The sequence below is a fragment of the Roseibium sp. LAB1 genome (assembly GCF_054658235.1).
Map to the genome: position 1 here is coordinate 1 of NZ_BAAGIB010000007.1, position 57671 is coordinate 57671.

Here is a 57671-nt window from a genome sequence, read left to right on the forward strand (position 1 = left end):
CTGCCTGTGCGGTGGTGGCAGCAGCAGCAGCTGCAGCGCCGAGCATCAAGCTCTTGAGTTTCATATCTGACCTCCAAAAGTCAATTTTCATTGGAACCGAACCTGACCCTCAAGGACCTGGCGGGCTCCATCCCCGCGATTTCGTACAAAAACAATTCAGTCGAAAAAGCCCGAACCATTTTTACTGGCGATTACTCGCCGTCGCAGCGCTTAAGAACCAAACTCGACGTGTGGCAGCAAGTCCAATCTGGCGGCTGGAAGCACTGTCAGGCCGCTGTGTGTTTTTTCTGCAACATCCTGTTTTGCAAACAGTTTTCCATTCCCCAAGGGAACCATCAAATAACCGATCGCGGAAAACCGCGGAAAAATCACTGTTCCGTGAAGGGAACCCTGCAGTCTATACAGCCAAGAAAAAACAAACAAAAACTGAATTCACTTCAGCTCAGTGAAACCACTCAACAAATATTCCACACATACTTCGAGCCACATCAGATATGGACATCCATTATCTACGATTTTTTCTTTATTTATTCTTCATTAATAACTTAAAACAGAAATTCTACAGAACTTGTCGCACCTTACCCTTGGGAACCATCTTCACCACCCAGACGAGTGGAGAAAATCTCCTAAAACCTGAACAAAGCAGGCAAATCTTGTCTTCGGCATACTTTGAAGCGGAATCCGATGCACAAAGATTCGCTACGAAGAGACGAATCAGCACCTTTTGCGGAAGTTTCGGCAAGTTCACACGAACTGTCGCGAAACAGACGGTATCACAGGCTGGTTCAATCAAGCCGCATCTCAAATCCAGCTCAAGCTGCAGGCATTCCCGCAGCCGACTTTGCAAGGAAAGGTTTGACGTGGCGATTGGCGTCTAGCGCAAGAGGACCGTTATACCAGCACTGTTGCCGTTGGCATCAAGAACGGTCACATCCGCGAAGCCTGGCGTATCGGGCTGCCAAACCAATTGCCTTTCCCGCTGCCCGGTATGGAGGGGACGGCCGTTGACCAGGAAGGAGAATGGCCCGGCACCGCCCTTGAACTTGACGACCAGCGGCTGTGCCGCCCGGTCCTGTGAGCTGTCTTTTGCAAAACCCAGAGCCAGTTCCGCTCCGTCCGGTGGATAGGAAATCTGCAAGGTGTCGCCCGTGCGAAGCGTGCCGCGGTTTTGTGGCAACCGCGCAAAGCGGAGCGGTTCGGGAACCTGTCGACCGGCAACACCCATAGCTTCCGCCGGACCATCCGGAAGCGGAACCCTGTCGGGCCCCAGCGTCTGAAAGGCTTCAAAGAGAATCGGTACAGCGACGGAAGCCCCGGTTGCGCCGGGTACAGGCGTGCCGTCCGGACGTCCTGACCAGACAGCAATTACATAGCGTCCGTCAAAACCGACAGCCCAGGCATCACGGTAGCCATAGGCGGTGCCCGTCTTGTAGGCGACATGATGTGTTTCGGCGCTTTGCGGCTGTGGCAATCCCGACAGGATATCACTGACCAGCCAGGCAGCCTTTTCCGAAAGCACATGGGCAGAAGACACCGGCAAGCTGTTTCCTTCGCAATCCTTGCGGCAGGCGGACAGCGCGACCGGCTCGCCGCCACGGGCGAGCGCCGCGTAGGTCTGGGTCAGGTCCCGCAAGGACATTCCCAGCCCTCCAAGGCTGATGGCAAGCCCCGGTGCAATGCCCTTCTCCATGACGGGATTGGCACCCGCACGTTTCAGCCGAGCAATCAGCCGCGCAGGGCCAACCGCTTCCAGCAGTTTTACTGCCGGCGTATTGAGAGACAACTGCAAGGCTTCGCGCAGCGTAACCGTCCCCTGGTAGGACTGGTCGAAATTGGTCGGTTGGTATCCGCCGATATTGGTCGCACGGTCCTCAATGAAACTTTCCGGCAGACCGACACCTTCTTCAAAGGCAAGGCCGTAGATGAACGGTTTCAACGTTGAGCCGGGCGAACGGGTCGCACGGGTCATGTCGATATGCCCCTGACGTCGCGTGTCCAGAAGATCCGGCGCACCGACGCTTGCCAGAATTTCCCCGCTCTGGTGATCGACGACCAGGAGCGCCAACGAAACAGGTGCAGGCATTGCGTCGACCTTACGCCTTGCCAGACTTTCGAGCGCGCGCTGGAGTTCCCGATCAATCGTCAACCGGTGAACAGGAAGCCGAGGCGCATCCGCACGGGCTTGCCGACTTTCATGCGGTGCCAGGAAAGGCATTGCATAACGGACGGATCGGACCGGTTCGTTCGCGGCCGATGCTGCGTCCTCGGTGCTGATAACACCAGCTGCCGCCGCCCGGCGAAGGACACGGTTTCGGGCATTGCGGGCTCGTTCGGGAAACCGGTCGGGCCGCCTTGCTTCCGGACTTTGCGGCAATGCCACCAGAAGCGCGGCTTCCGCCGGCGTGAGACGTCCCGGTTCCTTGCCGAACCAGGTCAGGCTTGCCGCCCGAACACCTTCCAGATTGCCACCAAAAGGCGCCCGCAATGCATAAAGGCGAAGGATGTCGTCTTTCGAGAACTCTGCTTCCAGCTGAACGGCCCGCAGCAATTGCTCATATTTGCGCTCAAGTGACTTCGTCGGTTCCTCGTCCAGCAACCGCGCAACCTGCATGGTGAGCGTCGAACCACCGGAAACAATACGGCCGTTCTTGAGGCTTTGCAGAACAGAGCGAACCAGTGCCAGCGGATCGAACCCGTCGTGATCGAAAAAGCGCTTGTCCTCGAAGGCCAGCAGCATCCGGAAATAGAGCGGATCGATTTCGGCGAGTTCCACCGGCAGACGCCACTTGTCATCCTGACTGGTGAATGCGCGCAGCAAGTGGTCGTTCCGGTCGAGAACGACCACCGACAGCGGCAGATCTCCGACACGGGGTGGAGCCGGCAGCGATGCATAGTCGTACTGGACCTTTGTCAGCACACAGACGGACAGCGCAGCGGCCCCAAGACCGGCAGCGGCCAACCACCGCCGGATCATGGGCCAATCCCGCTGCGCCAAAGCCTTCATCGTGCGGCCTTACCGTGTCGGTCCCAGGACGACCAGTCTACCGGTCGCCGTGATGGCGCGACGGTCTGGACGGTACATGTCCTCAACCGATGCCGGCGGGTGTGTATAGTCGCCCGGGGTCGCGGCCCGCGCCAGATAGGCGAAGGTCAGTTCCTTGCCACTCCAACGGGTCTGGTCGACGGCCACCTCGAAACGGTCCTTATAGAACGCGGAATGTTCCGGTTGATCGACGGTATCGAGGAACGACAGGCCTCCGATATCGCCGGACCGGACGAGACGCGGATTGTCGATCACCAGACCGGCTGGCAGACGGTCAACCACCATCAGGCGGCCCGGATGGTCTGTCAGAGCCCGCACGGTCACGACCACGGCAAGCCGGGTGTTGACCGGAACCGCCGCCGGATCGATCGGATTGCCGTCAAGATCGTAGACCGTCCGCTCGACAGCATAGTCCTTGCCACCGGCAGGCTCAGGCACCAGCGGCTGACCGGCCACGGAAACGAGAAGCTCCGTTGCGATCTCACCGTTGTTCTTCACCTCTGCCGGGAAGTCGGCAACTTCGCTGCCGGACAGCGACCAGGCCAGGCGTCCGGGTGTCACTTCCCCCCGTACGGAGATCCGGGCGTCTTGCGCAGATTCGTTGAGGGCGTTGGCGGCCAGAAGCATCCACGCCATGTCCTGGGTCGACCGGTACGGCTTGTTGGCCTGGGCCGTTTTCAGGAAATCGATGGCTTCAGTCTTCAGACCGTCTTCCATGGAGGCCGAAACGACATAGTCCGTCACACCGGCGCTGTCGCGCAGGATCGAGCCATAGTCATCGCGATAATACTGCGGAGCTTCCTTCGGCAAGGCGGCAAGCGCCGCCCGGAAACCGGTAGCTGCCCGCTCACGCTCGCCGTAAAGGGCAAGACCGGCGGCCACCTGGGCCTTGGCGAGCGGTGTCGCGAAGTTCTGCAGCTTGGCATCCAGGTAGTAGCGGAGATCGCCCATGGAGGCGCGGCCGTTGCGGGCCAGCACGTAGAGCGCATAGGCGATGTCCTCGCCGCCATCCTGGAAGTCGGACGAATAGGCCAATCTGTTTTCCAGATTGTCCAGCGCCGATGTAAACGCAAGGTCGGGAACCAGATAGCCTTTTTCGCGAGCGCGGGTCAGGAAATCGGTGACATAGGCATTCAGCCAGGTGTCACCGCCGCCATAGCTGTTCCAGAGACCGAAATCACCGGAGGAGGACTGGTTCGACAGGATCCGGGCTATGGCCTTGACCACCCGCTCGCGAATGGCGCTGTCACCGCCAAGACCGGCAGCCTCGGCAACTTCACTGAGGTACAGCAAAGGCAAGGCCCGGCTGGTGGTCTGCTCGGTGCAGCCGTAGGGGTAGCGATCGAGTGCCGCCAGCAGCCCTGCGACATCGATGCTTGCAGCCCCGCCGGCAGACAGGGTGATGTCGACCGTGTTCGCCCGTAAGCCATCAAACGTGTCCGCATTCAGCGAGAGATTGTCGCCGGACGCCAGTGAGAAGGTGGACTGACGGACGATTTCAGGCTGAGTATCTTCAACGTCGAGGCTGAACCGCTTGACGAAGACTTCGCCCTGCGGTCCGGTGAGCGATGCCACCACCTCAGATGTTGTCAACATGTCTTCTGCCGAAACAGTCAGGAGGACGAGGGCTTTCTTGCCTTTTTCCAGATCAAGCGTACGCGTCTGATCCGTGCTGCCGCCTTCCAGCCGCAGACCGTCCGCCACGGAAACGTCAAGCGCGTAAGAACCGGAGGGACCATCTACATTGTCGATCTCCAGGGCAATACGCGACTGGTCGCCCGGTGCCAGGAAGGCTGGCGCACTTGCCGTCATCACGACCGGTGAGCGCACTTCCACTTCCTGATCCGCAGAACCGACACCGTCCTTTGTCCAGGCAACCGCCATCAGTTTGACCGCGCCATTGAAGGCCGGGATATCGAAGGTGACCGTCGCTTCACCGTTGTCACCAACGCTCACGAGCCCGGAGAACAGGGCAAGCGGTTCTTCGTCCGGCGGGGGTGCATCGAGCCGCATGCCTGCGGCATCTCCTCCGGACCGGACCCGCCCTCGGGTTCCGGCCATCCGGTCGATCAACTGGCCGTAGAGATCGCGGAAGTCGGTGCCAAGGCGCCGCTGGCCGAAGTACCACTTCTCCGGATCAGGCGTCTTGAAGCCAGTCAGGTTGAGAATGCCGACATCGACTGCGGCAATTGTCAGATAAGCCTGCTCTCCCGCTTTCAGGTTCGCGAGCTTCACCGGCACATCCAACGTGGTCTCGGGCAGTATCCGGTCCGGTGCCGACAACTCCACTGCCAGCGCCCGGTCTCCCGGGTCGACCTGCAGCCAGGACAGGCCCACAGCGCGCGAAGGCATCCGTTTCTGGTCCAGGTCCATCGGCCGGTAGAGGCTGGCCGTGATATAGGCCCCTGCCCCCCAGTCGTCGCTGACAGGAATCTCGACTTCGGTTTCCTCGGCAGCCACTTCAACGGTCTTGCTGGCAAGCAGCCCGCCGGAAACAACATTGACCACGGCGATCCCGGCCATCTGAGGCTTCAGCCGCAGTTTGGCTGTGTCACCTGGCCGGTAGCTGGTCTTGTCGAGGCCGACATCCAGATAATCGGGCGTATCGGACGACGCATCGGCGGAATACCAGCCGGCATTGAAGGTGACCCGGGTTGAAGTCTGCAGCGTTCCGCTGCCGTCGACATCAAGCCGGTACTCGCCCCATTCCACAGGAACGGAAAGCTGTGCGGGCTGTCCGGCCGTCACCTGCAGCGTGCCGGTGGCAACACGGCGGGTTGTCGTGATCGGCTCATAGGACCAGTTGCCGTCATAGCGATACCACTGATACCGGCGGTCTACCTTGGAAAGGGTCCAGCCGATATCGGCTCCGTCCATTTCCTTGCCGTCCTCATCGATGACGATGACGGAGAAATCTGCCGGACCGCCTTCATCGACACCCCCGTCGAAAGCAGGCTTGACGCCAATGCGCGGTCCGTCGATGGCAACGGGCAGATCCAGGTCCCGCTCCACGTAACGCCCGCCGGCTTCCACCAGGCGCGCAATCAGCTCGCCCGTATAAAGCATCGTCGTTTCAGGAAGTTCCGGCATGAAGACGTCAAAGGTAAGCTTGCCGTCATCGTCGGTCTTCAGCCCGGAAGACAAGGAACCGCGCTGCGAATAGGCATCTGAATCGGCAATGCCGAACTGATAGCCGGGATGCGACTCGAGCGTCCTGATCGGTCGCACGATGACATCGCCTTCCAGCGTCTGGCCGCTCGCGGGCGAGCCATAAAGATACTTGGCATCGAGAGACACCACTGTCGGTCCGGACCGGTTGAAGGCCGTTGCCTCGGTCTCGAGGTCAAAATCGACCCGCTCGGGCTGATAGTCTTCCACCAGGAAGGTCTGTTCAGTGAGCGCCCTGCCTTTCGGATCGGCAAAAACCTGCCAGGACCAGATACCCTGTTGGGCAGACGCAGTCAGCGTCACGTCCTGAAGATGGCTGCCGAGCCCGCCGTCGTTCACGGTAAAGCGGGCGTGCTCGACACCGTCGGGCCGGTTGAAGATGAATGTGAGCGGAAAGTCCTCCTGCGCCGATGCGCTTGCGTTGCGCAGCAGCACCTGGGCATGCACGGTTTCGCCAGCCTTGTAGATGCCGCGATCCGTCCAGGCAAAAACATCAAGCGGTCCGGGTGCTGCGCGGCCTTCGACACCCCTGTCGGAGAGATCGAACGCCGGTTTGCGCAGATCCAGGAAGGAATAATCACCTTCGGATGTCTCGGCCACCAGTATGCCAGGGGCCTGACCGCCGCGGCCGCGAGTGAGGCCGACGGCAAATTCCGCAAAGCCTTCCGCATTGCTGACGGTTTCACCCAGAATGTCGTTATTGACTGCAAGCAGGCGCACGGTCACGCCTTCCAGTGCCTCGGCACTCGTCAGGGAACGGATGTTGGCCGCAATGCCGTTGTCGCCCGAAAGTGCTGTCAGTCCGAGATCGGACACCAGGAACCATTGGGTGGCAAGAGTGCCCCAGCGGTTCTTCTGGTCGAGCTTGGAGCGTGCCGTCATGGCATAGACACCAGGCTTCAGCTCGATGCCCGTTTCGGAAATCGGTATGGCCGTCGTGATGTCCTGGTTCAGCTCATTGTCGGTCTCGACGATCCCGGACCAGGCCTTCTCGCCCAATTCGTCCTCGATCTGGTCCGCCCGCCAGCTGTCCAGCTGCCGCAGGAAGCGGTTGTCGCGCAGGATGTCGGCGATGGAGCGGTTGCCAATGCGGTAGATCGATGCTTCGACTTCCGAGGTGTTCACGGAAACGATCGGGATGGTCGGATCACCACCGGCGGGGAGCACGTAGGAGCGGCTCAGAAAGCTGACGGAGGGAGACCTGTCCTTGACGTAGACCGTCAGATCGGAAGTCTTTTCCAGCTTCTCGCCATCGGCTGCCGGCAGACCGCTGCGTGCGGTGATCTGATAGCGGCCACCATGCTTGAGCCCATCGGCGCAGATCTGGCTGCCTTCAGTTTCGATCGCAAATGTGCCCTCTCCGCTGACGCTGACATAAGGACTCATGTCCTCGCCAAGCGGGAGCTTTTGAGAGAAGACCAGACAAATCCGCGGCGATGCACTGTCGGAATCGACTTCATGGTCGACAATCCGGAAGCCGTGTTCGGCAACCAGATCGGCATATCGCCGGCGAACGCTTGCGTTTTCCTCGGCCGCCAGTGACGCCCGCAGGGCCTTGATCGCGGTCTTGTATTCGCTGCTGCGGATCAGGGACCTGCCCAGCAATTCCAGCGACAAGGCACGCTCAGGTGCGCTGACGGAGCGCAGATAGGCATTGACCGAAGCCGATATTGCGTTCTTGCGGTTGGTTTCCCTGTCTTGCCAGCTATCGGGATCCTGCACAAGCAATGAGGTGGTGAGTTGCGTCCAGGCATCGTAATCGCCCGGTTCAAGCTTGATCAGCTGCAGGAAGTCGGCTTCCGCAAGCGCGCCGTTGCGATTGCCGAGAGCCTCCTGACCGCTTCGGCGCAGCTGGTCCGCTGTCTGGCCGTTCGGGCGCACCGAATTCGCGATGCTGAGAGAATAGGTCTGTGCGCTTTCCAGCTGGGATTTGGGAACAAACACCAGTTCAGCCTTGCGGTCGGCGCTCTGGTCGGCGCGCGGCGCCTTGACTTCGACGACCCGCCCGGCGATCGCGCCCGCAAAACTCTGAAGTTCACCGTAATCGGTCTTCAGGAAACACCAGCCCGCAGATGTGTTGAAGGTAAAGGCTCGGCACTGCTTGTCGCCAAGACAGACCGACTTGCATCCATCCAGGTCGACATCCTTCACCGTGCGGTAATCACCGCCGAAGAAATCGGCATCGTCGATGGTGACAATTCGCCGATCCTGAGCACCGGCCGACGTTGCCAGAACGCCGATCAAACCCGCGGTTGCCAGCGTAAGCAGAGTTTCTTTGGCGGCAGTCTTGAAGCGTTGCTTGAAATTCAGGGAAAGGTTTTGGGAAACAAACGAAAAAACGAACATGGCCAATCCTCCGGGGCCTATAATTTCCCCTATCAAGGCACTGGATCGTGACAAGGACAAGGCAAAAAATGATTTAGAATGAACACTGCTGACCCAAGGACATCCGAGACCTTAGCCGATCCTTCCGATCAGCTCCTCGATCAGCAAGGCAACTTCCTGGGCCGCCTTGCTTGATGGCGCGTCCTCGGTCACCGCGCGGCCCCTGCCCATGGCAGACGCAAAAACGGTTCGGTTGCCCAGACGGGCATTGAGCATGTCATATCCGGTAGCCGCGATGGCATCTGCCATCTCACCTGTCAGGGAGGCGCGGGGCGGCACGCGGTTGAGTACCAGCAATGCGGGCGTGTCTTCGCGCGCAGCCATCTCGATCGTCTGCGATGTTGCCCACAGGTCGACTGGCGTCGGCTGGATCGGAACGATCACGAAGTCTGCCGCATCAATGGCCGGCTTGGCATCGCTGTCTGTCTTGGGAGCTGTATCAATAACCACATAGCCATGGGACTTGGCGAGTGAACGTGCCTCACGCCTCGCCCCCCAGCCGGACGCCGTCCGGAATTCGAGGCCGGTATTGTCCTCGCCGAAGTTGTCTTCGCGCGCTTCGAACCAGGTACCCAGGGAGCCTTGCGGATCCACATCGAGGATCGCCACCGGTTCGCCGGACTGTTTTGCGAGCGCAACGGCAAGATGGGCCGCAAGGGTTGTTTTCCCTGACCCGCCTTTTTGCTGTGCAACAGTCAAAATCCGCCCGGACATGCCTAAACCTCCAGAATTTCACCAATATATTGCGCTGTTGTTTTTCGCAACGCAACAAATCTATGGCTTATCCAGATGAATTTACGCCGCGTTTCCGGAAATATGGCTATGATCACCAGTGGTATTTTTTAGAAACTGCCGTCGAGGGAGGCGCACCTGAAGGAACTGCAAGCGCGAAGCTGGGCCTTGCGATGGCGCAATCCGGCGTTCTGCAAACGCCTTTTGTACGACGCACTGAAACGGGAACCCGATCCCGGCAACCGTCCCCTTCAGTTCAACCTTGCCTGGCTTGAACGCTGGTCCGGTCATTTCGACTCGGCGGCAAAGCTTGCGGACAAGGCCTTCTCGATGATGGACCCGAAGCAGGACCCGGAAGGCTGGTCGGAGCTTCTGGTCATCAAATCGGTTTGCGTCTACAGCCTGGGTGAACTCAGTCAGGCCGATGAAATTCTGGGAGAAAGCCTCGAAATCCTTGGCGCCGCAGCGCATGGACGCGCGGGCATCGAACCGCTGACAGTGCTCGCCAACATGTGCGCGTATCACCACGATTACGAGAAGGCGCAGTCGAAGCTTCAGGAAGCCATGGCGATTGCCGATCGGCTGGGGCTTGTCTTTGAACGCTCGCACATCCTGCAAACCCAATCGCGTACCGAATTGCGCTGCGGCAGTCTTGAGGCTGCCGTCGATACGGCAAAAGCCTGCCTGGCCGATGCGCTCGAGCATCGCAACGCCGTGAACCTGCCCTACGCCTATGAGGTGCTGGGGGCTGCGCTGGTGGAGACTGGCGCGTTGAAAGAAGCGCGAGCCTGTGCCGCCAAGGGGCTTGCCGCGGCTCAGTTCAGCCAGGACCACCGGGTCGCCTGCCACCTTTACTACGTCCTGGGCTTGAGCCTTTTCGAAGAGCAACGCTACGACGAAGCGCGCGCCGAATTGGAGAACGGGCTGCTGAATGCCGCCGGCGCCGACTATCACCACTGGACCCGGAATTTCTATCTGAAACTATCCCAGACCCATGAAGCCCTGGAAGAGCATCGCAGCGCTCTCGACTATCTGAAAGCCTATGTGAAACTTCAGAAAAAAATGTTCACCGAGGAGACGGAACGCCAGAGTAACGACTTCCGGAACCGTATGGAATTCCGGCTGGCGCACAGCAAGGCCGATTACGAACGTGAGCTGCGCACCAGAACCGAAACCCTGAACGCAGAACTGCGGGACGCAAACCGGAGTTTGCGGGAACTCAACGCCCAGATCGAATACAACGCGCTTCATGACGCCCTGACCGGTGTCGGCAACCGGCGCATGATGTCGAAATTCTTCGAAACGACCAGAACCGGCATGGCGCCGGGAGTGAAGGTCGCTGCCATTCTGATTGACCTGGACCGATTCAAGACCGTCAACGATCACCATGGCCATTCAGTCGGTGACCAGGTCATAAAAGCCGTCGCGGACAGGTTGTCGAACCTGCTGCACAAGGACGAAACGATCATCCGGATGGGTGGCGACGAGTTCCTGCTCCTCACCACGCGGCGCACTGGTGCCGACAGTCTTTCAGCGCTGGCCGACAAGATCGTTCACGACATCAACCTGCCGATCCCCGTCAAGGACGGTATGGACAGGACGGTTGGTGCCAGCGTCGGAATTGCGGTTCAGGCTAATGGACCCGACCTAGAGTATGAGCTGCTCAGGACTGCGGATGAAGCCATGTATCAGGCCAAGAAAACAGGCCGGAACAGAAGCTGCCTTCACACCAGCGCGCTCGTCGCCATTGCCCAGGACGCTTCCTGACACAAAGGTTGCAGGCACCTCCCGAAAGTGCCGGCAAGAGGCAATGCAGCTATTTCCCACCAAGCGCCGTGTAGACATTCCATGACGGACGCCCCGTCACCGGCAGTCCGTGCCGCGCCTCCGCCTTGCGGATGCCTTCCCGTGTCGCAGGACCGACCTTTCCATCCGGTTCGCCGACGTTGAAGCCGTTGCGGTTGAGGAGCTTCTGCAGCTCCACACGTTGTGCGCGGGAGAGGCCGGGATTGTCCGTCGGCCAGGGCGTCTTGAACGGATCGCCTCCGGAAACGAGTTCCGACAAAAGGGCGATCGCAAGACCATAGGAGGTCGATGCGTTGTAGGACCGCAGCGCCCGGAAGTTGCGTGTCACCAGGAATGACGGACCGCCCGCACCTGCGGGCTGGATAAGAGCTGCGTCCAGGTTTCCGGACAATCCACCGCCATCGATTTTGGTGAAGCCGCGTTTGGCCCAGGTCGACAGGGAGGCATAGTTCTTCCGGCCAGACGGGCCGCTGTAGCTTTTTGGCGCCTTGACTTCGTAGCCCCATGGCCGGCTGTTGCGCCACCCGGCGTTTTTAAGGAAGTTCGCAGTTGAGGCGAGCGCATCGGGGACGGAGTTCACCAGATCCTTTCGGCCGTCGCCGTCGAAATCGACGGCAAGACTGTTGTAGGTGCTCGGCATAAACTGGGTCTGTCCGAAGGCCCCTGCCCAGGAGCCGACGAAATCGCTGGCAGGAACGTCGCCGCGCGATGCGATCTGCATGGTCTTGATGAGTTCGCCCTGGAAATACTTTTGCCGCCGCTTGCCGGCACAGACCAGATTGGCAAGCGCGTGCGGCGTGTAGAAATCGCCCCGGAAGTTGCCGTAATCACTCTCGATACCCCAGACGGCCAGCACGACGTGTCGGTCGACCCCATATCGTTTTTCGATCGACGACAGGGTGCGGCTGTGCTTTTTCAGATTGGCCTTGCCATCCTGAATCCGTTCCGCATCGACCAGAAAGGCCATGTAGTCCCAGATTTCGGTCTTGTGCTCGGGCTGGGAAGTGGAGAACCGGATGACCTTCTCGTCGAACGTTGCGCCCGACAGCATGCGTTCTGCGATTTCCGGACGGACACCGGCTGCAACAGCCTGTTTCTTCAGGGAGGCCACACAGCTTTCGATGGCAAGGGTCGATCCCGTCATCGCCATCATGGCCAGACCGGTTCCGATCGCAACATTCACCAGATGATTTCGCATGCCCTGACGCACAGGCCCCTCCGCCGCTTCGAAAAAGTTTCCGAACGCTGACACGCTAGCGCGACATAAATGCGGCAAAAAGGGGCAACCTGCAGTTATCAAGATAAACCCGACGCCGTTACCGGGCCAGGTCTTATCTGTTTCAGCCCCGAAGACCCTATTTGCCTTCAATCAGCTTGCGGCGCAGCCAGCCGGAGGTCTGATCCATAAAGATCACCACAACGATTGTCAGGATGATGATGTAGCTGGTGTTTTCCCAATCGCGAGAGGTCTTCATGGTCTCGACCAGCAACAGGCCAATGCCTCCTGCCCCGAGCGCACCGATAACCGTGGCCGACCGGGTGTTGGATTCCAGATAGTAGAGCACCTGGGAGACGAAGACCGGCAGGATCTGCGGGATCACGCCATAGCGATAGCGCTGGATCTGGCTGGCACCGGTTGCCCTGACACCTTCAACCTGCTTGTTGTCGATGTTCTCCAACGCTTCGGAAAACAGCTTGCCGAGCGAGCCGGTGTCTGTGAACGCGATTGCCAGGGCACCGGTCAGCGGACCGAGACCGAAGGCGCGAATGAAGATCAGCGACCAGATCAGCATGTCGATTCCGCGCAGAAAATCGAAGAGGCGACGGGTTCCGAACCGAAGCAACCTGGACGGCGTGAAGTTCCGCGCGGCCAGGAATGCCAGCGGCAGCCCGAAGAAAGCAGCTGTCAGCGTGCCGAGCACCGCCATCATGATGGTCTCGAAAAGGGCAGTGAAAACCTTGCCGTGCTGCCAGTCCGGATTCTTCAGGAACTCGTCCAAGATGAACCAGAGGTTCGATGTGTCCGGGTCCATGCGGTCGGCGCTCAGCGCCAGCGCATAAAGCTGGCTGAAGGACATGCCATGGAGCGGCGAGCGGAACGGGAACCAGAAGTTCTCCCAGCCGCCGAAATAGTTGTGAACCTCGATCTTGGTCTTGGTGATCTGCAGGCGCCGGTCGAGAGTAGGACGAATGTCGAGCTTGCGCGGGTCGACCTTGACCCAGTCCGGAGCAGGTCCGGCCGGCAGAACCGTGTCGACACCCTTCGTGGTGGCAGTGCCCTCCACAATGCCATAGCCCGGGATCGTGAACAGCGCGGTCCTGCCATTGATCTCGACAAGATAACCGTCGCCAAGGTCAACCACACCGTGTTCACCGTTGAGTTTCACCCAATCGGGCACATCGGCATTGTCGTAGGTGGCAGTGCGCTCACCTTCGATGGCGACCGTGAATTCGTTACGCCGGAAGTCCTTGGTCACATGAACCTTGTAGGCGACGGAATCCGTTGCGAGGATTGCCGCCCGTTCCGGTTGGGCACGGGAGAGAAGTTCCGGCACCCCGAAAGCGAACCAAGTGTAAACTAGGTAGGTAAGGATCGCGAGCGGCACGGCAACGGTGAGCCATGCACGCCTGCGAACCTGGTTCCAGACCAGAGCCTGGGTGACGGGGGTTTCGAGCGTATCGATGGTCATGAGATATCCCCTCAATGCGCCCGGCCGGAGCCGACCAGCTTGCCACGCAGGTAGGACGACAGCTGGTCGATGGCCATGATTGTTATGAACAGAAGCACGAAGATCGCGGCGGTTTCATCGCCCGCGCCCTTGCCCCAACCGATGGTACGGCGCAGCTCCTGGCCGATACCGCCGGCTCCGACGAAGCCGAGAATGGCCGACGCACGCACGTTGATTTCCAGCCGCAGCAGGAAATAGCTGAGATAGTTGGGCGCGACCTGAGGCAACACGGCAAACCGGATGCGCTGCAGCCAGCTTGCTCCGCAGGCCGACAGCCCCTCGATGGGTTTGCGGTCGATGTTCTCGTTCACTTCGGAGAAGAGTTTTCCGAGCGCTCCGGCGGTATGAAAGGCAACGGCGATCATGGCCGGTACCGGGCTGGAGCCGAGAACGAAGATCAGGAACAGGGCAATGATCAGTTCGGGAAAGGCGCGCGTGATGTCCATGATCCGGCGAACGACCGGGATCAGTGGTCCCCAGCTATCGACATTGCGCGTGGAGGCCATGGCCAGCACCACCGCCATCGCGCCGCCCAGGAGGGTCGCGACCGCGGCAATGTTCAAGGTTTCCAGCATGGCCGGAACGAACTGCAGCACCAGCGAGAAAAAGGCCGGACCGGCGTCAAAGGCTTCAACGACGATCTCGCCCGGGTAGTCGAAAAACTTGGACAGGCCCTGAATGAACCCGCCGGAGTTCATGGCATTGGATTTCGAATATCCGGAGACCAGAACCGCGACGACCAGCAGCAGCCCTATCATTGAATAGAGCTGGCGGCGTTTTCGCATGGACAGGATTTCCTGTTCGAGTGCGGCAACAGCCATTATGTGAGACCTCTACTTGATGCTCGGTTCATCTCGATGCTCAGTTCATCCGGAACGGATTGGCATTGCTGGATGAACCCGGTCGAAACATGTCTTTCCTGCGCAGGCAGGGATCCGGTGGTCACCGGGACCTGGCCAGTTCGACTGGTAGCCCGGTAAGCACTGGATTCCGGCCTTTCGCGTTACGTCAGGTGGAATGACACGTCCGGTCGCCGGAGTTCAGAAAAACGCGGACCGGAGACCGGCCCGCGCTGTTTTTCGAACGTCCGATTATTCGCTCTTTGCCTTGCGGGCAGCGACGATGGATTCGTAAGCTTCATGGGTGATCGGCTCAAAGCCGCGGGCTTCACCGGCCATGACACCGTAGGCGCATTCCTGGTCTTCCTTGACGAGGTTCGCCATCAGTTCGGTCATCTTCGCCTTGATGTCGTCCGGCAGTTTCTTGGACAGAACAACCGGGCCTTCCGGGATCACCGGCGAACGCCAGATTTCCTTGATCTCGGTCATGTCGACCAGACCGGCGTCGGTTGCCTTGCGCAGGGCACCGGAGTTGTAGCCGTCTTCCCATTCGCCAAGGCCGTCAGCCCAGGTCACGCCACCTGCGATGTCGCCGTTGAACACGGCAACGATTGTCTGCTCGTGACCGCCAGTGAAGACGACGTCGGAGAAATACTCGCCCGGCTTCATGGAGTAGCCGAGTTTCGGGATTTCGATGGACGGGATCAGGTAGCCGGAGGTGGAGTTCGGATCACCAAAGCCGAAGGTCTTGCCCTTCATGTCTTCAAGGGAGTTGATCTCGCTGTCGACGCGGGCAAAGCCGATGGAATAGTAGCCATAGCTGCCGTCGTTGTTGACCTTGACCAGAACCGGTTCAACGGCTTCCGGGTCGGTCAGGAAGACTTTCGCGTAGCCGGAAGCACCGAGCCAGGCCATGTCCAGGTTGCCACCGAGCAAGCCTTCGATAACGCCGTTGTAGTCTGCCGGAGCAAACAGTTTGGTCGGAACGCCGAGCAGTTCCTCGGTCTTTTCGCGCAGGCATTCGTTGGCACGCAGACGGTCGGAAGCGTTTTCGCCGCCGAGCAGGCCGATACGGAATTCCGTGATTTCCGCTGCACCGGCAACAGAAGCGTTCAGGGCAATCATGCTGACGGCAGCAAGCGCAGCAACTTTAGAAACGAGTTTCATTTGGGACACTCCCCGAGAGTTCTCAATTGTTGATGACGTTAAGCGGGTGCACAGCCGGATCAGACCGCTGCTGCCGCCGGGGTCATCGCACCGGCGGATTCTCTGGAACCGGACTTGCCGGCATCGATGGCGGTGGATGTCGCAGCCTCGTTGAAGCTTTCGTCCGCGCCGTAGATCTCGCGGGCGACAGATGTGGTCAGCGCTTCCGGTGCCCCGTCGAAGACGAGGAAACCGTCGCGCATGCCAATCACCCGGTCGCAATAGGTCCGGGCGGTGTCGAGCGTGTGCAGGTTGCAGATGACGATCTTGTTGTCGCGCTCGTGAATTTCGCGCAGCGCATCCATGACGATCTTGGCATTCATCGGATCGAGCGAGGCAATCGGCTCGTCCGCCAGGATCATGTGCGGGTCCTGCATCAGCGCGCGGGCGATGGCTACGCGCTGCTGCTGACCGCCGGACAGTTCCTCGGCACGCTTGGTTGCTTCCTGGGCGATGCCCAGCCTGTCGAGCGCACCAAGTGCGGAATTGACGTCGTCCGGGCTGAAGATGTTGAAGAGGCTCTTCAAGGTGCCGTGGCCATTGAGCCGGCCAAGCATCACGTTGGTAACCACATCCAGACGCGGAACCAGATTGAATTGCTGGAATACCATGGCGCAATCGCGCTGCCAGCGGCGCATCATGCCGCCCTTCAGGCCGAGAATGTCCCGGCTTTCGAACAGGATCTGGCCGGAGCTTGCGGGCGTCAGCCGGTTGATCATGCGCAGCAGGGTGGACTTGCCTGCGCCGGATCGGCCGATGATCCCGACCATTTGCGGTTTTTCGATATTAAAGCTTACTTTGTTGACCGCGGTCCGAGACCCGAAGGTCTTGGTGACTTCCTGAAATTGAATCACGCGTCAGCCCTGTCCGTTGTGTTCTTCGTGCTGCGCGACAAGAGCCACCGGACCGTTACAGAAAAATGACAGTCATTTGTCGGGAGGGCCAAAATTTTATGACATATCAATGACATCGAGGCCTGGACCGAGGACAGGACGACCATGGCCGGCAGGAATTCCGCAGCGCTCTCAGCGCTTTCCGTCACCCGTCGGCAAAGCTGCTGCCTGACAAATATTCCTTCGGAAATCGGCGCTCGGAAAAAGGTCGGCCCCCACCGATTGGCGTTTTCCCCGAAGTTGACGCATGCAAAAAAAGCCAAGTCAGTCATGCCAGTGTCATCAAAGCGTCACGACCGGCACGGGCAAGACGGCTACAAGCCGGTTCCACACCCCATTTTCTTCAACGCATGGAGACCCTATGTCCGCCCCGACCCAGAAGCCTTCCCTGACCGAAGCCCCGAACATACATCCTGAGGCAAAGGTACTGAACTGTGACCTCGGTATCTGGACCGAGGTTGGCGCTCGCACGGAAATGCGTGAAAGCAGCATGGGGGACTATTCCTATATCGTGCAGGAAGGCGATGTCGTGTGGTCGACCATCGGCAAGTTCTGTTCGATAGCCCGGCGCGTGCGCATCAACCCGGGCAACCACGCGACCTGGCGGGCCTCCCAGCACCACTTCACCTACCGTGCCGCTGCCTATGACCTCGGCGAGGACGACGCCGACTTCTTCCAGTGGCGCAAGGACGACTGGGTCACCATCGGTCATGACGTGTGGATCGGCCACAATGTCACGGTGCTTGCCGGCGTGACCATCGGCACCGGGGCCATTGTTGCGGCCGGGGCCGTCGTTTCAAAGGATGTCTCGCCTTACACCGTCGTAGGCGGCGTGGCCGCCCGGGAAATCAAACGACGCTTCACCGAACAGCAAGAACAGGCCCTGATCGATATTTCCTGGTGGGACTGGAGCCACGACCAGCTGAAGCAGCGCCTTCCCGATTTTCGCAAGTTGTCGATCGACGCGTTTATCGAGAAATACCGCTGATCCCGGCGAGTGCACGGCGGTTCGGCGCCGTGCTGCTGTTTCCTGCTGCACAAGGAGGCAAGGACGCGTTACACTTGGCACATGCAAACAGAAACCGCCGTTCTTGAAAGCAGTCTGGGCCCGTCGCTGCGGCGCTGGCGCGTGTTGAACCGGGTCAAGCAGGAGGCCCTGGCTATTGAACTCGGTGTCTCGCAGACGCGGATTTCACGCTGGGAAAGCGGCAAGACACAGCCGGATGACAGTGACAGGACGAAGATCACCCGCTTGCTGAGGGCGCGCCCGCAGAGCGCTGCCGACAAGGCCCTGCTCGATCTGGTGTCGCAGTCCTCTGTTCCCGTTCATCTGGTTTGCGACCTGACACACAGACTGTTGGCCATGTCCGGCCCTCGCGCAAAAGAGTGGCATGCCCCCGTAAGCGAGTTTCTCAACCGGCCCCTGTGGCGTTTTGCGTCCGAAGGCATCCGGGCAACAGAGAACAGGCTGACAGACTACGGCTGGTTCGAACCAGACGCCCCGGACATTGTCTACCGAACGGAACATGTAGACTTTCCGGAAATGACCATCCCGGAGAGCACCATCCGGATTTCGCGCCTGCCTCTGTCCGACGGGCGGTTCGCCCGCCTGGTCCGCGAAGAACAGGCTGCCGCATAATTTATGCAGCCGCTCGCACGGCATTGCTGTCAGCCCTAGTCTGGCGGCCATGACACAGAAAACCCCTCCCCTCGACCTTCCCGCGATCGATCCGGCCCGCCTGACCGGGCTGCTGGATTTCCTGCAGGCTGCCGAGCAGCTGAAGGACACGCTTCGATCGGGAACGACAACCGGTGGCAGACCGGAAAGCACGGCCGAACACAGCTGGCGGCTGGCCCTGATGGTTGTGCTTTTCCAGACCGAGCTCGCACATGTTGATGTTCTGAAACTCCTGAAGCTGACACTGGTGCATGATCTGGGCGAAGCCATTTCCGGAGATATCCCCGCGCCGCTCCAGAAACCCGGGGACGACCGGCAGGAGCGGGAAAGGCGGGACTTCCTGACCTTGTGCACGCCGCTGCCGACGGATGTGGCTGAAGAACTGCTTTCCCTTTGGGATGAATATGCAGCCGCCCAGACAACAGAATCCCAGATAGCCAAGGCGTACGACAAACTGGAAACCATGCTTCAGCACGTCCTGATGCCGAGACAGGACGTCCCATTTTATGAATTCAACCTCGGCTACGGCCGCGAGCGCACCGACTGCTGCGCCCTGACGCGCCAAATCCGCGAGAGGGTCGACGGATTGACCCGTTCCAAGATGGCAGACGCTGGGCGGGAAATCGCCTGATCCCACCGAGATCGCCGTTCGAGAAAACCACGCTCCTTGGCAAACAGTCTCCGGACGCGGTCAGACAGTTTCTTATTTGTGGTGATTGGGTTTACCATTCCGGGTGTGCCGTTCAGACACTGCCGGAGGAACCAGCATGTATACGATCCTGCCCCGCAGCCAGGGCGCCGTTCTCGGGGTCGAGATTTCCGGAAAGGTCGATATCGATCAGGAAAAAGGCCTGATCGCCAAGGCCGAAGAGATGATTGAGGACCAGGGCAAGATCAGCGTTCTGGTCGTTCTTGGCGATCATGTCGGCGTATCGTTCGAAGCCGCCAAGGCGGACATCAGGTGGGTGCTGGCCAACATGCAGCATCTCAGCAAGATCGCCATCGTGACGGACAGCAAATTGCTTGCCGCCCTTGTTGCTATCGATGCCACGTTCGCCAAGATGGTCGGCATTCAGGAAAAACACTTCGACCGGGACGAAATCGACATCGCCTGGCACTGGATCGAAAGCCCTGCCTGAAGCCGCCCGGGAGGAGCCCTTCCCGGCAATGATAGCGGCGGTCAGCTCATATGAGGCCGGGCATACAAATTGGGCTTGGCAAATCACTTTCGGTGTTCAGGCGTCAGCAAGCTGTTCGTCGCTCAGGAAAGCAACCTGGTTCACCTTGCCGTCCCTGACTTCGATCATCTGTCCCTGGGGGACTTCCATCCAGCAACCGCGGGCTTCGTCCAGCGGTTCGGACACGACCATGACACCGTCGTCATAGAGACGGTAATAGAGTGTCGGGGCAAGATTGTCCGAGGCATAGCGGGCCGCATAGAGCGTCTCTCCATCCGACCAGCCAGCGGCAAAACGCATGTGAGGCGTGGTTCCGGCATATTTGGACAGGGCTTCTGCTTCGAACACGGCTCTTGCCATGGCCGCGCGCGGGTGCAGATTGAGCCCATAGGCGAGCGCGACCAGGAACAGGCTTTCGCTGTCGGTGCCGCCAATGCGATCGCGATAGAGATCATCCGGGATCATGTTGTCGAGGCGTCGGCGCACCTTGTCGTAGCCGCCAACCTGCCCGTTGTGCATGAAGGTCCAGCGCTGGAACGTGAACGGATGGCAGTTGTCCCGTGTGGTTGCCGTTCCGGTGGAAGCGCGCACATGCGCCAGGAAATGGCGTGAACGGATGTGCTTGGAGATCTGCAACAGGTTCGGATCCGACCAGGCCGGACGAACGTCCTTGTAAACGCAGGGCGTTTCCCGGTCGCCGTACCAGGCAACGCCGAACCCGTCGGCGTTGACGGAGGTCTTGCAGGAAAGTGCGTTGCGGCTCTGGTCGATCAGCGAATGCGCCGGATCGCAGATGACTTCTTCCAGATATTTCGGAGCTCCGCTCCAGGCAGCCCAGCGGCACATGTCGACTTGGTGTCCTTCAAGCAGCGTCTTGCATGGCCTTGAACCGGGCCGTGGTTTCGTCGCACGCGTAGTAGTCCGCGGCCGGATAAGGATGCAGCGCCAGATCTTCGACGGCGGCAATGATCCTTTCCGCCTTGTCTACTGTCATGAGCACCGAAAAATTGAGCCGTGTCCAGCCGGGCTTCTTCAGTTCTTCACCGGAAAGAATTCCGGAGCGTAGTGCTTCGGACTGTTCCGGACCGATATCCAGCAGCCGGTGGGCATAAGGGCCCGCACAGGCGCAGCCGCCGCGGGCCTGGATGCCGTAGATGTCCGACAACATGCGGGTGACGAGCTGCTGGTGAATATAGCCTCCGCGTTCCAGGTCCCTCACGCGGAACGAAAACACCGGCAGGACGTGACGGGCCTTGTCGTTTCCAAGAATCTCGATCGCCGGATTGTCGCGCCAGACGGCCAGCGCCTTGGCCCGCCAGGCGGCGTTCCGCTCGTCCATCAGTCGCTGTCCGATGGCTTCCTTGACCAGAAAGGCGAGCGCCGCACGGATGTCGCCGATCACGTTCGGCGTCCCGGCTTCTTCGCGGTCTGAAAGATTGTCTGAATAATCATGGGCCCAGGGGGACACGAAGCGTACCGTGCCGCCGCCTGGAAAGACCGGCGTCGCCTTGCTGACGGCTTCCTTGCGCACGATCATGACACCGGAGGCGGCAGGACCGCCGATGAACTTGTGCGGCGAGACGACAACAGCATCCTTCTGGGCATCCGTGCCGGCTTTCATGTCGACCGGCAGATAGGGACCTGAGCCGGCGCAATCCCAGACACTGAGCGCCCCATAGCGCTTCAGCAACCGCGTAATTGCCTCATCGTCCGTGACGATGCCGGTGACATTGGACATCAACGAGAACGCACCGACAATCAGCCGACCAGACCCCGCCCTGCGCAAGACGCCTTCCAGCTCGGCAAGATCGGGACCGCCTGTTACCGCCTCATCTATCTCGACCACCTCGGCTCCGCTTTCGCGCCAGGGCAAAATGTCGGAGTGATGCTCATAGGGACCGATCACAACGAGCGGCTCTTCACCGCGTTCGGCGGCGGCTGAAACCCCGAGAAGATGTACCAGCCGGTTGAGGCCCGCAGTTGCTCCAGAGCCGCAAAAGACCGTCGCATAGCCCTCGTCAGCCCCGCAAATGCGCGCGATCTCGGACCGCGCGGCCTCACGCATCCGTGTCATCGCGCTGCCGCAATAGGAGGCCTCGGTGTGGCTGTTCGCGTAGACTGGCAGAATTTCTTCCAGAACGAATTCCTCAACCTGGCGCAAGGCGCGGCCGGAGGCGACGTAGTCGGCATAAATCAGCTCACGTTCACCGAACGGACCAGAAATGGATGCGCCCTCGCCGATCAATCCCGCTCGCAGGCAGGAAATCAGATCCGGAGCTTTCAGTTCTTCGATGAAATAATCGAGTGCCGTGCCTGTCTTTTGGGTCATCTTGTGCTCCGAAACGCCTTTTTCGGATCATACGACCACGTCAAGTGAGATATCTTCACCTCATTCGATTGTCATTTTCTGTAAATTGTGTCATTTGATCGGTAATGGAGAAAAAATTCGATCATATCGACCGTGCATTGCTGCGCGCCCTGCAACGCGACGCCCGTCTTTCGCAAAGAGACCTTGCAGACAAGGTTGGCCTTTCCCAGAACGCCTGCTGGCGCCGGTTGAAAACACTCTATGACAGCGGATTGATCGAAGGACACACGATACGGCTGGACCCGGCCAAGCTCGGGTTGAATCTCACCGTCTTCGTGATGATCCGAACCCGGCACCACTCCAAGGACTGGCTCGAAAGATTTCGGGGCGAAGTCGCAGCCATTCCGAACGTGATCGACTTCTACCGGATTGCCGGTGATTACGACTACATGCTGAAAGTGGTGGCCGAAGACATGAATGCCTTCGACCGCGTTTATCAGCGCCTGATCGAGAAAGTCGATCTGGATACGGTCACGTCATACATGACCATGGAATCAATCGCGGATGCCCGCGACCTTCCGATCTAGGCCTTCTCAGCGGCGGCGTCCGCCGCCACCCCTGCGCGCACCGCCGCCGCCGCCATGACGTTGCGGGCGCGCCTGCGGACGTGAACGCTGTACGTTGCGCTGCCGGTTGACCTGCCGGTTGCCGGCCGTTCTCGCCCGGTTGTCCCTGCTCAGATGTGCAGGAGCCTGGGGACGGGCCGCCGGACGTGTGGCAGGACGGGTAGCCGGTCGCTGCACATTTGGCTTCTGCACATTCGGCCGCTGAACATTGGGCCGCTGCGCCGGGCGTTGGACGTTTGGGCGCTCCACATTCGGCTTTTGAACATTCGGGCGTTGGACGTTGGGACGCTCGATATTCGGGCGCTGGCCTGCAGGCAGGTTGGTCGGGCGCTGAACGTTCGGCCGGTTCTGGACCTTGTCGCCAAGGGGGCGGTTGGCAAGGGCGGCTCCTGCTCCGGCGCCGATCGCTCCCCCGGCCAGTCCGGCACCTATGTCACCCACGCGGTCCTGGATTGCCTCGCGGGAGGGCGCAGCGACTTCGCCCCAACGGCCACCCTCGAATTTCTGCCATTTTTCGCCATCGCGTCGATAAACGCTTCCGTCCCGGCCAGCAAAGACATCGCCGCGGCGATCAAGGTTCGCCACCCGGCCCAGATTGCCATCCTGTTTCCAACGCTGGACAGCACCGGCCTGAATATCGCGCGTGCGCGACCATTCCGGCCCGCTCACCACCTTGCCACCCCAGGAGCCGTATATGCCCCGGGCTCCGCCAACCACGACCCGATTGCCAGTCCGCGGATTATAGGCACTGATGAAGCCGGCACTGCCGCGCGGTCCGCTGATGGCAGCACCGCGAATGTAACCGCCCGTGCGGGGATTGTAGATGCCGCCGCCTGCGATGCCACGCAGAGGCCCGTAGGCATAGCCGTAGCGGCCGAAGGTTCCCCGGATCGGGTTATAGAATGCACCGATGCCGTAGCTCACCGGGCGCGGGAAGTAGATGGGACGCAGACCCGGGCGGTACCAGGGCCGGTAATAGTAACCAGTGCCATAGACGAAGACGCCCCAGGACAGGAACCCTGCAAGATAGCCCATGGTATAGCCGTACCAGACCGCTCCCGGTTCGCTGTCGTAGACGCGCACATAGGTGGTGTTGTAGACCGGCGAAGACGGCGGAATGGTGTAGATCTCGTCCGGCACCGCCGTTGCGACGGTAAACGGACCTTCCGGGCTGTCGCCGACGAACCAGACACCATCCTGCAACACGTAGTATTTCGCTCCGACCTGAATGACCTGGTCGCTGGTATTGACCGCGTAGGACATCGAGGTGCCGTCGATCTTCTCGAATTCCGGATCTCCTGCATATGAGACATCGGCGCTGACCGAACCGACCTCAACACGTGCGGTCGTCGGAATGCTGGCCTTCAGCCGCGCCTGCGAGGCTTCCGAGGTGCCGGGGATGGACGAGCGGACCGAATAGTAAGGCGCGTCTTCCGGCAGGTTCTGGAAATCGGACGGCATGTCCGGCGTGGTGAAGGTCCAGGGCCCGTCGAGCGAGGCTGACTTGAACCAGCGACCTGACACGAGGATGTACCAGGTGGACGTGGATTTCAGGAAGAACACGTCACTGTCGGTATTCGACGCCCATTCCAGATCAGTGCCTTCAACCGGCTCCAGGGCCGGTTCGCCGTCAAACACGATCATTTCCGCCGGTTTGTCGGAATAGATCACCTTTGGCAGTGTGTTGTCGGCAAACGGTTCCCCCGGGATCGCCTCCCGGGTTTCCTTCCAGTTGTCGTCATCGGGCAGCGAGCCGATCAGGTCCGGCAATTTGTCGACGGCTTCCCAACCGGCCGACACATCCTTGGTTTTCATCCATGATTTTTCATCGCGCAGATAGAGCTCGCCGCTCTCGTCGATTTTCAGAATGTCCCAGTTGCTGTTAAGAACGAAGCTGAGACCCTGGTCGCCCTTCACAGGTGCAAAGATCGGCGCGCCCTCGGTCTGCACAAGAATCGACGGCTCGGTGGAGATGAAAATCGGCGGCGCTTCTGAATTAAGGCCCTGGACATCATCCATGCGTTTGTATTCTGCAAGGCCAGCGGTGATCCGGTCTTCCTTCACAGTGATTGTGCCGGTCGGCATGATCTTGCCGACCTGGAGTGACAGATCTGTGAGAGACGATCTGTCCAGTGCCGAAAAATCCAGCTCCGTGACCTGGATCTGGTTGATATCGACCTCACTCTTGTCGGGGTCGGCCACGGTGACGCCGCTGACGCCGATCACGCCGAAGACCGGCTTGGCGTCCTTGTCCTTGATGTATTCCGCCGCGACAAGAGCCTTGAGGGTCTTGAAATTGTCCCACTCGGTGAATTGCGGCTGGTAGAGCACCAGTGTTGCACCGGCATCGGTCTGGAAAGACCGGGGCCAGCCCGTTGTCTGTTCCGGTTCGCTGAGTTGGAGATACTGTCCGCTGACGAAGCCGTTCTGGCCGTTGTAGCTGATCGAACACCAGGCCCCGCTGTCGTCGCAGTTTTCCATCTCGACCTGTGTGCCGGAAGGAACGGTGCCAAGCGAACCGAAGTTCGTTCCCGGCCCTTGCCGAAAGTTGACATTGGCTGTCGTCAGGGCTGGTGCGGCGAGGACGCCATTTATGAAAACTGTTTGTAAAATCAGCGTTGAAGATAACAGAACGGACAAAGTCTTACGCATTGGGACCTCCCAGGGGCCGTTTCGGGCGGCCCTGTCGATGTCGTGTGCATGTGCCGGTGCGCGAGCCGGAAACCTGTGCACACCCCGAACCAATCCAAATTTCGTCGTTGCGCCTATTCCCAGTGAGAGGCGTCACAGTTAAATCTTACGTGGAATGATATTCCATCTGCAAGATCACGTTGAAACAAACTGCATTTCGACCAGGAGTTTAAGGGAATGTTGAAGCGTTACGCTCTCACAGCCGTATTGGCGGGCTTGATCTCGATCGGCTCTTTCCCGCTCGCCGCTCCGCAACAGGCCCAGGCCGAAATCTTCTACTGTCAGAGCACGCGGACATCCAAGGGAAACGAGCCCTACTGCAACTTTCTACTTTTCGACAAGGCGTTCACCCGCCACATGCAGGTGATCGTCGCTCAGGGCGCCCGGCGGGATATCGACGTCAATGGCCGCTACGACGTCTTCTGTGTCCTGGTGCAAAACCACAGGAACGTGCCGGACAATTTCGCCTACCGGAAGCAGCAGTGCAAAAAGACGGATACGGGCCGCGAATACAAGGTGCCGATCCGGGCCATCAACATGCGCCGTGGACGGGACGGCTTCAGCTCCAACAACGTGCAGTCCCTGTTGCCGAAAGAGCGCTGGTAACCCCTTCCCTCACGCCGCGACGGCAAGAAAAAAGCCGGCACGACAAATGTCGCACCGGCCAGGTCTCCAGAGGAAAAGCGTCTTGTCAGCAGGCGACGGAGGAAAGCGCCTGAGACCGTAGCGTTACGGCCTGGCCCGTGCGGGCAGACTGCTGTGCCGCCAGCCCCATTTCCACGGCGCGCCATCCGTCTTCAAGCGTCACCTCAGGTGCAGGCTTTTCACCGCGCACGACAGCAACGAAGCCTTCGTGCTGGTAGAAGGTCGAGCCATTGTGGTCGCCTGCATCGAGGATCGTCGGATCAACCGGAATATCGATCTGACGCGGACCTTTTGGAAACCTTGGCGATACGACAAGCTGGGGAACTGGCGGCTCACCGAGGTGTTCCGGCCAGAAACGTCCGGGCCCCGGCACGTAGGCTTCGATCTTGCCTTCCGGGCCAACAGCCGACACTTCTTCCTGGTAGCGGGAGCCTTCGGCAAACATGCAGAGTTCCAGCATGGCCCGGGCACCGTTTTCGAAGTCGACGATCACATAGCCATTGTCGAGAATGTCCGGCTGTTCACCGTTGTAGACTTCGTCCTTGTGATTGGCATCCTGGCCGGCCGACGCCATCACGCGGACGGGTTCGCATTGCATGATCAGCCGCATGAGATCGAAGAAATGGCAGCATTTTTCAACGAAGGTGCCGCCTGAATAGCGGTTGAACCGGTTCCAGGCTCCGACCTTGTCGAGAAATGGAAAACGGTGTTCGCGGATGGTCAGCATCTTGATGCCGCCGGTGGCCGTTTCCGCCTGTTCGATCAATGCCGCGATCGGCGGCATGTAGCGGTACTCCATCGCCACCCACACGGGTGCCGGATAGGAGGCCTTGAAAGTTTCCAGCTCGGCAAGGTCCTTCGGATCGGTGAAGAGAGGCTTTTCGACGAGAAGCGGTAACGGACGCTTGCGGCGGATTTCTTCCATCTGCGGCACATGGCAATGGTTCGGGCTGGCAATCAGGATGCAGTCCAGGTCTTCCACGTCCAGCAGCTCCGAGACGGAGCGGGCAAATTGCGCCTTTGGTGCAAACTTTGCCGCGGCTTCCGCCATTCCGGCGTCCGGCTCGAAGATCACCGTCACTTCGGTATCCGGCAAGAGCGCGATGTTGCGCAGGTGCTCCTGCCCCATCATTCCGCAGCCAATGACGCCGTATCTTACCTTTGCAGGCATTCAGTCCTCCATGAGCGGTGGCAATTCTCGTCCACCTATTTCAAGCGCTGCACGTAATGCGCCCGGTCCGTGTCGAACCAGGTTCGCGAATATTCGACCGGCTTGGGGCGATCCGCCCAACTGAACCGTTCGACAAAGCCTGTGAGTGTTCCCGGCGTCTTCTGAAAGATCTCCGGCGTCCAGTCCGGCAGTCCACGGATGGTGACCCGGTCTTCTGCACGCACGATCCAGAACCCCAGATGCTTCTGGTAAAAACGGTAGAGGGAATCGGACAGGAGCTCGCGCCGCACGAAGCCTGCGTCGCCGTCCAGCCAGATTTCTTCCACTGCGATCATCACATCGTTGAGAAACCTGAGGCGGCGGATCCGGGTGCCTTCGGAACTGGTGCCGAAGAGCGGCAGGTCGTCCGGCTTGTCCATGCGCTGAACGTCCAGAATATCCGCCCTCGGCAGCCCCCCACCTGTCAGAAGCTCAAGACGGAACATGGCATAGACACTTTCATGGGTGCCGCCCTGCCGTATGTAGTTTCCCGACCCCTGGATCCGCTCAAGTAAGCCTTTTTGCGTAAGGTCGGCGAGCGCCTTGCGGAGGGTTCCGATGGAGATGCCAAGCTCCTCCGCCATGTCCCTTTCAGGCGGCAATCGTTCGCCGTCGATCAGCCGTCCGGCCGCAATATCCCGGATCAAAAGCTCGCTTATCTGCACGTAGAGCGGCAGCGCGGTCGAGGTTTGCGAGGCGGTTGGCATGGTGGTTCGAGGGTCTCTTTTTCAAAATTGATACACTATTGATTTACATCAAAACGGGTGATATGCAAGAGGAAATCGAACGCAGAATGAAGCCATTCGAAAACAAACGAAAATAGCGAAACCACAATCGCGCCCATATCGGCGTATGCAGGTTTCGGCATTCGACAAGATGGTCCAAGGGAGGCACTTCATGACCGTAGTCCCAGTCACGTCATCGGATCTTGATGCAGCGGAGGTATCCTGGTTCGCCGCATTGTGTTCCGACGACTACCAGTTTCTGGGCGTACCCGAAGGTCACCTGCGCTCCTCCTGGGAGCATTGTTCCTCGATCGTGAAAACAGCCGAGCAGCAGGGCTTCCGCAACATTCTGTGCCCGTCGTCCTACCAGGTCGGCCAGGATACCCTGTCGTTTGTCGCCGGATGTGCGCCGATTACCGACAGGATCAACCTTCTGGCAGCCGTTCGCTGCGGCGAGATGCAGCCGATCATGCTGGCGCGGACCATCGCCACCTTGGACCACATGCTTCAGGGACGGTTGACGGTCAACATCATCTCCTCCGACTTCCCGGGCGAGCAGGCAGACAGCAGCTATCGTTACCAGCGCTCGCGGGAAGTGGTTGAAATCCTGAAACAGGCATGGACGCAGGACGAGATCAATTACGAAGGCCAGATCTACAACTTCAAGGGCCTGACCACCGACCCGGCACGGCCTTACCAGACCGGCGGCCCCCTGCTCTATTTCGGCGGATATTCTCCCGATGCGCTGGACCTTTGCGGCCAACATTGCGACGTATATCTGATGTGGCCGGAAAAGATCGAGGAACTGGAAGGCCGCATGAAGGCGGTCAACACGGTTGCCGAGAAGTACGACCGCACACTCGACTACGGCCTGCGCGTGCACATGATCGTGCGCGACACGGAAAAGGAAGCGCAAGAATACGCCGACTACATCGTCTCCAAACTCGATGAAGTCCAGGGAACGGCCATCCGCGAACGGGCACTCGACGCCAAGTCTCTTGGGGTGAGCCACCAGGCCAAGAACCGCGAGATCGCCGATGAATTCGGCTACATCGAACCAAACCTGTGGACCGGTGTCGGCCGGGCAAGGTCCGGTTGCGGGGCGGCGCTGGTCGGGTCTACCGATCAGGTGATGGCCAAGATCGAGGCCTATCAGAAGATGGGCATCCGTGCCTTCATCTTCTCCGGTTATCCGCACCTGGAAGAAGCCAAGCATTTCGGTTCGCGGGTACTGCCGAACCTGAAAATCTGTTCCCTGCCGCACGCCTATGGTCGTGTCCCGGCTCAAACGCCGGCAACCCCGCTTGGCCAAGGAGTTCGCCGCTAATGGACCGCGTGAAACTTTCTGAAACTCTTGAGTTCTCCCGGCTGATCTACGGCATGTGGCGCATCGGCGACGACAGCGACACGTCGCCCGCTCACGTGGAACGCAAGATCCAGACCTGCCTCGACCAGGGCATCACCACCTTCGACCAGGCGGACATCTACGGCGGCTATGCTGCCGAAGCCGTGCTTGGTGGAGCACTTAAGGCCAATCCGGCCCTGCGTGCCAGGATGGAAATCGTCACCAAATGCGACATCGTCGCGCCAGCCGGACGCTATTCAAATGCCAAGGTGAAACATTACGACACCTCCCGCGCCCATGTCGAAAGGTCGGTCGATTTCTCGCTCACCGAAATGGGCATCGAAACCATTGACCTGTTGCTGATCCACCGACCTGATCCGTTGATGGATCATCACGAGACCGGCGCAGCGCTCGATGATCTGGTCAAGAGTGGCAAAGTGCGCAACGTCGGCGTCTCAAATTTCCGTCCCTGGGACTGGGAACTGCTGCAGTCGGCGATGTCGAACCGGCTTGTCACCAACCAGATCGAGATCTCGTTGAAGGAAATTTCTCCCTTCACCAACGGTGATCTGGCGTTCCACCAGCGGCTTGGGACCAGGCTGATGGCGTGGTCGCCCCTCGGCGGCGGGTCGCTGATCTCTGAAAGCGGCAAGTTGGGCGCCGTCATGGACGAAATCGCGGCGGAAGCCGGTGTCGACCGGTCTGCGGTCGCGGTGGCCTTCCTGCTGGCTCATCCGGCGCAACTGTTGCCGGTGATGGGCACCAACAATCTGGAGCGGATCGCCCAGATCTCCGACGCGCTGAAAGTCAGCCTGGATCGCGAAACCTGGTACCGTCTTTACGAAGCGGCGCTTGGAACAGAGGTGCCCTGATGACCATGCAGAATGCCAATCATACCGTGACCTTCGAACCGGACGCCGACAACACCCGCCTCTTGCGGGATGCATTCGGGCGCTTTGCCACCGGCGTCACTGTGGTGACCACCGGATCGGCCGACGGCCCGGTGGGCATCACCGCCAACAGCTTCTCTTCCGTTTCGCTGGAACCACCGCTGGTTTTGTGGATGCCGGACAAGGGCTCACGCAGGTTCCAGTATTTCGAAACGGCCGAACACTACGCCATTCACGTGCTGAGCCATGAGCAGGCTGAAGTCTGCAACGGTTTCGTGCGCAATGCCCATGCCTTCGATCAGCTTATCTATACGATCGACGACAACGGCGTGCCCCTGATCCAGAACTGCCTTGCCCGTTTCGAGTGCAAGCGGTTCACCGCTTATGAGGGCGGCGACCATCTGATCGTTCTCGGTCAGGTCCTGCAGGCGGAAATGCGCTCCGGTGAAGCCCTGACATTTTATGCGGGCAAGCTCGGACAAATCGCTCCAAAGTAAGGGCGGAAAACGGGGCGGTGACCGGCCCGTTCTGGAGGAGAGTGAGACGGTTTCTGTTTCAGGAGATCGCAGAAGACCGCTTCACCACTTTATAAGGTCAACTTCGCGGTTCTCGTGTTTGCGCACATGAAGACCGGTTGATCCAGGGAGGAGCCCGGATGGGCATTTTGCTGGCGGTCCTTGCACCGCTCGACTTCGTCAATTCGCTGCTGTTGCGGATTGGCCGAGGCATCGGCATCGTTGCCGTGGCCCTGATGGTGATTGCTATCCTGATTCAGGTCGTGTTCCGCTATGTCTTCAACAATGCATTGCCCTGGCCGGACGAAGCGGCCCGTTTCTGCATGCTCTGGATGACCGGCCTGATGGCCCCGACAGCGTTTCGCAGGGGCGGTTTCGTTGCCATCGACATGTTCACCCATTCCCTGCCCCGCCTTCTGGGCAGCGCCATCTCCTTGCTGCTTCTGCTGATTTCACTCGCAGTGCTCGTCGTCGCCCTCAAAATCGGGTTTTCCGAAGTCACCGGCTTCGGAGGCCGTTTCGCGACCGCTTCGCTCTATGTGCCGGGCAACCTTGCTTTCAGCGAATGGATCCGCGTGCCGCGCAGCTGGATGATGGCCTCCATTCTTGTCGGCGTTTTCCTGCTGACGCTCGTCAACATCGAGCTGATCCTTCGCAATATCATCGCCAGCCTCGGCGGTGCCGACCGAATGCCGGTCATCCCCGACCCGGACATGGCAGGAGCTGACTGATGCTGATCTGGTTCCTTCCCGTCTTCCTCGTCTTCCTGCTGATCGGACTGCCTGTCTTCTTCGGCCTTCTGGCGGCTCCTGGCCTGTTGCTCTGGCTGAACGGTCAGGAAAAAGACATCACGCTGCTTTACCGCAACGTCTACAACGGCATGGACAGTTTTCCTCTAATGGCGATTCCGTTCTTCATGCTGGCAGGCGAGCTGATGAACAAGGGCGGCATCACCATGCGGCTGGTCGAATTCAGCCAGGCTCTGATGGGGCATCTGCGCGGCGGCCTTGCTCATGTGAACATTCTGTCCTCGATGCTGTTTGCCGGTCTTTCCGGTTCTGCGGTCGCCGACACCTCCGCGCTCGGATCCATGCTGATCCCGGCCATGGAGAAGCAGGGCTACACAAGGCGTTTTGCTGCTGCAATCACCGCGGCGAGTTCCGTCATCGGCCCGATCATTCCACCGTCGGGCATCATGATCATCTATGCCTACGTGATGGGAGAGAGCGTTGCCGCGCTGTTCCTGGCAGGTATCGTCCCCGGCGTCATGGTCGGTATCGGCCTGATGCTCATGGTCAAGTTCATGGCCAACAAATACGATCTGCCAAAGGCCCAGAGGATCGTAAGTCCGGGACAGACGTTGGCCCCGGTTGAATATTGGTTCTCGTTCATAGTCCTGCGCGCGAACCTGGCCGCCCTGTTCACCGTCCTTGCCGGGCTGATCGTCGAGGTCTCCGGTTTCGCGGAACTATCCACCACGACCACTTTCGTGCTTTTTGCAGCCTTCCTCGCTGTCTCCCACTTGCTGTTGTGGAACCTCAGAGGCGCTGTCTCGGAGGATTTCCGGGTTGTCTGCAAGAAGGCCGTTGCGCCACTTCAAACGCCGATCATCATTCTCGGCGGCATTCTGCTCGGCGTCTTCACGCCGACGGAAGCGGCGGCAGTCGCGGTCGCCTATGCGCTCATCATCGGCTTTTTCGTTCTGCACTCGATCAAGGTGTCCGAGATCCCGGGTGTTCTGAACAGGGCGGGTATCACCTCGGCGGTGGTGCTGCTGCTGGTCGGCGCGGCTATGGCCTTCAAGACCGTCGTCAGCCTCAGCCACGCTCCCGAAATCATGGCAGAGTTCGTCCTCACCCTGTCTGAGAACCCGCTGATCCTGCTGTTCCTGATCAACCTGCTGCTCTTCGTGGTCGGCATGTTCCTGGATGCAGGCCCGGCGATCATCATTCTCGGACCGATCCTCGGACCGATTTTCGTCAACCTTGGCGTCGATCCGATCCATTTCGCCATCATCATGAGCGTCAACCTGACCATCGGCCTGGCGACACCGCCGATGGGGCTGGTGCTCTTCGTTGCGGCCTCGGTTTCAAGAGAACGGGTTGAAACCATTGCCAAGGCCATCCTGCCGTTTCTGGCGGTGGAAATCGCGGTGATCTTTCTGATCACCTACATTCCGGCACTTTCGATGACGATCCCGCGTCTGACCGGATTTGCCAACTGAACCTGAGCTTTTAAAGGGAGGAACCTAATGCTCAAAACTGCACTGAAAACGCTCACGGTCGCGGCGATGCTCGCCGGATCGTCGCTGAGCGCGCTTGCCGCCGATTACACCCTGCGCGCAACCGCCAATTCGAACGAAAACGACGAGGATTATGACGGCCTTGTCGTGTTCAAGAACTTCGTTGAAGCCGCTTCGAACGGTGCTATCGAGGTCGAACTGTTCATCGGCACGCAGCTTTGCTCCAACGGAGCTGAATGCCTTCAGGGCATTTCCGACGGTGCCATCGACATCTACATCTCCACCTCCGGCGGTGCAGCGGGCATCTTCCCGTATGTCCAGGTTCTCGACCTGCCCTACATGATGAGCGACGATCGGGTTGCAGAACATGTCCTGTCCGGCGAATTCACCCGCACCATGCGCACCATGGCGCTGGAAGATTCCGGTGACACCATCCGCCTGATGACCATCGGCAACACCGGTGGCTGGCGCAACTTCGCCAACACCAAGCACCGCGTCGCCAAGCCGGAAGACCTGAAGGGCCTGAAGATCCGCACCGTGGTGGCCGACCTGCCGCAGGAACTGGTCAAGGCTCTCGGCGCTGCCCCGACCCCGATCCCGTGGCCGGAACTGTTCACCTCGCTGCAGACCGGCGTTGTCGAAGGCTCCAAGAACGGCATTACCGACATCATGGGCATGAAGTTCCCCGATGCCGGCCTGCAATATGTGACCCTTGACGGTCATGCCTACATGGGCGCGCTGTGGTGGATGAACAACGAGAAGTTCCTGTCCATGCCGGAAGACCTTCGCCGCGTCGTGGTGGATGGTTTCTATGCCCTTCAGCAGGCAACATTCGCCTCGCCGAAGCGCAAGTCGATCAAGGCATATGAAGACTTCGTCGCCGGTGGTGGCGACCTCTACGTTCCGACCCCTGAAGAAAAGGCAGCCTTCAAGGAAGCTGCGGCACCGGTCTATGACTGGTTCAAGGGCAATGTCGGACGTGGCGGCGAAATCTTCGGCGCTCTGGAAGAGGCTGTGGCAGCAGCCGAAGCCGACATCAACGCCAACCGTTCTGCGGATCTGAACTGACGAAACAACGTGTCACGCCCCGCCGGCGCGGGGCGTGACACACCTCGCCGCACTCGCCCCTTGCAGTGTCTGCTCCCGCGGCCCAGGCGGCAGTCAGGCTTCAGCCAGATGGACCGGGATCCGCCTGGATCCGATGACCAGGCCCTGGGAGAATGGCAAAACTCGGAATTGCACGTTCCCGTCCGTCCAGTACTCTATTGACAGAGTTCTGCGCCGACCGGAACCGAACCGCCAGCCTTCAATTGAACGGATACATCCAGACCTTGTAATCGCCGACCAGGATATGCGCCTTTTCAATCTCTTCCTTGGTCATCTTCTTGACCACCTCTTCCAGAGAGATCGCGGCATCGGGGTCCCCCCCGATGGCGGAGAGCGTGTACCACATGTAGGCCCTTACAAGATCCGGCGCCGGCATGCCGCGGCCAACCTCGTAGTACCAGCCGACGCCGGACTGGGCTCCTGGATGGCCCTTCATCGCGCTTCTGAGATACCACTCGAACGCTCTTTGATCGTCACGCTCGACGCCCAGTCCCATCGCGTACATGACACCGATAATCTCTTCGGCATCCGCGTTGCCGGAACGAGCCGCCGGCCAGAGTTCCTTCATCGCCTCCTCGTAGCGATTGGCCTCCATCAGGTCGCGCGCGGCTTCTATTTCTGCGTGGGCAGAACCTGTGTGCAGCACAAGGGTGAGCAGAGCGGCGGTCAGAATGGTCTTCATGTCTTGCGGTTGCTCCCTCTCGTTTTCGGACTGTCGGCACCGGCCGTCGCTGCCGAATTGCCGCCGCCTCTTAAAGAAAGCGATTTCATCGCCTTCGACGCAAAGCAGGCAGCTCTCGGTCAATTGCTTTTTTACGACAAGATCCTCTCCGGCAACAGGAATATTGCCTGCGCGACATGCCACCATCCGAGCCTCGGCACAGGTGACCGCCTGTCGCTTGGCATCGGCGAAGGTGGTGAAGGACTTGGGCCCCAGCGGATAGCCGGAACCGGTGACAGCCGCATTAAGAAACGGATTCCGCGAAACGCCCCAGGTCTTTGGAACTTGGGCGCAAAAGAGCTTCACGTGCTGTTTCACGACGGCCGCCTGTCGGTTGCCGACACTTTCGAGAACGGCTTCAATTCGCCGGCCGAAGAATGGCTGCCCAGGGGCTTCAATTCGCTGCTCGCTGCCCAGGCGGTCTTTCCGGTGACGGCGCAGTTCGAGATGGCTGGTAACCCGAAGGAGAACGAAGTCGCCGGGGCCATTTACGACCGTATCGACAATGCCTGGCCGATCCTGGCGAAACGTGTTCGCATCATCCCCGAGTATGGCCGCCTGTTCGTCGCGGCCTTCGATCACATCGACGCACCGGAAGACGTCACGATCGTGGAGATTGCCAACGCTCTGGCAGCTTTCCAGGCGATCGAATGGCGGAGCATCGACAGCCCGTTCGACGGATATCTGGCCGGTGATGAAGGCGCTCTCGATCCAAACCAGAAGCGCGGCCTAGAGCTTTTCTACGGCAAGGCCGGGTGTTCTTCGTGCCACTCCGGCAGGCTGCTCAGCGACCAGAAATTCCACGCACTTGGCCTTCCTCCCTTCGGTCCGGGCCGCACGCGCAGCTTTGATCCGATGGTGCGTGATGTTGGCGTGATGGGCGAGACCGACCGTCTTGAAGACGCCTACCGGTTCCGAACCCCGATGCTGCGCAATGTCGAGCTAACGGCTCCTTACGGGCATAATGGCGCTTATCCCACACTGGAGGGGATCATCCGGCATCACCTTGACCCTGACGGGATGCTGAAAGCCTGGAAGCCGGAAACCGCAGCCCTGCCTCAGGCGCCCTGGCTGCAGGCGATCGATTTTATGGTCTGGAATGACGCTCGTGAGATGGCGCGCCAAGCCCGATTCAGGGATATTGATCCCCTCTCCCTTACGGATGCGGAGATCGCCGATCTTGTGGCTTTCCTGAAAAGCCTGACCGGCAAGCGGTCCGTCACGACCCCACCCTTCGGCATCCCTGCCACTGTCCCGAGCGGCCTTCCGGTCGACCGTTAAACACCAACAAGGACTAAGAGCGTTTCATGGTTGCTCCATTGAAAGACCGGGCAAACCGGCTGTTCCCGGGTATTGCGATTGCCGGGCTTGTCGCCATCGCCGCGCAATTCCTCAACGAGCACTACGGCGCGCCGGCCATGTTGATGGCCATCCTGCTCGGAATGCCTCTGAACTTCCTGTCGGAAGAGCATCGCACAGGCGAAGGCATCGCCTTTGCCGCCCGCACGTTGCTGCGCATCGGTGTCGCGCTGCTCGGTGTGCGCATCAGCGTGGAAATGGTACAGCAGTTGGGAGTGCCATTTCTGCTCCTGGTGATCCTCGGCGTTCTGGCGACCATCGGTTTTTCGCTGCTGATCGGCGGGTTGTTCGGGCGAGACAGGTTGTTTTCGTTTCTGACAGGCGGGGCCGTCGCCATTTGCGGTGCTTCCGCAGCCATGGCCATCGGTTCTATCCTGCCGAAACGCGAACATGCCGAACGCGACCTCGCCTTCACGGTGATCACCGTGACGGTCCTGTCCACGCTGGCCATGATCTTCTACCCGATCCTGACCTCGTACCTCGGTCTCTCCATGGATGAAACCGGCGTCTTCCTTGGCGGTACGATCCACGACGTTGCGCAGGTTGTCGGGGCCGGTTTCTCGATCTCCGAGGAAACCGGAGACCTCTCGACGCTGGTGAAGCTGATCCGCGTCACCATGCTGGCCCCCATCGTTCTGGTCGCGGCGCTCATCCTGCGCAAAAGCACAGAACCGGGTAGCGCGCGCCCACCAATCGTGCCGGCATTTGTCGTTGCCTTTCTGGTGCTTGCCGCGCTCAACTCATTCGGTTTCATCCCGGAGGCTGCCAAGGAGGCAGCCGGTCACGTCTCCCGCTGGGCGCTGTTGGCCGCGATTGCGGCGGTGGGCATGAAAACGTCCATCCCCAAACTGCTGGAAGTCGGCGGTCCTGCCATCTGGATGCTGGTCACGCAGACAGCATTTCTGGCTCTTTTCGTTATTGGCGGGATCTGGCTGATCGGCTGACCTTTCCATCGGCCTTGGCGCACCCCATATAACAAAGCGAAACCCCGGTCTTTTCAAAGGCCGGGGCTTTTCTTGTGCGGGCGAGTATGGAATATAGCTCGCACCTCTTTAGGCGGAACGGCAGATGCGCCGCAACAAGCCGGACCGGACTTGTTTCCGCCCAAACATTTCGAAAGCGTTTGGATGAAAAGCTACATCACCACCCCGATCTATTACGTCAACGGTTCTCCGCATATCGGCCACGCCTTCACGTCCGTGATGGCCGATATCCTGAAACGCAACCGACAGGCGCTGGGGTATGACATGATGCTGTCCACCGGCGTGGACGAGCATGGACAGAAGAACCAGGAAGCGGCGGAAAAAGAGGGAATGTCGGTTGAGGACTACCTCAACATGCGCTGCGAGGAGTTTCGCGACGTCTTCGACCGGCTGGACGTGGCTTACGACTACTTCGTACGCACCAGCCGCGAGGGCCACAAGACGGCTGTCGCTGCCATGGAGCAGTCGATCTTCGACAAGGACCTGATCGTCAAGAAGAATTACACCGGCACCTACTGCAAGGGCTGCGAAGAGTTCAAGAAGGAAAGCGATCTGACCGAAGAGGGGCAGTGCCCGCTACACCCGACGATGAAGGTGGAGCAGACGGAAGAAACCAACTACTTCCTGAAGATGGAACCGTTCCGCGAACGGCTTCTGCAGCACATCGCCGACAATCCGGACTTTGTTCAGCCCGAGGCGTTCAAGAACGAACTGAAGCAGATGCTGTCCGAACCGCTGGAAGATCTCTGTATCTCCCGGCCAAAGGCGCGTGTGACTCTCGGTATCGAACTGCCGTTCGACACCGACTTCGTCACCTATGTCTGGTTCGATGCGTTGGCGAACTACCTCACCAACATCAACTGGCCGGAAGAAGGCTACGAGAGCTGGTGGGCGGAATGCGAGCATCTGATCGGCAAGGATATCCTGAAGCCGCACGGCGTCTACTGGCCGATCATGCTGATGGCCGCCGGTCTGCCGCTGCCGAAGAAACTGTCCGTACACAGCCACTGGGTTGGTGCGGGCGGCGTCAAGATGTCGAAGTCCATCGGCAACGTCGTCGATCCGATCGAGGTCATCGAGAAGCTGGGTGTCGATGCCTTGCGCTGGTACCTTGCGCGTCACATGCGCGCGGACAGCGACAGCCAGATTTCGGTCGACTTCATCACCCAGTCCTACAATACGGAACTGGGCAACAAGATCGGCAACCTGCTGTCGCGGGCGGCGAAGTTTTCCAAGGCCCGTTTTGACGGCAAACTGCCGGCACCGGGCCCGCTGTCTGCCGAGGACGAAGCGATCCGCAAGTCCGTGCTCGAAGCCACCAAGGGCATGGGCGAATGGATCAATCTTGCCGAAATCCCGGCTCGCATGCAGTCAATCATCACCGTCGCCGACGAGATGAACAACTATTTCGCCGAGCAGGCTCCGTGGGACCTCATCAAGAATGAAGAGACCCGCGAGCGTTGTCAGACGGTGATCTACGTGACGCTGGACTGCCTCCGGGTCGTCATGGAAGCACTGACTCAGGTGATCCCGGCCTCTGCCGGCAAGGCACTCGCCATGCTGAACGCTCCGGCTGTCGCCCGCCCGTGGAAGCCTGAACTTGACCGTCTCGAAGGTGACAGCGATCTCGGCGAAATCGAGACACTTTATCCGCGCGTTCAGTAAGGCGCAGCGAGGATAGAACGGAAAGAAACCGCCCGGCGGCAGCCGCCGGGTGGTTGATTCTGGCGTTCAAACATCAGCCAGAACCTGCCTTGCCCACCAGAGTGACGAAAGCGGTCTGCCTGGTTCTTCGGCTGGCCTAAGAAATCATCTCAAGACCGGCGAATTCCATCGCCTTGTCGATCTCGTGCCGGGTTACCTCGGAAACCGGCGTCAACGGCAGGCGGACATCTTCGCGGCAAAGACCCAGTCTGGACAGGGCATATTTGGCGCAAGCAGCCGGTGGTTCGAGGAACATCGCCGAATGCAGTGGCAACAATCGATCTTGATAATCCCGGGCAAGTTCCAGATTTTCTGCAAGTGACGCGCTCTGGAATTCCGCGCAAAGGCCAGGGGCCACGTTGGCGGTCACTGAAATGCAGCCCTGCCCGCCATGGGCATTGAAGCCCAGCGCGGCTGCATCTTCCGCACTGAACTGAAGAAACCCCTTGCCGCACAATGCTCGCTGCTTGCTGACCCGCTCCATACTTCCGGTGGCATCCTTGACACCGATTATTCGCGGCCAGCGCGCCATCTCGGCCATGGTTTCCGGCAGGATGTCGATCACGCACCGGCCGGGAATGTTGTAGAGGATGATCGGGATCGCGCTGTTGTCGTGGAGAACCTTGTAGTGGCTGAGCAGGCCTGCCTGGTTCGGCTTGTTGTAATAGGGCGTCACCACCAGCGCTGCGTCTGCGCCGACGGCTTCGGCATGCTGAAGCATATCGAGGGACTGTGCCGTCGCGTTGGAGCCGGTACCGGCAACTACAGGAATACGACCCGCAACCAGGTCGACAACACGTTTGATGATGTCCTTATGCTCGACCTTTGAGACCGTCGGGCTTTCGCCCGTGGTGCCGACGGCAACGAGACCGTCGCTGCCCTGGGCAATATGCCACTCCACAAGACGTTCCAGCGCCTCGATGTCAACGCTTCCATCCCTGAAGGGTGTGACAAGAGCGGGAATGGATCCCTTGAGTTCGAGCATGTGGCATCCTCCCGGAGCCATGCTGCCTGAGTGCGCCGCCCCGTATCCATCGATTGTCTTTCCCAATCGATGTGCCACCAAAAACCTGTCGCTGGCAACCGGCCCCGCCCTTGCATGAACATCTTCCTGCGATCAGGCGGCCAGAAACTCCAGCCGGTCATCCAGACGCGCTGGCGTTATTTCCAGAATTTCGGCGGTAACGACACCTTCCTTGACGAAGGGGTCTTCGGCAACAAAGGTTTCCAACGCCTCCAGGCTTGCGCCATGAGCAAGGATCCCGCCACCCCGGTTCGGCTGAAGGCTGCCGACCATCAGAAAATATCCTTCGTCGAACCCGCGCTGGATCCAGGCCTTGTGGCCATCCATCAGGTCGCCTGCGCGGGACTTGTCCAAAAAGGTAAGGGTCACGACAAACATATCCGTCTCCATGTCGGTTCGTTAAGAAAACAAGGCAGTGGTCAACTGCGGCCCTCAGTTGTTCCGGCCACGATGCCGTCCAGCCAAGTCAGGATCTTCGCCACCTCGCGCTCGACATAGGCTTCATCCTTGAAAGCCTGGGCAAGCGTCGCCACACCCTGGCTCCAACCGAGGACATGCAAGGCATTGTCCCGGGAGCTCGCACCGCAGCCGAGTTCGCGAAACTGACCCTCGAGCCAGTCGCCGAACAGGGCCATGATTTCGTTGGCCTTGTCCCTCGAGGGATGATCGATCTTGGCGAGTTCCGTCGTCAGCGTGCCGACAGGGCAGCCATAGGCCATGATCTTCGCCTGGTTGACGATGACGATCCGGATGAAACACTCGATCCGTTTCTTCGCCTGATCCGCGGTCTCATCCCATTTGGCGAGAAGCTGCCTGCGATCCGACAAGCGCTTGTCGATCACCGCGTCCAGGATCTCGTCCTTGGTCTTGAAGTGATAGTAGAAATTGCCGCGCGATATTTTGACCGCTGAGGCAATGTCGGCAAAGGACGTCTGCGCAAAGCCTTGAGAGTAAAAAAGGCTGTCCGCCGCATCGACGATCTGCCGTCGTGTTTCGCCCGCCGCTCCCATGATCTTCTCCTGTTGTCCTGGCCCACCAGTCCTTAGGACGATTGACCTACGCCTGAATTAAGACAATTGCCCTAATCTGTCAAGGCAGGCTCAAATGGCGCGACCGGGGTGCTGCAGTCAGACAAGACGACTGAGTTCCGAAACCCACTTTCAAGCGCCAGCGGCTCGATTTCCCCTCCCCTCACATCAATGTGAAGACGGGTTGCAGATACTCCTGACACACCCTGTCAGGAGCCCTTTTCTAGACTGCCTGCAGTCAGCCGCTACTGAGTGAGGCGAAAGCTGATCCCGAAAATTCCATCCCGTTCAATGACTTGGTGACTTTCCGAACCGCTATCAGTCAATTGATGACCTAACACAACAATGTTCATTTTGATCAACAATATGCAACCAACGGCCTTCATCGCGCATTTGTGCACAGGGCCGGCGCAATTTCCGACATTGGAATGCCCCGTTCGCTGCCTACCTAGAGACCGCTTGGTGGCAGACTCAGGCCCGGCTGGAGGCACAGCAGCCGGTTCCCGCGTGGAGGGATTGACATGACATTGCTGGATGGACGGACGCGCGCAGCGCCTGTTTCCGCCGTTACGGACCTTTTTGACCAGGTCAGGGCACAGACACTCGCTCTCGCGGCCCCCCTCAGTCCGGAGGACATGGGGCTGCAATCGATGGAAGACGCCAGTCCGCCCAAGTGGCATATGGCGCATACCACCTGGTTCTTCGAGGAGTTCATCCTCAAGCCTTCGCTGCCGGGCTATCAGCCCCGGGACGATCGTTTCGCCGTCCTCTTCAATTCCTATTATGTGCAGGCTGGGCCCAGGCACACCCGGTCCAGGCGAGGTCTGCTGTCACGCCCCAGCGCCACCGATGTGCTGGACTATCGCTCCCATGTTGAGGACGCCCTTCGCGAAGGACTTGCACGACAGGCCTTTTCGCTGGAGGAGGATCAGCTTGAAGACCTGATCACACTTGGATGTCACCATGAAATGCAGCATCAGGAATTGCTGGTTACCGATCTTCTGCACGCCTTTTCCTATAGTCCGCTGCTGCCAGCCTATGTCGAAGCGAAACCTACTCCGGTCAGCGCGGTCGAGGACGCCGAATGGGTTTCCTATGACGGCGGCCTTCTTGAAATCGGCCATGAAGGAGCCGGCTTTGCCTATGACTGCGAAGGGCCGCGCCACAAGGTCTGGCTGGAGCCATACCGGCTGGCAGACCGCCCCGTTACCAATGGCGAGTGGATCGCCTTCATGGAAGACGGCGGTTACACCACGCAGACACTATGGCTGATGGAAGGCTGGGCCGTCCGGGAGAAGAACGGCTGGGACAGCCCCCTTTACTGGTGGCAACAGGACGATCAGTGGTGGACCTTCACCCTGCAGGGCCCTCGCCCGGTCGACCTCGCCGCGCCGGTTGTTCACGTCAGCTATCATGAAGCCGACGCATTTGCCCGATGGGCGGGATGCCGGCTGCCAACAGAAGCCGAGTGGGAGGCGGCCGCCGAGCCGACCCTGATCGAGGGCAATTTCCTGGAGAGCGGAGCCTTTCAACCTGTTGGCCGCAGACCGGGCCTTTGGGGCGATGTCTGGCAATGGACCAGCAGCGCCTTTTCCCCCTATCCGGGGTTCAGGCCGCCAGACGGCGCCATTGGAGAATACAACGGCAAGTTCATGGTCAACCAGATGGTGCTGCGCGGAGGGTCCTGCGCAACCCCGAAGGAGCAGATGCGCGCATCCTACCGCACGTTCTTCTATCCACACCAACGCTGGCAGATGCTCGGCCTCAGGCTGGCGGGAGACCAATGATGACCAAGCATGTTTCCCCCGAAGGTCAGGCAAATATGTTTTGCGATGAGATCATCACGGGACTTCGGAAAGAGCCGAAGACCATAAGCAGCAAATGGCTGTACGATGATGTCGGTTCGCACCTGTTCGAGGCGATTACTGAACTGGATGCCTATTATCCGACACGCACGGAGATATCGATCCTGGCGCGCAATGCCGCCAAATATCGACGCCTTCCAGGCGCGCGCGGTGCGATGGTGGAACTGGGCAGCGGGTCCAGCCGCAAGACCGATCTGCTGCTGGATGCCTTTCCGGATCTGTCCGTCTACATGCCTGTCGACATCTCGGCCAATCACCTGAATGCGGCGGCGGAAAGGGTACGCCGTGCCTATCCGTCTCTGGCGGTCATTCCGGTTGCTGCCGATTTCACACAGCCCTTTGGTCAGTTGCCGTTGCTGCCCGAATTGCCGGTGCTCATCTTCTTTCCCGGATCGACGATCGGCAACTTCGAAAAACCCGAAGCAGCAGCCCTTCTGTCGAACATTCGTTCCGCCATGCCGGAGGCAAGCCTCATCATTGGCGTGGACCGGCCGAAGGATGCCGGGGTCCTGCAGGAAGCCTATGACGACCCGGCAGGCATCACGGCCGCGTTCAACCAGAACCTGCTGCAACGGATCAACAGGGAACTGGACGGAAATTTTGACCTTTCGGCGTTTGCGCACCGCGCCATCTGGAATGTCGGCGAAAGCCGCATTGAAATGCATCTGGAAAGCCTGGCGCAGCAGACGGTAACAGTCGCAGGCGAAACAATTGCCTTTGCGAAGGGCGAGACGATCCACACGGAAAACTCGCACAAATACAGCGAAGAGGCCTTCGCCGGCATCGCCCGTGAGGGCGGATGGCAGATCACCGATGTAGACAGCGATGCGAACAACTGGTTCTCGGTCTATACGCTGCAGGCGGCCTAGGGTCTGATCCCAAAAGGCAATCGGACGGGGCCGCTTTCCAGGCGACCCCGTCCTTTCTCCGTTCATTTGATGCGCCTGAGGTCTATTCGATCTGAGCAATGAAACTGGCCAGGATCGTGTTGAACCGGTCCGGATACTCCCAGAACATCATGTGGCCGCCAAAGGCGTGCACCGCACTGTTGGGCGTGTGGATGGAAAGATAGGCCTTGGCACTGTCGGACCAGTGATCCGCGATCACGAAGGCGGACGGCATCCTGGCATCGATCTCCCTTGCAGTATCCAGGTAGTTGCTGAAATTTCCTGCTGCCAGATAGGCCGCAGCCACAAATGGCGGCGAGTTGGTCGACTGATCGACGATCCAGCGGGACAGTTCCGGCGTGTACTCCTGCTCGATCATGACCTCGTCGGCATACCAGTTGATCACGTTCCGATGGCCTTCAGCCGATTGAATGCCGCTGTAAAGCTCGGCTATTTCCGCGACACTACCTTCGGCCCAGTCACCGTCCTTGCCGGTAAGCGGCGTCGGCGAGAGGTCGATGCACATGTGGGCGGCCGCAGCGTCGACGGATCTTGTCTTGATGAATTCCCAGGTTGTCAGACAGCCGAAGGACCAGCCCACCAGCACCGGCTTTTCGACCTTGAGGTGATCGAGCAGCTTCGCCAGATCTGCCCCTTGCGTGACATAGTTGTTGCCTTCCAGGGTCAGGGTCGAGCGGCCGTGGCTGCGCGGGTCGAAGGTGATGACCCTGTGGTCTTTTGAAAATGTCTCGATCTGATGCTCGAACACCTGAGTGGTGAAAGTCCAGCCCGGAACAAACACGATCGGCAGGCCTGTGCCATGATCCTCGTAGTAAAGATCAACGCCGGGCTCGACTTCGAAAAAGTCTCCGGCGAGTGCCGAACCCGTCATTGACAGCGTCAGCAGCATGAACCGAGCGGATGCGGCCATGGTTCTCGTATTGCAAATTGTCATGTTTCTCTCCCCTTCTGGTCACAGGAAAAAGTGCAATGCCCCCAGTGGATTATAACATTAACAAAACCTTAACGTGTATATTTTTTCAAAAATCAATTTATGCGTGTATTTTTATCAGTGAGGTTTTGAGCAGGCTTCCATGTCTGGCGGCTCTGTTCGAAACCACTCTGAAATCGATCTTCCATCGCCCGACGCGCGCTGGAAAGGCACGTAAAACTCTGAGGATTTTTGGTCGAAAGGCATGGGCTGTTTTCAACGCGAAACATTTGTTTCACAAATTGACAATGTAAAAAACAAATGAAACAGTAACCGGATGGAAACCATTTCGCCGCCCCAGCTCCGCACAGCAATCTCGGCCAATTATGCCGAGCTGAGCGACGCCTTGCGGACGGCGGCTGATTATATTGCGGAAAATCAGGTGGAAATCGCCACGCGCAGCCTGCGATCCGTCGCATCTGCCAGCGGTGTGTCACCGGCCAGCTACACCCGGCTTGCCAGGGCACTGGGCTTTTCCGATTACGAAGAGCTGCGCGAGCAAGCCCGGAACGAATTGAGCCACCGAGGACGGGACACGTTTCAGGACAAGGCCCGGAAGCTTCGCTCCGATGCCGACCAGCCTTTACTGCCGCGCCAGGTTTCCGCGTGTATCGACAACATCAAGGCGCTGGTGGACGACATCGATCCGGCTGTCCTTGATGCTGCCGTCGACCGGCTCAGCCAATCCCGCAAGATCGTCCTGATCGGCGCCCTCGCCTCTGCGGGTTTCACGGACTACTTCGCCTATTTGGCCAAGTGGTTCGACGACAGGTGGATCGTCGCAGGACGCAACGGCGCCACGCTTGGCAGCACGCTGGCCGGGATTACATCCGACGATACGGTGATCGTGTTATCCAAGCACCCATACGCCCACCGCTCGGTACGTGCGGCAAAAGTCGCGGCAGGAAATGGTGCAAAGGTGATTGTACTGACCGACAGCCATGCCTTTCCAGGGTTGCAATTCGCGAATTACCACTTCATACAACGCACTGAAAGTCCTCACTTTTTCTCGTCTTACGCAGCCACGCTTGTGCTCATCGAAACCATAACAGGCATGCTGGTTGCGCGGGCCGGAGCCGAGGCGGAAGCCCGGATCCAGGAGGTCGACAGACACAATCGTCTGCTCGACGAATTTGAAAACGTCTAGCGTGGACCGCCACGCCGGATACAAGAATTCAAACAAAGGGAAGCCAAGTCAAATGATGATGAAACTGAACCTTGCGGGCGCCGTTCTGGCGACCAGCATCGCATTCACCGGCGCAGCCTCTGCAGAGCAATTCATCACCATCGGCACCGGTGGTGTGACTGGCGTTTACTACCCGACCGGCGGCGCCATCTGCCGGCTGGTCAACAAAGGTCGCAAGGAGCACGGCATCCGCTGCTCCGTGGAATCCACCGGCGGGTCTGTCTACAACATCAACACGGTTCGCGCAGGCGAGCTGGAATTCGGTGTTGCCCAGTCCGATTGGCAGTACCACGCCTACAACGGCACCTCGAAGTTCGAGGAAAAAGGTCCGTTTGAGGACCTGCGCGCCGTCTTTTCCGTGCATCCCGAGCCGTTCACCGTCGTTGCCCGCGCCGATAGCGGCGTCAAGTCCTTCGAGGACCTGAAAGGCAAGCGCGTCAACATCGGCAACCCGGGTTCCGGCCAGCGCGGAACCATGGAAGTTCTGATGGAAGCCATGGGCTGGTCCACGGACGACTTCGCGCAGGCAACCGAGCTGAAGGCTGCAGAACAGTCCGCGGCCCTGTGCGACAATCAGATCGACGCCATGGTCTACACGGTCGGCCACCCGTCCGGTTCCATTCAGGAAGCCACCACCGCGTGCGATTCCAACCTCGTGACCGTTGACGGCCCGGTCGTCGACAAGCTGATCGAAGACAACAGCTACTACCGCAAGGCCACCATCCCGGGTGGCATGTACCGCGGCAATGACGAGGACATCAACACCTTCGGCGTCGGCGCGACCTTCATCACGTCTGCAAAGGTTGACGATGAAGTCGTCTATACGCTGGTCAAGTCGGTGTTCGAGAACTTTGATGCATTCAAGAAGCTGCATCCTGCGTTCGCCAACCTGAAGCCGGAAGAAATGGTGAAGGACGGCCTGTCCGCACCGCTGCATCCGGGTGCTGCGAAGTACTACAAGGAACAGGGCTGGATCAACTAAGCCCTATCAACAATGCGGGTCCGGACCAAGTCCGGGCCCGTTTCTCTGCCACGGCCCGGTAAACGTCACCTGGGCCAAGGTGTTTCTTGAATGAATTGTCGGATGCCACGGGCTGCGTGGCAATCGGGTGCCAGCCTTGCGCAACGCCGTCGTTGCGCTTCAGCCGGAAGACCGGGGGAACTTCATGTCTGAACAGAACCAGCCGAACGGACGGGATCAACGACAGGGTCTATCCGAAGAGGAACTTCAGGAACTCGTCGCCTCCTCCGATTCCGGGTCCAGAAACCCTGCGGGATCCGTCGGGATCATGATCGCCACCGTGGCGCTGATATGGTCCTGTTTCCAGGTTCTGCTCGCCTCCCCCATCGTCTATTACGTGCTGCCGTCGGACATCATCAACAACAGCCGACAGGTTCACCTGGCCTTCGCGATGTTCCTCGCCTTCATGGCGTACCCGGCGCTCTCGAGCAGTCCCAGGCATCGCGTCCCGATCCCGGACTGGTTTCTGGCGATTTTCGGTGCCTTCATTTCGCTGTACGGCTTTTTCTTCTACGACAAGATCGTCGCCAACGGCGGCCTTGCGGATGACACGGACAAGTGGTTCGCACTTGCCGGCATCGTCGTCCTCTTCGAAGCGGCACGCCGGGCCCTTGGCCCTGCCATGGCCATCGTCGCGACGGTTTTCCTGCTTTACGTGTTCTTCGGCTCTTCCGAATGGGTCCCGGAAGTCATTCGCTGGAAAGGCGCTTCGCTGCAAAAGGCGATGAGCCACATGTGGATCACCTCTGAAGGCGTCTTCGGCATCGCCCTCGGGGTCTCTACCAAGTTCGTGTTCCTTTTCGTGCTCTTTGGTGCCTTGCTGGATAAGGCGGGCGCGGGCAACTACTTCATCAAGATGGCCTTTGGTGCCCTTGGCCACCTGAAGGGCGGACCTGCAAAGGCCGCCGTCGTCGGCTCTGCCGCCACCGGCCTCATTTCAGGCTCATCCATCGCGAACGTCGTCACCACGGGCACATTCACAATTCCGCTGATGAAGCGGGTCGGCTTCACGTCCGAACAGGCCGGATCCGTGGAAGTTGCCTCTTCGGTCAACGGCCAGATCATGCCGCCGGTGATGGGTGCCGCCGCCTTCCTGATGGTCGAGTATGTCGGCATTTCCTATGTCGACGTGATCACCCATGCCTTTTTGCCAGCCGTAATTTCCTACATCGCGCTGGTCTATATCGTGCACCTGGAAGCCGTGAAGCGGAACATGCCCACCATCGGGCACAAGACGGTCTCGACCCTGCGCACGATCATCGGCATGTTCGTGTTTTTCGCCGCCTTTGCAGCCCTTTGCTACGGCGTGCAATATCCGGTCGGCTGGATCGTGGCTCTGGTGCCGGAAGGCGCTTCCTGGATCCTCGCGCTGCTGGTTTTCGTTGCCTACCTTGCACTTCTGAAACTGGCTGCGAGCGTCGACGATCTTCATCCGGACGATCCCAACGCAAAGGAAATCACGCTTCCGGATATCTCACAGATCTACAAGGCGGGGCTCTACTACCTGCTGCCGATCGTCGTGCTGGTCTACTTCCTGATGATCGAGCAGAAATCTCCGGGCCTGTCCGCCTTCTGGGCAACAGCCCTGCTCTTCGCGATCCTCCTGACCCAGCGGCCGATCAAGGCGATGTTCCGGGGCGAGAACGAAACCGTCGAAGCCTTCAAGGCAGGTTTCCACGATCTTGGCCAAGGCATGATTGACGGCGCGCGCAACATGATCGGCATCGGTCTTGCGACGGCGACCGCCGGCATCATCGTCGGTACGGTGACCCTGACCGGCATCGGCCAGGTGATGGCAGATCTCGTCGAGTTCGTTTCCGGCGGCAATCTCGTACTGATGCTGGTCTTCGTCGGCATCCTGTCGCTAGTACTCGGCATGGGCCTGCCGACCACCGCAAACTACATCGTGGTCTCCTCGCTGATGGCCGGTGTCGTGGTCGAGCTCGGCGCGCAGTCCGGGCTGATTGTGCCGCTCATTGCCGTTCACCTGTTCGTCTTCTATTTCGGCATCATGGCCGATGTGACGCCACCAGTGGGGCTGGCCTCCTTTGCCGCGGCGGCGGTGTCGGGGGGCGATGCGATCAAGACCGGGTTTACCGCATTCTTCTATTCTCTGCGGACCGTCGCTCTGCCCTTCGTCTTCATCTTCAACACCGACCTTCTCCTGATCGATGTCACGGTGACCCAGGGCATACTCGTGTTCATCATGGCGACAATAGCGATCCTGGTGTTTACCGCGGGCACGATGGGCTATTTCCTCACCAAGAACAGGATCTACGAAAGCGTCGCCCTGGTGCTGATTGCCTTTATTCTGTTCCGCCCGGATTTCTTCATGAACCGGATCCAGCCCCCCTTCGAGATCGTCGCTCCGGATCATTTCGTCCAGGCGGTTGGCGATGCACCAGCTGGCAGCGAGATCCGTCTGGTGCTGAGCGGTCCGGATTTCGACACCGGCAAAACGATGGAGACGCGCATTGCCATTTCACCGGGAACGGAAGACGGCGGCGAAGCCAGGCTGCAGGCGCTCGGCCTGACAACCCTCGAAGAAGACGGCGTTCTGAAGCTCGAGGAACCCTTTCCGGGCACACCCTACTTCGAACAGCTCGGAACATTCGACTTCTATGGTGACGAACCCGTGGTCGTGAAGGAAGCCCGGCTTGAAGCCGATCAGATGCCCAAGGAACTGATCTATATTCCGGGTCTCCTGCTTCTGGGCATTGTCTTCATGCTCCAGCGTGCTCGCGCAGGCCGCACCAACCGTGAAGAAGGAGTAGCGGCATGACGAAATCCATCCTGTGTGCTGTCGACGTCCAGCAGGATAACGACACCAAGGTTCTGGAAACGGCCGACAAGCTTGCCCGTCTGGACGATGCCCAGCTCGATGTGATCACCGTTGTCCCGAGCGCCGGCATCAATCTCGTCGCATCCTATTTTGACGAGAACTTCCAGGGCCAGATGGTGGCGGAAACCCGGAAGAAGCTGGTCGAAAAGGTCTCCAGCATTCTGGGGGCCGAAAGGAACAGCGAAATCCGGCATCTGGTCGCGACCGGTTCGATCTATGAAGAGATCCTGGAAGTGGCCAAGAAAACCGAGGCAGACCTCATCGTGATCGGTGCTCACCAGCCGCATTTGAGTGAATTCCTGCTCGGGCCGAATGCGGCCCGGGTCGTGCGGCACTCCAAATGCTCGGTCTACGTGGTGCGGAACTGACGCATCAGCTTTTTGCGAGCAATGCTGATTTCAGCCTCTCGGCCTCCAAGCCGAGCGGCCGCATGTTGGGCCAGGCAATGAAATAGCCCATGCCCGTGGCAAACGTGGCACCGTCCAGCGGCACGAGACGGCCCGAGGAAATCTCGTCCCCCAGCAACGGCAAGGCGCCAAGCGCAAGTCCCTGCCCCTTCAAGGCTCGTCCGATGGACTGGTTGTAACTTGCACACAAGTGAACCGGCCACTCCTTGAGGTCTGCACGGCCGGTGCGCTGGATCCACCCTGGCCAGTCTATCCAGTTGGGCGCCAGCCGCGGATAATTGAGAAGCGGCGGACGTTGACCCAATTCGCCAGGCTGCATGGCCTTGATGATGTCCGGCGTTCCGACAGGAACCAGGACCTCCTGAAACAGCACCTCGGACTGCCAGCCCGGAAAACGGCCATCGCCGTGCAGGATGACAAGGTCGTGCTCCGGCTTGAGCAGGTCTCCAAGATCATCCGCCGTTGCAAGGTTGAACAGACAGGCCTCTTCAGACAGCGCAAAGGCCTTCAGCTTCGGCTGCAGCCAGAAAGCGGCCAGCGCTGTTACGGAAGCAATCCGTACCACAGGCCTCTCCGGAACCTTCAGCACGCTCAGTGCCTGCGTCAGATAGTCCAGTGTCATCCCGGTTTTCTCGGCCAGATATGCACCTGCCTCGGTTGGTTGAAGCCGGCGACCCGACCGCTCGAACAGGTCCACCCCAAGCCAGACCTCCAGTTGCCGGATGCGTTTGGAAACGGCCGCCTGGGTCACGAACAGCTCTTCGGCAGCCTCTGTGAAATTCAGATGGCGCATGGCGGCTTCGAAGAACACCAGCGTGTCGAGCGGCGGAAGAGATTTTCGATAGGCCTGCATTACTTCAGGTTATCCATTCAACTGAATTTTTCCAGCCTTTTAAAGCACACGCCGCCACTGGATATTCCATCTGGTTGAATTGGAGACAATGACAGATGGCGGAACTGGACTGGCACGCGGAACGCAGCGACCTTCAAGGCCTGGCACAATTCGACAGGGCTCCCGAGGTGGAGGGTATAGACCTAGTCGCCGTGCGCACATACCGGCAGCAACGGGTGCGGCAGAAAATGGCCGAATACAACGTGGATGCAGTGATCCTGTCTGACCCGGTCAACATCCGCTACGCGACCGGCACGCGGAACATGCAGGTGTTTTCCATGCGCAATGCTCCCTCGCGCTACCTGCTCCTGACCCAGAACCGCTCCATTCTCTTCGAATTTACCGGCTGCCTTCATTTGGGAGAAGGTTATGAGACCGTCGACGAGGTCCGTCCGTCGAAGACCGCAAGTTTCGTTGCCGCAGGGCCGCACATCGCCGGGCGTGAACGCGCCTGGGCGGCCGAAATGGCGGACATGATCCGGCGGTTGACAGGCCTGAAGGACGCCACTTTGGGGCTGGAAAGGCTAAATGCGGGAACTGCCATCGCGCTGAAGGATGCCGGGCTCAAGGTAGTTGATGCTCAGGAGCCCGTGGAAATGGCACGAGCGATCAAATCACCTGAAGAAATGAAGTGCGTGATCGCGTCCTTGCGCGCGACAGAGACCGGTGTCGGAATGCTGCGCGAGGCAATCCGCCCCGGCATGACAGAGGCTGAACTCTGGTCAGTGCTGCACAAGTCGATCATCGAACAGAATGGCGATTATGTCGAAACGAGGCTCCTGAATGCAGGAGCACGCACAAACCCCTGGTTCCAGGAAACATCGGACAACGTCATTGGCGCGAATGAGCTGATCGCGCTCGACACGGATGTGGTCGGTTGCCACGGCTATTACGCCGACTTTTCGCGCACCTTCCACTCCGGCCCGGACCGGCCGACTGACACCCAGCGCGAGCTTTACAAGGTGGCCTACGAGCAGGTTCACCACAACATAGGCATCCTGAAACCCGGCATGAGCTTTCGCGATTATGCGGACCATGCCTGGAACATTCCCGACCGCTATTATGCCAACCGGTATTACCTGTCTGCACACGGCTGCGGAATGACCGGTGAATATCCCTACCTCTATCACCATGGCGACTTTCCGGACGCCGGGTATGACGGCATCGTGGAGCCGGGCATGACACTGTGCGTTGAAAGCTACATTGGCGAGGAAGGTGCCAAGGAAGGCGTGAAGCTGGAGCAACAGGTCCTGATCACCGAAACCGGCATCGAGACTCTGTCCCGGTTTCCTTTCGAGGCCCATCTTCTGGCTTAGGGCGCGGCTCTGCCCGGCTCAGCTCCGGAGAGCCAGGATCAGGGCAAATACACCGACGAAAACAAGGCTTGCGGCCCAGACCCTGTCGAGGTTGAACCATGCCTGTTGCAGGAACCGCAGGCCCAGCCAGCAATAGACACCGATGGCCAGAAGACCGCCGGCGAGTGCCATGGCAAGCGTATGAACGGCTGCAACGAGCAATGCCATCCTCACATCCGCCCCCATGAGCGTACCCGCCGCGGTGTGGCCGGCTTCCTGTTCCATCGCGCAGATGCCCAGATAGATCGGCACCAGCATCAGCCCGGCCCCATGGGCGATCGCCACCAGAAAGGACCATAATCCGAGCTTTGCCGGTGAGATCCGGGCCAGAAACCGCGGATGGCGATCGACGATCAGCAGGTACAGCCCCATGCCGATCACCAGACAGGCGGCGCCGATCCGGATTTGCCGCTCCAGGCTCACCAGCGCGACCATTGCCGAAAAGGGAAGCAGAATAACCAGCATCGCCGCCAGGTGCCCGGCTGCCAGCAGCATCAGCGCACGCGGCAAGGCGAGCGCGCGCTGCTCCATAAGGGCAGCCGACACTGCAAGGGGCCAGCCCATTCCCGGGTTCAGGCCATGATAGAGCCCCGATGCAATGACGGCCCACCAAAGGGCCGTCACACTCGCCTCGTCCAAAACCTAGACCGACGGGAAGCAGAAACTGTCGGTTGAGCAGTCGCCGCCCTCAAGCCGGATCTGGTGTGACCGGTAGCCCTTTGGAAAGTCGACCCAGAAATCCGGATCGAGCGACAGACCGCCACCGGCACCGACGCGGGCCATCACCATCGCCGCGCCGCCCTCGCCAGGATAAAACTGCTCATCCCAGGTGGAATAGAGTGAATTTGTCCAATAGACCCGCTGGCCGTCCCGGCTGATCTCGACCATCTGCGGTCCATAACCGAATTCCTTGCCGTTCGGATGTTTTGTCTTTTTCACAATTCCGCCGATCTCGACCTTGCCGGCAAGCGTCGGGTTCATCGGATCGGAGACGTCGTACTGGTGCATCTCGCCCGTACCCCAGCAGGCAACGTAAAGATACTTGTCATCGAGGCTCAGATCGATGTCGGTCACCAGGGGCGGAACGGCGGAAAAGCCTTTCAGGAGTTCGGGAAGGTCTGCCGGATCGGCTGGTTGCGGATCGATGGTGATGGTCTTTTTGGCTTCAAACGTGCCGTCATCCTTGCGCCACCAGGTGAAGATTGCTCCCTGCAGGTTTGTCGTGTCGACAACGACGCCGCAAAAGCCGAACTGTTTGGCGGGATCGTGGGCAGGACGAACCTCGAGGGCCATCTGGTGGTTTGCGCCAAGATCGATTGTCTGGATGTTCTTCCGCCCGCGTAGATCCCAGAAATGCAGGCTGTGGCCGTATTTGTTGGACAGGAGGTCTTCCGCGACAAGGCCGTTCTCGAACTGCGGCGGCAGTCCCCACTCCGACGATACCATGTAGTCCCGCGGCAGATTCCACCAGAAGTCATAGTGTTTGTCCTGGATGCCGCGATCCATTTCATACCGGCCGAGAATGTCGAAGGTCTCGCAGTCCATGATGAAGATGCCCGGAGGTCCGTCGGTGCCGTCAGCGCCGCCTCCGCCGAGGGTCGAGACATAGATGCCTTCCGGGCCGCAATGGATCGTGTGCGGGCGGGAGTAGCCTGTCTTGGCGAACACTTCTTCCGGTTCGATGATCTTGTGAATCTTTGCCTGAAGTGGCTCTTTCACGTCGATAATGTAAATACGCGACGACCGGATGCCCGGAATAATCAGGTAGCGGCGTTCCAGAAAGGCGTGCCCCGTTAATGGCGACAGCGCCGAAGAACAGGCGTTCCAGCCGAAATGGTGGAATTCGTCCCCCTTGTTCGGCATGAAGACGGAATGCACGATCTTGCCGTAGTCAGGGCTTTGCGGATCGACATTGACGACGGCAAGGCCATCGGGCTGCGAGAAATCGGGACTGAGCATCAGGGTAAAAGCCAGCTTTTCAACCGGCGCTTCCATCGCCATCCGCGGCGTCGGATAAAAGCTCGGATCGGGTCTCAAATTCATGTCGTCCTCCCTAAACTTGATGAAATTCAAGACGGGCTGTCCGCAGTCATTTTTGTTTTTGCCGACCTCCCGAATGTGTCTCCAGTGCTGCTTGTCAGGCCTTTGCGCTCGAACCCTGGTGACGCTCGTCTGAGTGACCAACGGCTTTTCCGATCGCGTTTGGAAAAGAATGCCTCAAATAAGACCTCGGGTCGATGGCGAAAACGCATCCTAACTTTGCAAAGGTACGCAGAACAGGAAACCACCAACCCGGCTTTTGCAGCAACCTGATTTTCGCAGCACCTGTTTTGAAACAATTATTTGCCTCTCCCCCAAAAACAGGCCTAGGCAATCCTGCCATTGCCGCCTACTTAATCGTAAGATTGCGATGGATCACGCTGATTGTTGTTCCGTCCATTGCTTCCGTTTACCGCCCGACCCGTTCCGGAGACCCTTGCCCATGAGTGACCCGACCTACACCCCGCCCAAAGTCTGGACCTGGGAACAGCCAAGCGGCGGCCAGTTCGCCAACATCAACCGGCCCGTATCAGGTGCAACCCACGAAAAGGACCGGCCCGTCGGCAAGCATCCGCTTCAGCTTTATTCTCTGGCGACCCCGAACGGCGTCAAGGTGACGGTGATGCTTGAGGAGCTGCTCGCGCTCGGTCACAAAGGCGCCGAATATGATGCCTGGCTAATCAAGATCAACGACGGCGACCAGTTCTCCAGCGGCTTCGTGGAAGCAAATCCGAATTCCAAGATTCCGGCGCTCGTCGATCACTCGACTGCAACACCGACGCGGGTATTCGAGTCCGGCTCCATCCTGTTGTATCTGGCTGAGAAGTTCGGCGAATTCCTGCCCAAGGACCCGGCGAAGCGCACCGAAACGCTGAACTGGCTGTTCTGGCAGATGGGATCGGCTCCCTATCTCGGCGGCGGATTCGGTCACTTCTACGCCTATGCGCCGGAAAAGTACCAATACCCTATCGACCGTTTCGCCATGGAAACCAAGCGCCAGCTCGACGTCCTCGACAAGGCCCTTGCCGAACGTCCCTATATCGCCGGCGACGACTACACCATCGCGGACATGGCGATCTTCCCCTGGTATGGCGGCATGGTGCTCGGACGCGCCTATGGTGCAGCGGAATTCCTCTCCGTTCACGAATACAAGAGTCTTCTGGCCTGGGCGGAGAAAATCGACGCTCGCCCGGCGGTTGTTCGCGGACGCAAGGTGAACCGGACCTGGGGTGAAGATCACGAACAGCTTCCGGAGCGTCATGATGCCGCGGACCTGGACGCGAAAGTCGCGCTGGACCCGGCTGCCGAATAAATTTTGATCCGGCAGCGGCTCTTTCCCCAAGAACCGCTGCCGGAAATTTAAACACGACCAGTCTTTGGTCAATATGCTCGGATATTTGTATAGGGTCAGGAAAATTTACTATTTCCGGGCTCAATTTGAGTATTCCGGCCACCAGATGCCGGTCCACACAGTTTCCGATACCCCTATTTTGTAAATCCCGTGAAATTTATATCGCACTGCTCTCACTGTGCAGTGCGAAAATACCCTCCAAATTCAATCGGAAGACACCTTGTCATAAGTAAAATTTTCGTTTCTAAATTCGCAGCACGTTTGTGAGGGACAGGACGCACGGGGGGAGCATGTTCGCCAGACCGGCAAACTTGCCCTCAACAAAGGCCAATTCCTCGACACTTGCTGGAGAGACGTATGCCAGAAGCCCTTAAGATCGGCACACCAAAGGAAACCTTCCCCGGGGAGAACCGTGTGGCGATGACCCCCGAATCCGCAAAGCAGCTGCAGAAGCTCGGCTTCACCTGCATGGTGCAAAGCGGAGCCGGAGTTGCCGCCGGTTTTTCCGACCAGGCTTATGAAGAAGCCGGAGTTGAAATCGTCAAGACTGCTGCGAGCCTTTGGAAGAAATCGGACATCGTGACCAAGGTTCGTCAGCCGGACGACAAGGAACTGGGCTACCTCACCAAGGACAAGACCCTGATTTCCTTCTTCAACCCGGGTGGCAACGCCGACGGGCTGGAGAAAGCGAAGGAATCGGGTGCGAACGTGATCGCCATGGAAATGGTGCCACGTATCTCGCGCGCCCAGAAAATGGATGCGCTCAGCTCCATGGCCAACATCGCCGGCTACCGGGCCGTGATCGAGGCAGGCAACAATTTCGGCCGCTTTTTCACTGGCCAGATCACCGCTGCCGGCAAGGTTCCGCCTGCAAAGGTTCTGGTTGTCGGTGCGGGCGTTGCAGGTCTTGCTGCCATTGGCACATCCACCTCACTCGGCGCAATCACCTATGCGTTCGACGTGCGCCCGGAAGTGGCGGAACAGGTCGAATCCATGGGCGCGGAATTCGTCTATCTGGATTTTGAGGAAGAACAGCAGGATGGTGCCGCGACCGGCGGTTACGCCAGCGTCTCCTCACCGGAATTCCGGGAAGCCCAGCTCGCCAAGTTCCGGGAGCTGGCCCCGGAGATGGACATTGTCATCACCACGGCGCTGATCCCCAACCGGGACGCCCCGAAGCTGTGGCTGGAAGACATGGTCAAGGCCATGAAGCCGGGTTCGGTGATCGTCGACCTTGCAGCCGAACGCGGCGGCAACGCGGAAGGTACTGTCAAGGACGAGAAGATCGTCACCGAGAACGGTGTCACCATCATCGGCTACACCGACTTTCCCTCGCGCATGGCTGCCCAGTCGTCCACGCTGTACGCCACCAACATCCGCCATATGCTGACCGACCTGACGCCCGAGAAGGACGGTCAGATCGTTCACAACATGGAAGATGACGTCATCCGCGGCGCGACCGTGACCCATCAAGGCGAGATCACCTTCCCACCGCCTCCGCCAAAAGTGCAGGCGATCGCGGCAAAATCGAAGGAAAAGCCGAAGGAACTGACGCCGGAAGAAAGGCGCGCGCAGGAAACTGCCGCTTTCAAGGCGCAGACGAAACAGCAGGTGACCCTGCTGGCCGTCGGCGGCCTGCTCCTGATGCTGGTTGGCCTAATCGCGCCGGCCAGCTTCATGCAGCATTTCATCGTCTTTGTCCTGTCGGTGTTTGTCGGCTTCCAGGTCATCTGGAATGTCAGCCACTCGCTGCACACGCCGCTGATGGCTGTCACCAATGCCATTTCGTCGATCATCATTCTCGGCGCCCTGATGCAGATCGGATCCGGGTCCTTCCTGGTGATCCTGCTGGCAGGTCTCTCCGTTTTCATGGCCGGGATCAACATCTTCGGCGGTTTCCTCGTCACCCGGCGCATGCTCGCCATGTTCCAGAAATCCTAAGGAGGCCGGCAGATGGAATTCGGTTTCACGACCGCCGTTTACGTTGTTGCGGCTGTTCTGTTCATCCTGTCCCTGGGAGGCCTTTCCGGCCAGGAAAGCGCCAAGCGCGCCAT

48 protein-coding genes (1 of these 48 running past the window's edge) are annotated in these 57671 nt (G+C 59.3%); 27 read left to right on the forward strand and 21 right to left on the reverse strand.

Translation table 11 applies throughout. The annotated features are described in order from the left end of the window. Positions 1-449 (forward strand): hypothetical protein (locus ACYQ54_RS26285; RefSeq protein WP_460087716.1); only part of this gene is annotated, 449 nt, incomplete at its 5' end. A 425-nt stretch (positions 450-874) separates the two neighbouring features. Here ACYQ54_RS26285 and pbpC read toward each other — a convergent pair. The 3 genes from pbpC to parA all read right to left on the reverse strand — a co-directional run bounded on the left by pbpC (position 875) and on the right by parA (position 9310). Beyond that, positions 875-2974, reverse strand: coding sequence for a penicillin-binding protein 1C (gene pbpC / locus ACYQ54_RS26290; RefSeq protein ID WP_460087718.1), 2100 nt, complete (start codon positions 2972-2974; stop codon positions 875-877). Positions 2975-3013: 39 nt separating this feature from the next. Next, positions 3014-8557 carry an alpha-2-macroglobulin family protein gene (locus ACYQ54_RS26295; RefSeq protein WP_460087719.1) on the reverse strand — a complete coding sequence of 1848 codons (5544 nt, stop codon included), beginning with the start codon at positions 8555-8557 and terminating at the stop codon, positions 3014-3016. Positions 8558-8668: 111 nt separating this feature from the next. Continuing rightward, positions 8669-9310: a ParA family partition ATPase gene (parA, locus tag ACYQ54_RS26300; protein WP_460087720.1), complete on the reverse strand. Its 642-nt coding sequence runs from the start codon at positions 9308-9310 to the stop codon at positions 8669-8671. 186 nt (positions 9311-9496) lie between these two features. On the opposite strand from parA, the gene ACYQ54_RS26305 reads away from it, so the two are divergent. Further along, positions 9497-11095, forward strand: coding sequence for a diguanylate cyclase domain-containing protein (locus ACYQ54_RS26305; RefSeq protein ID WP_460087722.1), 1599 nt, complete (start codon positions 9497-9499; stop codon positions 11093-11095). A 49-nt stretch (positions 11096-11144) separates the two neighbouring features. On the opposite strand, the gene ACYQ54_RS26310 is transcribed toward ACYQ54_RS26305, so the two are convergent. The 5 genes from ACYQ54_RS26310 to phnC all read right to left on the reverse strand — a co-directional run bounded on the left by ACYQ54_RS26310 (position 11145) and on the right by phnC (position 16762). After that, on the reverse strand, positions 11145-12332 hold the full coding sequence (locus ACYQ54_RS26310) for a lytic murein transglycosylase (protein WP_460087914.1): 1188 nt from the start codon (positions 12330-12332) through the stop codon (positions 11145-11147). A 157-nt stretch (positions 12333-12489) separates the two neighbouring features. Next, positions 12490-13824, reverse strand: coding sequence for a phosphonate ABC transporter, permease protein PhnE (gene phnE, locus ACYQ54_RS26315; protein ID WP_460087723.1), 1335 nt, complete (start codon positions 13822-13824; stop codon positions 12490-12492). 11 nt (positions 13825-13835) lie between these two features. Further along, positions 13836-14684, reverse strand: a complete 849-nt coding sequence (gene phnE, locus ACYQ54_RS26320; protein WP_460087725.1) for a phosphonate ABC transporter, permease protein PhnE — start codon at positions 14682-14684, stop codon at positions 13836-13838. A 270-nt stretch (positions 14685-14954) separates the two neighbouring features. Next, complete coding sequence (gene phnD, locus ACYQ54_RS26325; RefSeq protein WP_460087727.1) at positions 14955-15869, reverse strand: phosphonate ABC transporter substrate-binding protein; 915 nt, start codon at positions 15867-15869, stop codon at positions 14955-14957. A 59-nt stretch (positions 15870-15928) separates the two neighbouring features. Next, entirely contained in the window at positions 15929-16762 is an 834-nt protein-coding gene (phnC, locus tag ACYQ54_RS26330) for a phosphonate ABC transporter ATP-binding protein (RefSeq protein WP_460087729.1), read from the reverse strand. Between the two features lie 400 nt (positions 16763-17162). Here phnC and ACYQ54_RS26335 point away from each other — a divergent pair, with 400 nt between their 5' ends. The 4 genes from ACYQ54_RS26335 (at position 17163) to ACYQ54_RS26350 (ending at position 19618) form a co-directional block, all read left to right on the forward strand. Next, complete coding sequence (locus ACYQ54_RS26335) at positions 17163-17789, forward strand: DapH/DapD/GlmU-related protein (RefSeq protein ID WP_460087730.1); 627 nt, start codon at positions 17163-17165, stop codon at positions 17787-17789. Positions 17790-17870: 81 nt separating this feature from the next. Beyond that, a complete protein-coding gene (locus ACYQ54_RS26340; protein ID WP_460087732.1) occupies positions 17871-18440 on the forward strand; it encodes a helix-turn-helix domain-containing protein in 570 nt (189 codons plus the stop codon). A 49-nt stretch (positions 18441-18489) separates the two neighbouring features. After that, positions 18490-19110, forward strand: coding sequence for an HD domain-containing protein (locus ACYQ54_RS26345; RefSeq protein WP_460087733.1), 621 nt, complete (start codon positions 18490-18492; stop codon positions 19108-19110). A gap of 136 nt (positions 19111-19246) precedes the next feature. After that, the gene (locus ACYQ54_RS26350; protein WP_460087735.1) at positions 19247-19618 is read left to right on the forward strand and encodes a SpoIIAA family protein; all 372 of its coding nucleotides are present in this window, start codon (positions 19247-19249) and stop codon (positions 19616-19618) included. A 96-nt stretch (positions 19619-19714) separates the two neighbouring features. Here the strand turns inward: ACYQ54_RS26350 and ACYQ54_RS26355 are convergent, their stop codons facing one another. Both ACYQ54_RS26355 and ACYQ54_RS26360 read right to left on the reverse strand, forming a co-directional pair. Next, positions 19715-20503 carry a class II glutamine amidotransferase gene (locus ACYQ54_RS26355; protein WP_460087736.1) on the reverse strand — a complete coding sequence of 263 codons (789 nt, stop codon included), beginning with the start codon at positions 20501-20503 and terminating at the stop codon, positions 19715-19717. A gap of 16 nt (positions 20504-20519) precedes the next feature. Further along, the gene (locus ACYQ54_RS26360) at positions 20520-21986 is read right to left on the reverse strand and encodes an aminotransferase class V-fold PLP-dependent enzyme (RefSeq protein ID WP_460087737.1); all 1467 of its coding nucleotides are present in this window, start codon (positions 21984-21986) and stop codon (positions 20520-20522) included. Between the two features lie 104 nt (positions 21987-22090). On the opposite strand from ACYQ54_RS26360, the gene ACYQ54_RS26365 reads away from it, so the two are divergent. After that, positions 22091-22552 (forward strand): Lrp/AsnC family transcriptional regulator, encoded by a 462-nt coding sequence (locus ACYQ54_RS26365; protein ID WP_460087739.1) that lies wholly within the window; start codon positions 22091-22093, stop codon positions 22550-22552. A 6-nt stretch (positions 22553-22558) separates the two neighbouring features. Here the strand turns inward: ACYQ54_RS26365 and ACYQ54_RS26370 are convergent, their stop codons facing one another. After that, complete coding sequence (locus tag ACYQ54_RS26370; protein ID WP_460087741.1) at positions 22559-25243, reverse strand: SH3 domain-containing protein; 2685 nt, start codon at positions 25241-25243, stop codon at positions 22559-22561. Between the two features lie 216 nt (positions 25244-25459). Here ACYQ54_RS26370 and ACYQ54_RS26375 point away from each other — a divergent pair, with 216 nt between their 5' ends. Continuing rightward, positions 25460-25888 (forward strand): hypothetical protein, encoded by a 429-nt coding sequence (locus tag ACYQ54_RS26375; RefSeq protein ID WP_460087744.1) that lies wholly within the window; start codon positions 25460-25462, stop codon positions 25886-25888. Between the two features lie 85 nt (positions 25889-25973). Here ACYQ54_RS26375 and ACYQ54_RS26380 read toward each other — a convergent pair whose 3' ends face one another. Both ACYQ54_RS26380 and ACYQ54_RS26385 read right to left on the reverse strand, forming a co-directional pair. Further along, entirely contained in the window at positions 25974-27098 is a 1125-nt protein-coding gene (locus tag ACYQ54_RS26380) for a Gfo/Idh/MocA family protein (protein ID WP_460087746.1), read from the reverse strand. A gap of 35 nt (positions 27099-27133) precedes the next feature. Then, positions 27134-27844 carry a GntR family transcriptional regulator gene (locus ACYQ54_RS26385; RefSeq protein WP_460087748.1) on the reverse strand — a complete coding sequence of 237 codons (711 nt, stop codon included), beginning with the start codon at positions 27842-27844 and terminating at the stop codon, positions 27134-27136. A gap of 190 nt (positions 27845-28034) precedes the next feature. Between ACYQ54_RS26385 and ACYQ54_RS26390 the strand changes: the two genes are divergently transcribed. From ACYQ54_RS26390 to ACYQ54_RS26415, 6 genes are all read left to right on the forward strand, one after another. Beyond that, positions 28035-29189: an LLM class flavin-dependent oxidoreductase gene (locus ACYQ54_RS26390; RefSeq protein WP_460087750.1), complete on the forward strand. Its 1155-nt coding sequence runs from the start codon at positions 28035-28037 to the stop codon at positions 29187-29189. Then, positions 29189-30079 carry an aldo/keto reductase gene (locus tag ACYQ54_RS26395; protein WP_460087752.1) on the forward strand — a complete coding sequence of 297 codons (891 nt, stop codon included), beginning with the start codon at positions 29189-29191 and terminating at the stop codon, positions 30077-30079. The genes ACYQ54_RS26390 and ACYQ54_RS26395 overlap by 1 nt, the downstream gene beginning before the upstream one ends. Beyond that, entirely contained in the window at positions 30079-30594 is a 516-nt protein-coding gene (locus ACYQ54_RS26400; protein ID WP_460087755.1) for a flavin reductase family protein, read from the forward strand. The genes ACYQ54_RS26395 and ACYQ54_RS26400 overlap by 1 nt, the downstream gene beginning before the upstream one ends. Positions 30595-30752: 158 nt before the next feature. Next, positions 30753-31343 (forward strand): TRAP transporter small permease, encoded by a 591-nt coding sequence (locus ACYQ54_RS26405; protein ID WP_460087757.1) that lies wholly within the window; start codon positions 30753-30755, stop codon positions 31341-31343. Beyond that, positions 31343-32836, forward strand: coding sequence for a TRAP transporter large permease (locus ACYQ54_RS26410; protein ID WP_460087759.1), 1494 nt, complete (start codon positions 31343-31345; stop codon positions 32834-32836). The genes ACYQ54_RS26405 and ACYQ54_RS26410 overlap by 1 nt, the downstream gene beginning before the upstream one ends. A gap of 27 nt (positions 32837-32863) precedes the next feature. After that, positions 32864-33922, forward strand: coding sequence for a TRAP transporter substrate-binding protein (locus tag ACYQ54_RS26415; protein ID WP_460087761.1), 1059 nt, complete (start codon positions 32864-32866; stop codon positions 33920-33922). A gap of 238 nt (positions 33923-34160) precedes the next feature. Here ACYQ54_RS26415 and ACYQ54_RS26420 read toward each other — a convergent pair whose 3' ends face one another. Continuing rightward, positions 34161-34643, reverse strand: coding sequence for a tetratricopeptide repeat protein (locus ACYQ54_RS26420; RefSeq protein ID WP_460087763.1), 483 nt, complete (start codon positions 34641-34643; stop codon positions 34161-34163). Positions 34644-34646: 3 nt separating this feature from the next. Between ACYQ54_RS26420 and ACYQ54_RS26425 the strand changes: the two genes are divergently transcribed. The 3 genes from ACYQ54_RS26425 (at position 34647) to metG (ending at position 38689) form a co-directional block, all read left to right on the forward strand. Beyond that, positions 34647-35963: a cytochrome-c peroxidase gene (locus tag ACYQ54_RS26425; protein ID WP_460087765.1), complete on the forward strand. Its 1317-nt coding sequence runs from the start codon at positions 34647-34649 to the stop codon at positions 35961-35963. Between the two features lie 26 nt (positions 35964-35989). Further along, on the forward strand, positions 35990-36985 hold the full coding sequence (locus ACYQ54_RS26430) for a YeiH family protein (RefSeq protein ID WP_460087768.1): 996 nt from the start codon (positions 35990-35992) through the stop codon (positions 36983-36985). 183 nt (positions 36986-37168) lie between these two features. Beyond that, positions 37169-38689 (forward strand): methionine--tRNA ligase, encoded by a 1521-nt coding sequence (gene metG, locus ACYQ54_RS26435; RefSeq protein WP_460087769.1) that lies wholly within the window; start codon positions 37169-37171, stop codon positions 38687-38689. 136 nt (positions 38690-38825) lie between these two features. On the opposite strand, the gene dapA is transcribed toward metG, so the two are convergent. From dapA to ACYQ54_RS26450, 3 genes are all read right to left on the reverse strand, one after another. Then, the gene (dapA, locus tag ACYQ54_RS26440; protein WP_460087772.1) at positions 38826-39713 is read right to left on the reverse strand and encodes a 4-hydroxy-tetrahydrodipicolinate synthase; all 888 of its coding nucleotides are present in this window, start codon (positions 39711-39713) and stop codon (positions 38826-38828) included. A 132-nt stretch (positions 39714-39845) separates the two neighbouring features. Next, positions 39846-40130 (reverse strand): YciI family protein, encoded by a 285-nt coding sequence (locus tag ACYQ54_RS26445; protein WP_460087773.1) that lies wholly within the window; start codon positions 40128-40130, stop codon positions 39846-39848. Positions 40131-40171: 41 nt separating this feature from the next. Then, positions 40172-40762: a TetR/AcrR family transcriptional regulator gene (locus tag ACYQ54_RS26450; protein WP_460087775.1), complete on the reverse strand. Its 591-nt coding sequence runs from the start codon at positions 40760-40762 to the stop codon at positions 40172-40174. A gap of 539 nt (positions 40763-41301) precedes the next feature. Between ACYQ54_RS26450 and egtB the strand changes: the two genes are divergently transcribed. Together egtB and egtD are read left to right on the forward strand one after the other, a co-directional pair. Then, positions 41302-42567 carry an ergothioneine biosynthesis protein EgtB gene (egtB, locus tag ACYQ54_RS26455; RefSeq protein ID WP_460087777.1) on the forward strand — a complete coding sequence of 422 codons (1266 nt, stop codon included), beginning with the start codon at positions 41302-41304 and terminating at the stop codon, positions 42565-42567. Further along, positions 42567-43514, forward strand: coding sequence for an L-histidine N(alpha)-methyltransferase (gene egtD / locus ACYQ54_RS26460; protein WP_460087780.1), 948 nt, complete (start codon positions 42567-42569; stop codon positions 43512-43514). Before egtB ends, egtD begins: the two co-directional genes overlap by 1 nt. 82 nt (positions 43515-43596) lie before the next feature. Here egtD and ACYQ54_RS26465 read toward each other — a convergent pair whose 3' ends face one another. Further along, the gene (locus tag ACYQ54_RS26465) at positions 43597-44487 is read right to left on the reverse strand and encodes an alpha/beta fold hydrolase (protein ID WP_460087782.1); all 891 of its coding nucleotides are present in this window, start codon (positions 44485-44487) and stop codon (positions 43597-43599) included. Positions 44488-44800: 313 nt separating this feature from the next. Here ACYQ54_RS26465 and ACYQ54_RS26470 point away from each other — a divergent pair, with 313 nt between their 5' ends. The 4 genes from ACYQ54_RS26470 (at position 44801) to ACYQ54_RS26485 (ending at position 49940) form a co-directional block, all read left to right on the forward strand. Continuing rightward, positions 44801-45670: a MurR/RpiR family transcriptional regulator gene (locus ACYQ54_RS26470; RefSeq protein WP_460087784.1), complete on the forward strand. Its 870-nt coding sequence runs from the start codon at positions 44801-44803 to the stop codon at positions 45668-45670. Positions 45671-45722: 52 nt separating this feature from the next. Then, a complete protein-coding gene (locus ACYQ54_RS26475; protein ID WP_460087786.1) occupies positions 45723-46691 on the forward strand; it encodes a TAXI family TRAP transporter solute-binding subunit in 969 nt (322 codons plus the stop codon). A gap of 184 nt (positions 46692-46875) precedes the next feature. Beyond that, complete coding sequence (locus ACYQ54_RS26480; protein WP_460087789.1) at positions 46876-49512, forward strand: TRAP transporter permease; 2637 nt, start codon at positions 46876-46878, stop codon at positions 49510-49512. Beyond that, positions 49509-49940 carry a universal stress protein gene (locus ACYQ54_RS26485; RefSeq protein ID WP_460087791.1) on the forward strand — a complete coding sequence of 144 codons (432 nt, stop codon included), beginning with the start codon at positions 49509-49511 and terminating at the stop codon, positions 49938-49940. Before ACYQ54_RS26480 ends, ACYQ54_RS26485 begins: the two co-directional genes overlap by 4 nt. 4 nt (positions 49941-49944) lie before the next feature. On the opposite strand, the gene ACYQ54_RS26490 is transcribed toward ACYQ54_RS26485, so the two are convergent. After that, on the reverse strand, positions 49945-50832 hold the full coding sequence (locus ACYQ54_RS26490; RefSeq protein WP_460087794.1) for a LysR family transcriptional regulator: 888 nt from the start codon (positions 50830-50832) through the stop codon (positions 49945-49947). Between the two features lie 95 nt (positions 50833-50927). Between ACYQ54_RS26490 and ACYQ54_RS26495 the strand changes: the two genes are divergently transcribed. After that, the gene (locus tag ACYQ54_RS26495) at positions 50928-52187 is read left to right on the forward strand and encodes a M24 family metallopeptidase (RefSeq protein WP_460087796.1); all 1260 of its coding nucleotides are present in this window, start codon (positions 50928-50930) and stop codon (positions 52185-52187) included. An 18-nt stretch (positions 52188-52205) separates the two neighbouring features. Here the strand turns inward: ACYQ54_RS26495 and ACYQ54_RS26500 are convergent, their stop codons facing one another. Both ACYQ54_RS26500 and ACYQ54_RS26505 read right to left on the reverse strand, forming a co-directional pair. Then, positions 52206-52790, reverse strand: a complete 585-nt coding sequence (locus tag ACYQ54_RS26500; RefSeq protein WP_460087916.1) for a hypothetical protein — start codon at positions 52788-52790, stop codon at positions 52206-52208. A gap of 78 nt (positions 52791-52868) precedes the next feature. Beyond that, positions 52869-54269 carry a selenium-binding protein SBP56-related protein gene (locus tag ACYQ54_RS26505; protein WP_460087798.1) on the reverse strand — a complete coding sequence of 467 codons (1401 nt, stop codon included), beginning with the start codon at positions 54267-54269 and terminating at the stop codon, positions 52869-52871. A 439-nt stretch (positions 54270-54708) separates the two neighbouring features. Between ACYQ54_RS26505 and yghU the strand changes: the two genes are divergently transcribed. The 3 genes from yghU to ACYQ54_RS26520 form a co-directional block, all read left to right on the forward strand. Then, the gene (yghU, locus tag ACYQ54_RS26510; protein WP_460087800.1) at positions 54709-55578 is read left to right on the forward strand and encodes a glutathione-dependent disulfide-bond oxidoreductase; all 870 of its coding nucleotides are present in this window, start codon (positions 54709-54711) and stop codon (positions 55576-55578) included. 396 nt (positions 55579-55974) lie between these two features. Then, entirely contained in the window at positions 55975-57558 is a 1584-nt protein-coding gene (locus tag ACYQ54_RS26515) for a Re/Si-specific NAD(P)(+) transhydrogenase subunit alpha (RefSeq protein ID WP_460087802.1), read from the forward strand. A gap of 12 nt (positions 57559-57570) precedes the next feature. After that, on the forward strand, positions 57571-57671 hold the 5' portion of the coding sequence (locus tag ACYQ54_RS26520; protein ID WP_460087804.1) for an NAD(P)(+) transhydrogenase (Re/Si-specific) subunit beta. The gene runs 1333 nt beyond the window's last position; only the first 101 of its 1434 coding nucleotides appear in the window; it begins with the start codon at positions 57571-57573; its stop codon lies off the right edge, out of view.

Excerpts from the sequence above, each read along its gene's own strand:
- pbpC (WP_460087718.1), bottom strand. The coding sequence starts at position 2,974 with ATGATCCGGCGGTGGTTGGCCGCTGCCGGTCTTGGGGCCGCTGCGCTG.
- ACYQ54_RS26295 (WP_460087719.1), bottom strand. The coding sequence starts at position 8,557 with ATGTTCGTTTTTTCGTTTGTTTCCCAAAACCTTTCCCTGAATTTCAAG.
- parA (WP_460087720.1), bottom strand. The coding sequence starts at position 9,310 with ATGTCCGGGCGGATTTTGACTGTTGCACAGCAAAAAGGCGGGTCAGGG.
- ACYQ54_RS26310 (WP_460087914.1), bottom strand. The coding sequence starts at position 12,332 with ATGCGAAATCATCTGGTGAATGTTGCGATCGGAACCGGTCTGGCCATG.
- phnE (WP_460087723.1), bottom strand. The coding sequence starts at position 13,824 with ATGACCATCGATACGCTCGAAACCCCCGTCACCCAGGCTCTGGTCTGG.
- phnE (WP_460087725.1), bottom strand. The coding sequence starts at position 14,684 with ATGGCTGTTGCCGCACTCGAACAGGAAATCCTGTCCATGCGAAAACGC.
- phnD (WP_460087727.1), bottom strand. The coding sequence starts at position 15,869 with ATGAAACTCGTTTCTAAAGTTGCTGCGCTTGCTGCCGTCAGCATGATT.
- ACYQ54_RS26335 (WP_460087730.1), top strand. The coding sequence starts at position 17,163 with ATGTCCGCCCCGACCCAGAAGCCTTCCCTGACCGAAGCCCCGAACATA.
- ACYQ54_RS26340 (WP_460087732.1), top strand. The coding sequence starts at position 17,871 with ATGCAAACAGAAACCGCCGTTCTTGAAAGCAGTCTGGGCCCGTCGCTG.
- ACYQ54_RS26345 (WP_460087733.1), top strand. The coding sequence starts at position 18,490 with ATGACACAGAAAACCCCTCCCCTCGACCTTCCCGCGATCGATCCGGCC.
- ACYQ54_RS26350 (WP_460087735.1), top strand. The coding sequence starts at position 19,247 with ATGTATACGATCCTGCCCCGCAGCCAGGGCGCCGTTCTCGGGGTCGAG.
- ACYQ54_RS26355 (WP_460087736.1), bottom strand. The coding sequence starts at position 20,503 with ATGTGCCGCTGGGCTGCCTGGAGCGGAGCTCCGAAATATCTGGAAGAA.
- ACYQ54_RS26360 (WP_460087737.1), bottom strand. The coding sequence starts at position 21,986 with ATGACCCAAAAGACAGGCACGGCACTCGATTATTTCATCGAAGAACTG.
- ACYQ54_RS26365 (WP_460087739.1), top strand. The coding sequence starts at position 22,091 with ATGGAGAAAAAATTCGATCATATCGACCGTGCATTGCTGCGCGCCCTG.
- ACYQ54_RS26370 (WP_460087741.1), bottom strand. The coding sequence starts at position 25,243 with ATGCGTAAGACTTTGTCCGTTCTGTTATCTTCAACGCTGATTTTACAA.
- ACYQ54_RS26375 (WP_460087744.1), top strand. The coding sequence starts at position 25,460 with ATGTTGAAGCGTTACGCTCTCACAGCCGTATTGGCGGGCTTGATCTCG.
- ACYQ54_RS26380 (WP_460087746.1), bottom strand. The coding sequence starts at position 27,098 with ATGCCTGCAAAGGTAAGATACGGCGTCATTGGCTGCGGAATGATGGGG.
- ACYQ54_RS26385 (WP_460087748.1), bottom strand. The coding sequence starts at position 27,844 with ATGCCAACCGCCTCGCAAACCTCGACCGCGCTGCCGCTCTACGTGCAG.
- ACYQ54_RS26390 (WP_460087750.1), top strand. The coding sequence starts at position 28,035 with ATGACCGTAGTCCCAGTCACGTCATCGGATCTTGATGCAGCGGAGGTA.
- ACYQ54_RS26395 (WP_460087752.1), top strand. The coding sequence starts at position 29,189 with ATGGACCGCGTGAAACTTTCTGAAACTCTTGAGTTCTCCCGGCTGATC.
- ACYQ54_RS26400 (WP_460087755.1), top strand. The coding sequence starts at position 30,079 with ATGACCATGCAGAATGCCAATCATACCGTGACCTTCGAACCGGACGCC.
- ACYQ54_RS26405 (WP_460087757.1), top strand. The coding sequence starts at position 30,753 with ATGGGCATTTTGCTGGCGGTCCTTGCACCGCTCGACTTCGTCAATTCG.
- ACYQ54_RS26410 (WP_460087759.1), top strand. The coding sequence starts at position 31,343 with ATGCTGATCTGGTTCCTTCCCGTCTTCCTCGTCTTCCTGCTGATCGGA.
- ACYQ54_RS26415 (WP_460087761.1), top strand. The coding sequence starts at position 32,864 with ATGCTCAAAACTGCACTGAAAACGCTCACGGTCGCGGCGATGCTCGCC.
- ACYQ54_RS26420 (WP_460087763.1), bottom strand. The coding sequence starts at position 34,643 with ATGAAGACCATTCTGACCGCCGCTCTGCTCACCCTTGTGCTGCACACA.
- ACYQ54_RS26430 (WP_460087768.1), top strand. The coding sequence starts at position 35,990 with ATGGTTGCTCCATTGAAAGACCGGGCAAACCGGCTGTTCCCGGGTATT.
- metG (WP_460087769.1), top strand. The coding sequence starts at position 37,169 with ATGAAAAGCTACATCACCACCCCGATCTATTACGTCAACGGTTCTCCG.
- dapA (WP_460087772.1), bottom strand. The coding sequence starts at position 39,713 with ATGCTCGAACTCAAGGGATCCATTCCCGCTCTTGTCACACCCTTCAGG.
- ACYQ54_RS26445 (WP_460087773.1), bottom strand. The coding sequence starts at position 40,130 with ATGTTTGTCGTGACCCTTACCTTTTTGGACAAGTCCCGCGCAGGCGAC.
- ACYQ54_RS26450 (WP_460087775.1), bottom strand. The coding sequence starts at position 40,762 with ATGGGAGCGGCGGGCGAAACACGACGGCAGATCGTCGATGCGGCGGAC.
- egtB (WP_460087777.1), top strand. The coding sequence starts at position 41,302 with ATGACATTGCTGGATGGACGGACGCGCGCAGCGCCTGTTTCCGCCGTT.
- egtD (WP_460087780.1), top strand. The coding sequence starts at position 42,567 with ATGACCAAGCATGTTTCCCCCGAAGGTCAGGCAAATATGTTTTGCGAT.
- ACYQ54_RS26465 (WP_460087782.1), bottom strand. The coding sequence starts at position 44,487 with ATGACAATTTGCAATACGAGAACCATGGCCGCATCCGCTCGGTTCATG.
- ACYQ54_RS26470 (WP_460087784.1), top strand. The coding sequence starts at position 44,801 with ATGGAAACCATTTCGCCGCCCCAGCTCCGCACAGCAATCTCGGCCAAT.
- ACYQ54_RS26475 (WP_460087786.1), top strand. The coding sequence starts at position 45,723 with ATGATGATGAAACTGAACCTTGCGGGCGCCGTTCTGGCGACCAGCATC.
- ACYQ54_RS26480 (WP_460087789.1), top strand. The coding sequence starts at position 46,876 with ATGTCTGAACAGAACCAGCCGAACGGACGGGATCAACGACAGGGTCTA.
- ACYQ54_RS26485 (WP_460087791.1), top strand. The coding sequence starts at position 49,509 with ATGACGAAATCCATCCTGTGTGCTGTCGACGTCCAGCAGGATAACGAC.
- ACYQ54_RS26490 (WP_460087794.1), bottom strand. The coding sequence starts at position 50,832 with ATGCAGGCCTATCGAAAATCTCTTCCGCCGCTCGACACGCTGGTGTTC.
- ACYQ54_RS26495 (WP_460087796.1), top strand. The coding sequence starts at position 50,928 with ATGGCGGAACTGGACTGGCACGCGGAACGCAGCGACCTTCAAGGCCTG.
- ACYQ54_RS26500 (WP_460087916.1), bottom strand. The coding sequence starts at position 52,790 with ATGGGCTGGCCCCTTGCAGTGTCGGCTGCCCTTATGGAGCAGCGCGCG.
- ACYQ54_RS26505 (WP_460087798.1), bottom strand. The coding sequence starts at position 54,269 with ATGAATTTGAGACCCGATCCGAGCTTTTATCCGACGCCGCGGATGGCG.
- yghU (WP_460087800.1), top strand. The coding sequence starts at position 54,709 with ATGAGTGACCCGACCTACACCCCGCCCAAAGTCTGGACCTGGGAACAG.
- ACYQ54_RS26515 (WP_460087802.1), top strand. The coding sequence starts at position 55,975 with ATGCCAGAAGCCCTTAAGATCGGCACACCAAAGGAAACCTTCCCCGGG.